51 protein-coding genes, 2 tRNA genes and 3 pseudogenes (1 of these 56 cut by a window edge) are annotated in these 55,741 nt (G+C 71.7%); 12 read left to right on the forward strand and 44 right to left on the reverse strand.

Going from position 1 to position 55,741, the window contains the following annotated elements:
* Positions 1-57: 57 nt before the first annotated feature.
* The 7 genes from lpdA to TR49_RS25455 form a co-directional block, all read right to left on the reverse strand.
* Entirely contained in the window at positions 58-1,461 is a 1,404-nt protein-coding gene (lpdA, locus tag TR49_RS25425; RefSeq protein WP_042385700.1) for a dihydrolipoyl dehydrogenase, read from the reverse strand.
* 58 nt (positions 1,462-1,519) lie between these two features.
* Complete coding sequence (locus tag TR49_RS25430) at positions 1,520-2,230, reverse strand: hypothetical protein (RefSeq protein ID WP_052434628.1); 711 nt, start codon at positions 2,228-2,230, stop codon at positions 1,520-1,522.
* 108 nt (positions 2,231-2,338) lie between these two features.
* The gene (locus TR49_RS25435; protein WP_152627451.1) at positions 2,339-4,030 is read right to left on the reverse strand and encodes an FHA domain-containing protein; all 1,692 of its coding nucleotides are present in this window, start codon (positions 4,028-4,030) and stop codon (positions 2,339-2,341) included.
* A gap of 36 nt (positions 4,031-4,066) precedes the next feature.
* The gene (locus tag TR49_RS25440; protein WP_042385703.1) at positions 4,067-4,246 is read right to left on the reverse strand and encodes a hypothetical protein; all 180 of its coding nucleotides are present in this window, start codon (positions 4,244-4,246) and stop codon (positions 4,067-4,069) included.
* A gap of 325 nt (positions 4,247-4,571) precedes the next feature.
* Complete coding sequence (locus TR49_RS25445) at positions 4,572-5,111, reverse strand: class I SAM-dependent methyltransferase (protein WP_201776225.1); 540 nt, start codon at positions 5,109-5,111, stop codon at positions 4,572-4,574.
* Between the two features lie 180 nt (positions 5,112-5,291).
* Positions 5,292-5,597, reverse strand: coding sequence for a GroES family chaperonin (locus TR49_RS25450; protein WP_042385844.1), 306 nt, complete (start codon positions 5,595-5,597; stop codon positions 5,292-5,294).
* A 108-nt stretch (positions 5,598-5,705) separates the two neighbouring features.
* Complete coding sequence (locus tag TR49_RS25455; protein ID WP_042385706.1) at positions 5,706-6,047, reverse strand: DUF3618 domain-containing protein; 342 nt, start codon at positions 6,045-6,047, stop codon at positions 5,706-5,708.
* Positions 6,048-6,167: 120 nt separating this feature from the next.
* On the opposite strand from TR49_RS25455, the gene bcp reads away from it, so the two are divergent.
* Positions 6,168-6,635: a thioredoxin-dependent thiol peroxidase gene (gene bcp, locus TR49_RS25460; RefSeq protein ID WP_042385707.1), complete on the forward strand. Its 468-nt coding sequence runs from the start codon at positions 6,168-6,170 to the stop codon at positions 6,633-6,635.
* Positions 6,636-6,692: 57 nt separating this feature from the next.
* Here the strand turns inward: bcp and TR49_RS25465 are convergent, their stop codons facing one another.
* Together TR49_RS25465 and TR49_RS25470 are read right to left on the reverse strand one after the other, a co-directional pair.
* Complete coding sequence (locus TR49_RS25465) at positions 6,693-9,050, reverse strand: glycosyl hydrolase family 18 protein (protein ID WP_042385709.1); 2,358 nt, start codon at positions 9,048-9,050, stop codon at positions 6,693-6,695.
* A 114-nt stretch (positions 9,051-9,164) separates the two neighbouring features.
* On the reverse strand, positions 9,165-10,709 hold the full coding sequence (locus tag TR49_RS25470) for a carbohydrate binding domain-containing protein (RefSeq protein ID WP_042385710.1): 1,545 nt from the start codon (positions 10,707-10,709) through the stop codon (positions 9,165-9,167).
* Between the two features lie 258 nt (positions 10,710-10,967).
* On the opposite strand from TR49_RS25470, the gene TR49_RS25475 reads away from it, so the two are divergent.
* Positions 10,968-11,051 (forward strand) — tRNA-Leu (locus tag TR49_RS25475).
* 98 nt (positions 11,052-11,149) lie between these two features.
* On the opposite strand, the gene rdgB is transcribed toward TR49_RS25475, so the two are convergent.
* From rdgB to TR49_RS25490, 3 genes are all read right to left on the reverse strand, one after another.
* A complete protein-coding gene (gene rdgB / locus TR49_RS25480) occupies positions 11,150-11,752 on the reverse strand; it encodes an RdgB/HAM1 family non-canonical purine NTP pyrophosphatase (RefSeq protein ID WP_042385854.1) in 603 nt (200 codons plus the stop codon).
* Between the two features lie 5 nt (positions 11,753-11,757).
* Positions 11,758-12,483 carry a ribonuclease PH gene (gene rph, locus TR49_RS25485; RefSeq protein WP_042385712.1) on the reverse strand — a complete coding sequence of 242 codons (726 nt, stop codon included), beginning with the start codon at positions 12,481-12,483 and terminating at the stop codon, positions 11,758-11,760.
* Between the two features lie 179 nt (positions 12,484-12,662).
* Positions 12,663-12,896 (reverse strand): PTS sugar transporter subunit IIB, encoded by a 234-nt coding sequence (locus tag TR49_RS25490; protein ID WP_042385714.1) that lies wholly within the window; start codon positions 12,894-12,896, stop codon positions 12,663-12,665.
* A 196-nt stretch (positions 12,897-13,092) separates the two neighbouring features.
* Between TR49_RS25490 and TR49_RS25495 the strand changes: the two genes are divergently transcribed.
* Together TR49_RS25495 and TR49_RS25500 are read left to right on the forward strand one after the other, a co-directional pair.
* Positions 13,093-14,340 (forward strand): PTS transporter subunit EIIC, encoded by a 1,248-nt coding sequence (locus tag TR49_RS25495; protein WP_042385717.1) that lies wholly within the window; start codon positions 13,093-13,095, stop codon positions 14,338-14,340.
* Between the two features lie 140 nt (positions 14,341-14,480).
* Positions 14,481-15,734, forward strand: a complete 1,254-nt coding sequence (locus TR49_RS25500) for a PTS transporter subunit EIIC (protein WP_042385718.1) — start codon at positions 14,481-14,483, stop codon at positions 15,732-15,734.
* A gap of 16 nt (positions 15,735-15,750) precedes the next feature.
* On the opposite strand, the gene TR49_RS25505 is transcribed toward TR49_RS25500, so the two are convergent.
* The 8 genes from TR49_RS25505 to clpS all read right to left on the reverse strand — a co-directional run bounded on the left by TR49_RS25505 (position 15,751) and on the right by clpS (position 20,049).
* Complete coding sequence (locus TR49_RS25505; RefSeq protein WP_042385720.1) at positions 15,751-16,497, reverse strand: MBL fold metallo-hydrolase; 747 nt, start codon at positions 16,495-16,497, stop codon at positions 15,751-15,753.
* Between the two features lie 153 nt (positions 16,498-16,650).
* A complete protein-coding gene (locus TR49_RS25510; protein WP_042385722.1) occupies positions 16,651-16,842 on the reverse strand; it encodes a MarR family transcriptional regulator in 192 nt (63 codons plus the stop codon).
* Between the two features lie 205 nt (positions 16,843-17,047).
* Positions 17,048-18,016 carry a PLP-dependent cysteine synthase family protein gene (locus TR49_RS25515; protein WP_042385724.1) on the reverse strand — a complete coding sequence of 323 codons (969 nt, stop codon included), beginning with the start codon at positions 18,014-18,016 and terminating at the stop codon, positions 17,048-17,050.
* 1 nt (position 18,017) lies between these two features.
* Entirely contained in the window at positions 18,018-18,296 is a 279-nt protein-coding gene (locus TR49_RS25520) for a MoaD/ThiS family protein (protein WP_042385726.1), read from the reverse strand.
* 137 nt (positions 18,297-18,433) lie between these two features.
* On the reverse strand, positions 18,434-18,538 hold the full coding sequence (locus TR49_RS46810) for a putative leader peptide (RefSeq protein ID WP_369405340.1): 105 nt from the start codon (positions 18,536-18,538) through the stop codon (positions 18,434-18,436).
* A gap of 128 nt (positions 18,539-18,666) precedes the next feature.
* Positions 18,667-19,089, reverse strand: coding sequence for a M67 family metallopeptidase (locus TR49_RS25525; RefSeq protein ID WP_042385728.1), 423 nt, complete (start codon positions 19,087-19,089; stop codon positions 18,667-18,669).
* Between the two features lie 44 nt (positions 19,090-19,133).
* Entirely contained in the window at positions 19,134-19,700 is a 567-nt protein-coding gene (locus TR49_RS25530) for a DUF2017 domain-containing protein (RefSeq protein ID WP_042385729.1), read from the reverse strand.
* A gap of 10 nt (positions 19,701-19,710) precedes the next feature.
* Positions 19,711-20,049 carry an ATP-dependent Clp protease adapter ClpS gene (gene clpS, locus TR49_RS25535; protein WP_042385858.1) on the reverse strand — a complete coding sequence of 113 codons (339 nt, stop codon included), beginning with the start codon at positions 20,047-20,049 and terminating at the stop codon, positions 19,711-19,713.
* Positions 20,050-20,156: 107 nt separating this feature from the next.
* On the opposite strand from clpS, the gene TR49_RS25540 reads away from it, so the two are divergent.
* The 3 genes from TR49_RS25540 to TR49_RS25550 all read left to right on the forward strand — a co-directional run bounded on the left by TR49_RS25540 (position 20,157) and on the right by TR49_RS25550 (position 22,778).
* Positions 20,157-21,470, forward strand: a complete 1,314-nt coding sequence (locus TR49_RS25540) for a nicotinate phosphoribosyltransferase (RefSeq protein WP_174501604.1) — start codon at positions 20,157-20,159, stop codon at positions 21,468-21,470.
* Positions 21,471-21,595: 125 nt separating this feature from the next.
* Positions 21,596-22,189 (forward strand): nicotinamidase, encoded by a 594-nt coding sequence (locus TR49_RS25545; RefSeq protein WP_042385731.1) that lies wholly within the window; start codon positions 21,596-21,598, stop codon positions 22,187-22,189.
* Between the two features lie 331 nt (positions 22,190-22,520).
* Complete coding sequence (locus TR49_RS25550) at positions 22,521-22,778, forward strand: hypothetical protein (protein WP_042385733.1); 258 nt, start codon at positions 22,521-22,523, stop codon at positions 22,776-22,778.
* 107 nt (positions 22,779-22,885) lie between these two features.
* On the opposite strand, the gene TR49_RS25555 is transcribed toward TR49_RS25550, so the two are convergent.
* Positions 22,886-23,404 carry an RDD family protein gene (locus tag TR49_RS25555; protein WP_042385735.1) on the reverse strand — a complete coding sequence of 173 codons (519 nt, stop codon included), beginning with the start codon at positions 23,402-23,404 and terminating at the stop codon, positions 22,886-22,888.
* 87 nt (positions 23,405-23,491) lie between these two features.
* Positions 23,492-25,909: an RDD family protein gene (locus tag TR49_RS25560; protein WP_042385736.1), complete on the reverse strand. Its 2,418-nt coding sequence runs from the start codon at positions 25,907-25,909 to the stop codon at positions 23,492-23,494.
* Positions 25,910-26,168: 259 nt separating this feature from the next.
* Here TR49_RS25560 and TR49_RS25565 point away from each other — a divergent pair, with 259 nt between their 5' ends.
* Positions 26,169-26,675, forward strand: coding sequence for an SsgA family sporulation/cell division regulator (locus TR49_RS25565; RefSeq protein ID WP_052434629.1), 507 nt, complete (start codon positions 26,169-26,171; stop codon positions 26,673-26,675).
* A gap of 33 nt (positions 26,676-26,708) precedes the next feature.
* Here TR49_RS25565 and TR49_RS25570 read toward each other — a convergent pair whose 3' ends face one another.
* The 4 genes from TR49_RS25570 to TR49_RS25585 all read right to left on the reverse strand — a co-directional run bounded on the left by TR49_RS25570 (position 26,709) and on the right by TR49_RS25585 (position 32,027).
* The gene (locus TR49_RS25570) at positions 26,709-28,022 is read right to left on the reverse strand and encodes a glycosyltransferase 87 family protein (protein ID WP_052434630.1); all 1,314 of its coding nucleotides are present in this window, start codon (positions 28,020-28,022) and stop codon (positions 26,709-26,711) included.
* A 137-nt stretch (positions 28,023-28,159) separates the two neighbouring features.
* Positions 28,160-29,647, reverse strand: coding sequence for a glycoside hydrolase family 18 protein (locus TR49_RS25575; RefSeq protein WP_042385741.1), 1,488 nt, complete (start codon positions 29,645-29,647; stop codon positions 28,160-28,162).
* Between the two features lie 320 nt (positions 29,648-29,967).
* Complete coding sequence (locus TR49_RS25580; protein WP_042385743.1) at positions 29,968-31,326, reverse strand: sensor histidine kinase; 1,359 nt, start codon at positions 31,324-31,326, stop codon at positions 29,968-29,970.
* Complete coding sequence (locus TR49_RS25585) at positions 31,323-32,027, reverse strand: response regulator transcription factor (RefSeq protein WP_084725408.1); 705 nt, start codon at positions 32,025-32,027, stop codon at positions 31,323-31,325. The genes TR49_RS25580 and TR49_RS25585 overlap by 4 nt, the downstream gene beginning before the upstream one ends.
* A gap of 108 nt (positions 32,028-32,135) precedes the next feature.
* Here TR49_RS25585 and TR49_RS25590 point away from each other — a divergent pair, with 108 nt between their 5' ends.
* Positions 32,136-32,660: a hypothetical protein gene (locus TR49_RS25590; RefSeq protein WP_042385747.1), complete on the forward strand. Its 525-nt coding sequence runs from the start codon at positions 32,136-32,138 to the stop codon at positions 32,658-32,660.
* A gap of 29 nt (positions 32,661-32,689) precedes the next feature.
* Here TR49_RS25590 and TR49_RS25595 read toward each other — a convergent pair whose 3' ends face one another.
* From TR49_RS25595 to TR49_RS25615, 6 genes and pseudogenes are all read right to left on the reverse strand, one after another.
* Entirely contained in the window at positions 32,690-34,054 is a 1,365-nt protein-coding gene (locus TR49_RS25595; RefSeq protein WP_042385748.1) for an FAD-binding oxidoreductase, read from the reverse strand.
* Positions 34,055-34,079: 25 nt separating this feature from the next.
* Entirely contained in the window at positions 34,080-35,474 is a 1,395-nt protein-coding gene (locus tag TR49_RS25600) for a M1 family metallopeptidase (protein WP_052434632.1), read from the reverse strand.
* Between the two features lie 74 nt (positions 35,475-35,548).
* Positions 35,549-36,661 carry a 4-hydroxyphenylpyruvate dioxygenase gene (hppD, locus tag TR49_RS25605; RefSeq protein ID WP_042385752.1) on the reverse strand — a complete coding sequence of 371 codons (1,113 nt, stop codon included), beginning with the start codon at positions 36,659-36,661 and terminating at the stop codon, positions 35,549-35,551.
* A 179-nt stretch (positions 36,662-36,840) separates the two neighbouring features.
* On the reverse strand, positions 36,841-37,659 hold the full coding sequence (locus TR49_RS25610; protein ID WP_042385754.1) for a S16 family serine protease: 819 nt from the start codon (positions 37,657-37,659) through the stop codon (positions 36,841-36,843).
* A 78-nt stretch (positions 37,660-37,737) separates the two neighbouring features.
* A pseudogene (locus TR49_RS47065) lies at positions 37,738-37,884 on the reverse strand (IclR family transcriptional regulator); the annotation flags it as partial.
* A 59-nt stretch (positions 37,885-37,943) separates the two neighbouring features.
* Positions 37,944-38,394, reverse strand: a pseudogene (locus TR49_RS25615) (IclR family transcriptional regulator); the annotation flags it as partial.
* A gap of 430 nt (positions 38,395-38,824) precedes the next feature.
* Between TR49_RS25615 and TR49_RS25620 the strand changes: the two are divergent.
* Positions 38,825-39,250: an SsgA family sporulation/cell division regulator gene (locus TR49_RS25620; RefSeq protein ID WP_042385758.1), complete on the forward strand. Its 426-nt coding sequence runs from the start codon at positions 38,825-38,827 to the stop codon at positions 39,248-39,250.
* Between the two features lie 27 nt (positions 39,251-39,277).
* On the opposite strand, the gene TR49_RS25625 is transcribed toward TR49_RS25620, so the two are convergent.
* Positions 39,278-41,074: a DEAD/DEAH box helicase gene (locus TR49_RS25625; RefSeq protein ID WP_042385867.1), complete on the reverse strand. Its 1,797-nt coding sequence runs from the start codon at positions 41,072-41,074 to the stop codon at positions 39,278-39,280.
* Between the two features lie 262 nt (positions 41,075-41,336).
* Positions 41,337-42,722, reverse strand: coding sequence for an MFS transporter (locus TR49_RS25630; RefSeq protein ID WP_042385761.1), 1,386 nt, complete (start codon positions 42,720-42,722; stop codon positions 41,337-41,339).
* A 143-nt stretch (positions 42,723-42,865) separates the two neighbouring features.
* Between TR49_RS25630 and TR49_RS25635 the strand changes: the two genes are divergently transcribed.
* Positions 42,866-42,937: transfer RNA gene (locus TR49_RS25635), tRNA-Cys, on the forward strand.
* On the opposite strand, the gene TR49_RS41750 is transcribed toward TR49_RS25635, so the two are convergent.
* The 7 genes and pseudogenes from TR49_RS41750 to TR49_RS25670 all read right to left on the reverse strand — a co-directional run bounded on the left by TR49_RS41750 (position 42,909) and on the right by TR49_RS25670 (position 51,962).
* On the reverse strand, positions 42,909-43,841 hold the full coding sequence (locus tag TR49_RS41750) for a hypothetical protein (protein ID WP_084725410.1): 933 nt from the start codon (positions 43,839-43,841) through the stop codon (positions 42,909-42,911). The two genes, TR49_RS25635 and TR49_RS41750, sit on opposite strands and share 29 nt — an antisense overlap.
* A gap of 227 nt (positions 43,842-44,068) precedes the next feature.
* Positions 44,069-46,408, reverse strand: coding sequence for a xanthine dehydrogenase family protein molybdopterin-binding subunit (locus TR49_RS25645; RefSeq protein ID WP_439654127.1), 2,340 nt, complete (start codon positions 46,406-46,408; stop codon positions 44,069-44,071).
* 1,324 nt (positions 46,409-47,732) lie between these two features.
* A pseudogene (locus tag TR49_RS45810) lies at positions 47,733-48,201 on the reverse strand ((2Fe-2S)-binding protein); the annotation flags it as partial.
* Between the two features lie 41 nt (positions 48,202-48,242).
* Positions 48,243-49,097 (reverse strand): FAD binding domain-containing protein, encoded by an 855-nt coding sequence (locus TR49_RS25655; RefSeq protein ID WP_084725416.1) that lies wholly within the window; start codon positions 49,095-49,097, stop codon positions 48,243-48,245.
* 223 nt (positions 49,098-49,320) lie between these two features.
* The gene (locus tag TR49_RS25660; RefSeq protein ID WP_042385766.1) at positions 49,321-50,925 is read right to left on the reverse strand and encodes a beta-N-acetylhexosaminidase; all 1,605 of its coding nucleotides are present in this window, start codon (positions 50,923-50,925) and stop codon (positions 49,321-49,323) included.
* A gap of 82 nt (positions 50,926-51,007) precedes the next feature.
* Positions 51,008-51,289, reverse strand: coding sequence for a DUF3039 domain-containing protein (locus TR49_RS25665; protein WP_042385767.1), 282 nt, complete (start codon positions 51,287-51,289; stop codon positions 51,008-51,010).
* A 94-nt stretch (positions 51,290-51,383) separates the two neighbouring features.
* Entirely contained in the window at positions 51,384-51,962 is a 579-nt protein-coding gene (locus tag TR49_RS25670; RefSeq protein ID WP_042385770.1) for a YqgE/AlgH family protein, read from the reverse strand.
* Between the two features lie 225 nt (positions 51,963-52,187).
* On the opposite strand from TR49_RS25670, the gene murA reads away from it, so the two are divergent.
* Positions 52,188-53,519, forward strand: coding sequence for a UDP-N-acetylglucosamine 1-carboxyvinyltransferase (murA, locus tag TR49_RS25675; RefSeq protein ID WP_042385771.1), 1,332 nt, complete (start codon positions 52,188-52,190; stop codon positions 53,517-53,519).
* A 105-nt stretch (positions 53,520-53,624) separates the two neighbouring features.
* On the opposite strand, the gene TR49_RS25680 is transcribed toward murA, so the two are convergent.
* The 3 genes from TR49_RS25680 to TR49_RS25690 all read right to left on the reverse strand — a co-directional run.
* The gene (locus TR49_RS25680; RefSeq protein WP_042385772.1) at positions 53,625-54,386 is read right to left on the reverse strand and encodes a GNAT family N-acetyltransferase; all 762 of its coding nucleotides are present in this window, start codon (positions 54,384-54,386) and stop codon (positions 53,625-53,627) included.
* Between the two features lie 162 nt (positions 54,387-54,548).
* A complete protein-coding gene (locus tag TR49_RS25685) occupies positions 54,549-54,830 on the reverse strand; it encodes an HU family DNA-binding protein (RefSeq protein ID WP_042374359.1) in 282 nt (93 codons plus the stop codon).
* A 398-nt stretch (positions 54,831-55,228) separates the two neighbouring features.
* Positions 55,229-55,741, reverse strand: the 3' end of a protein-coding gene (locus tag TR49_RS25690) for an NAD-dependent malic enzyme (protein ID WP_042385773.1). Its footprint extends 939 nt past the window's final position; only the last 513 of its 1,452 coding nucleotides appear in the window; the start codon falls outside the window, past its right edge; the stop codon is at positions 55,229-55,231.

Below are 55,741 nucleotides of genomic sequence, written 5' to 3' on the forward strand. Positions count from 1 at the left end.
GGCGCGGAGCCATCGGCTCCGCGCCCTCCGTGTCGGACCGTCCGCCCGCCTGACGGGTCAGAAGTTGATCATGTGCCCCGCCAGGCCGTGGATGGCCTCCTTGACGGCCTCGCCCAGGGTCGGGTGGGCGTGGACGTTGCGCGCCACCTCGTTGACCGTCAGGTCCCACTGCTGGGCCAGGGTCAGCTCCGGCAGCAGCTCGGTGACGTCCGGGCCGATCAGGTGGGCGCCGAGGAGCTCGCCGTACTTGGCGTCAGCGATGATCTTGACGAAGCCGCCCGGCTCGCCGATGCCGTGGGCCTTGCCGTTGGCGGTGAACGGGAACTTGGCGACCTTGACGTCGTAGCCCTGCTCGCGCGCCTGCGCCTCGGTCCAGCCGAAGCTGGCGATCTGCGGCTGGCAATAGGTGGCCCGCGGGATCATCACGTACTCCAGCTCCATGGTCTCCGCGTCGCCGATGGTCTCGGCGGCGATGATGCCCATGGACTCGGCCGCGTGAGCCAGCATCAGCTTGGCCGTCACGTCACCGATCGCGAAGATGTGCGGAACGCTGGTGCGGCAGCGGGAGTCGATGTCGATGGCGCCGCGCTCGGTCAGCCGCACGCCGGTGTTCTCCAGGCCGTAGCCGGTGACGCGCGGGGCGAAGCCGATGGCCTGCAGCACCTTGTCGGCCTCCAGCACCTGCTGGGCGCCGTCCTTGCCGGTGACGGTGACGCGGACCTTCTCGCCGCTGTCGTCGATGGAGTCGACGCGGGTCGAGGTCAGCACCTGGATGCCGAGCTTGCGGTAGCGCTTGGCCAGCTCCGCGGAGACCTCGGCGTCCTCGAGCGGGACCATCCGGTCGAGGAACTCGACGATGGTGACCTTGACGCCGTAGTTGTGCAGCACGTAGGCGAACTCGACGCCGATCGCGCCGGCGCCGGCGATGATGATGCTCTCGGGCAGGGAGTCGCTGAGGATCTGCTCCTCGTAGGTGACCACGCGGCTGCTGAGCTGCGTGCCCGGCAGCAGGCGGGTGGTCGCCCCGGCGGCGATGATGCAGTGGTCGAAGGTCAGGGTCTCGGTGCCACCCTCGACGAGGGCGACCTGCAGGGTGTTGGCGTCGACGAAGGTGCCGCGGCCCTGGAGCTGCCGGATCTTGTTCTTCTTCATCAGGAAGTGGACGCCCTTGACGCGACCGTCCGCGACCTGGCGGCTGCGCTCGAACGCCGCCTTGTAGTCGAAGCTCACCTTGCCGTCGACACGGATGCCGAAGGTGTCGGCCTCCTGGGTGAACAGGTGCGCCAGCTCGGCGTTGCGCAGCAGCGCCTTGGAGGGGATGCAGCCCACGTTCAGGCAGACCCCGCCCCAGTACTTCTCCTCCACGATCGCCGTGGTCAGACCCAGCTGCGCGGACCGGATCGCGGCCACGTAACCACCGGGGCCGGCCCCCAGCACCACCACATCAAAGTGCTCACTCATGCCCCGGACTCTACGCCCAACCGGGACCCTCCACCCGGGCTGTGATCGACGAAACAGCTCAGAGCTGGGAGTGCGACCAGTCGACGGACTGCGGGGGCACCACCGGCGTGCCGACATCCAGCTGGATGTCCTCGTGCGGCTGGAGCGTGATGGTCCGCGGGTCGCCGTTGAACACCTTGCCGTTCACGTAGGCGGTGACGTGTCCGCCGGCCGGCCCGACCTGGCCCGTGGACAGCGGCTGCTTCCAGATGTCGAAGAACTGGCCGAGCGTGTACTGCTTCTGCGTCGGGGACTCGACGTGGATGATGCCGTCCTGCGCATGGGTGTGCAGCCAGTAGTAGCACTGGCTCGCAGACACGAAGGTGCTCCCGCTCACGGTCTGCGGCACCGGTTCGACCACGCCGATGCCGTACGGGACGCTGCGCTGCTGCCCGTTCACGTAGACCGCCAGGTGGGAGTGGATGTGGTAGGCCACCTGCTCGCTGGCGTCGCAGGAGATGCCGTCCACGGTCTGCCCGCTCGCGGCGGAGCTCACCGACGCCAGCTGCTGCCCGCTCTGCAGGGCGATGCCCTCCGGGCCCAGCCCGGACGAGCTGGAGGAGCTCGGGAAGTTCACCACGATCACCGCGACGATCCCGCCCACGATGACCACAGCGCCCGCGGCGAGCAGCACCCTCCGCCTGCGCTCGGCACGCCGCGCGGCCGCCCGCTGCGCCTCGACCTTGGCCCGGACGCCGCGACGGTCGGACCCACCTCCGCCCGTGGACATATCTCCAGCGTGGACGCCCCGCCCCCGCCCCGCCACCGCAGCCGCACCCGCCCACCGGGCGTCTGAGCCGCCGCACCGGCTCGCGCCCGGCCTGGTGGAAACACGTTGTCACACGACGACGAAATGGTAGGGCCCGATCGTCAGCTCGGCGCCGAAGTCGAGTTCGTACTCGCCGACGGTCAGCGGCTTGCCGCTCAGCGTGATGTTCTTCCCCAGGACGATCAGCCTGGCTTTGCCGGTCGCACCAAGACCGATTTCCGCTGCTTTGCGGGAGACCTTCGTGTGCTGGAGCTGCAGGTCCGCGTCCGCCGCCCGGCCGATCGTGACCGTGGTGCCGGAGAGGAGCTCGACCCGGACACGTTCCGGAGCGTCGCCGGCGTCATTCTTCACGTACTTGAGCATCACCGGGGGCGGAGGCGAGTAGGGCGGGCTCTGCGTCGGCGACGCGATCTCGGTCGAGTAGGAGTCCGCGTCGGCCAAGGCGTCCCAGAGCTTCACCGTGTGCGAGGCGACTCCCTCTTCCAGGCTGGTGATGTACTGCTCGAAGTCGTCGTCGTCCGCATACTGGACCAACAGCGCCTTGACCTGCGTCTCGCTGTAGCCGAGCTTCTCGACGATGCGCTGTAGGCCGCGGTAGGTCGTACCGGCCCAGTAGCCGCCGAGGTGCTGGTTGAAGACGAGTTTGAATCCCGCGTTGTTCACCACGGTCAGCGTCATCCAGCAGGCGAAGCAGGGCCGCTTGCCACCGGCCACCTGGGCGCCGCCCTTGAATCCGGACAGGACGAGCGTGTATGCCAGGTTCTGTTCGGCGTGCGAACACGTGGTGACGGTCTTGCCACCGCTCTCGTAGGCGTCCACCGCGATGATCCGCCCTCGGTAGGCGTCATCGTGGATGAGAGCGGCCACGTCGGCGGGCGCGCCACCCTTGACGATCTTCGTCTCCTCGACCATGGTGTCGCGCAGCGTCGCCAGGATGGCGGCGACGGCCTCGCTTTGGTCCGGATACTGGCTGACGTCCATGACGATCTGGGAGAGGCGCTTCATCCCGCGGACCTCCGCGTCGGACGCGTCGTCGGCGTCGTCGGCCGCGAGCGCGACCGAGACCTCGCCGATCCGGCGTTTCTTGGCGTCGAAGTAGCCGCTGTCCCCGTCCTTGGTTCGCTCCGCCTCCTTCGCGAGGACCTTGTCGAGCTCGAGGCTGCACAGCTGGGCGACGGCGGCGGCTTCGTTGGCGCTCACCAGGATCCGGCCGTTGACGACCATGGCCTCGATCTCCTGGGTGTTGACCGTGACGGCGTCGATCAGCACCTGGGACAGCTGGCCGAGCAGCTGCATGGCCCGGTCACCCACCTTGATCCGGGAGCCGGACGCGGTGACCTCGTCCAGCCACCTGCCCTTCTGCTTGACGCTGCCCGGCTTCATTCCGAGGTCCTTCGCCTCGGTGTCCATACCGTCCTTGACCGACGCCATGGTCGGCTTCTTCCTGCGCTTGCCCGTGTCCGGGGAGGGCTTCGGGGCCGGCAGGCTCGAACTCGAGGCCACGGTCCCGTAGGCCTGCGCGTAGGGGGCGAAACCCGGGCGACTGTCGGGGTCGTCCAGGTAACTCCTCAGGTCGTCGGCCAGCTTGTCGGCTCGTCGGTTGATGACGTCCATGACCGAGGAGGTCATGACGGGCAGGATCCGCGGCACCCCTGACGACTCGTCGTCCGACAGGTCGTCCCCGGAGGGCCTGGCCGGTCGGGCGGCCGCTGATGACGTCCATTGCGACGCGTCGTCCGAGCCCTTGTCCTTGGGTTGCATCGCCACTCCTCGACTAGGAAATCGCCGTCGGGCACCTCAACCGGCCTGGCCGTCCATGCTCACCAGGACCCGCTGGTCGAACAGCCTCTCCACCTCGGCGTCCGGGACCTCCTCGGCAGGAACGCCCGCCGCCCTCAGATCCGGGATGGCTGCCCCCACCGCCGCCGCCCTGTCCCGGACCAACCGCGCCAGCTCCTGCTCGGCCACATCGACCACCGCACCACCCGGATCCGTGCCGTCCTGTCCGGCTCTACCGTCCGGCGCCCGGACATCCGGAATGGGCGGCGCCGCCGTCGACGAGCCACTCCCCGAGCACCTCGACGTTCTCGCGCTCCAAGGACATGCGAGCCTCCCCTCCCCGTCCGGTCTCCTACGCCACGTTAGAACCCCGTCGGGGGCAGCGCTTTGCCCGATCCGGCAGGCTTTTACGCAGACCTCGCCGCAGCTCGCGGCCACGCCCCGCCCCCGCCGCCGGGGTGTGCAGCGGCCCCGTCGGCGGCGGGCCGGCGGGGCCGAGGAGCAGTCGTAGGAGGTTCCCCGGCTAGGCTCGGCTCAGGATCCAGACACCGTAGTCGTCATTCGCGGGGTGCAGTTGGTAGGTGCCGGACCGCAGGTCGACGCGCAGCCCGACGGCGGTCAGATCCGCTTCGAACTCCGCCACCGTGTACTCCCGGGCATGCGGAGGGCGACCCTTCAGGTGGAACCCGACCAGAATCCGGCCCTTCTCGGCGAGCACGTCACGCATGGCCGCCAACGCCACACGTTCCGTACCCTCGGCCAGGTAGACCATGACGTTGCCAACGCAGACGACCAAGTCGAACGGGCCGTCGTCGGGGCCGAGGCCGAGGATGTCCCGTTCCTCGATCGGTAGGCCGGGGTAGGTCTCCCGGGCCTGTCGAACCAGCACCGCGTCAGGCTCGATCGCGACCACCCTGTGCCCACGCTGAAGAAGCGCAGCAGCCACCCGGCCCATGCCCGCGCCGGCGTCGAGCACACGGGCGCCACGCGGCAGGAGCGTGTCGGCGAGCCGGGCCTCACCCTCGACGTCCTCACCGGCCGCGATGAGTTCGGCGAACCGCATACCGTAGTTCGCACTGTGCCCCGACTCCTGCCAGCGGGTCGGCCGCTTCGTCATGGGCGTGCGCCTTCCGTGCGGGGCACGGCGCGCCCGGGGCGATCATGGTTCATGCCTCGCATCCTACGGCGAGGCCGAACCCGGGCCATCGGTCGGCGAACCCCCACGCGGAGAGCAGGTCTGTCGCTAGAGGTACAGGCCCGTGCTGGTGCCGTCCGCGTCGCTGACCCGCTCGGAGGCGACCGCGTGGATGTCGCGCTCGCGCAGCAGCACGTAGATCGTGCCGCGCACCTCGACCTCCGCGCGGTCCTCCGGGTCGTACAGGACCCGGTCCCCCGGCTCGATGCTGCGCACGTTCTGGCCCACCGCGACCGCTTCCGCCCACGCGCATCGCTTGGAAAGCTCGGCGGTGGCCGGGATCAGGATGCCGCCGGTGGAGCGGCGCTCGCCCTCCGGGCCCTCGGTGCGGACCAGGACGCGGTCGTGCAGCATCCGGATCGGCAGCTTCTCGCCGAAGGATGAGTCGTGCTTCTTGCTCACAGTCCCGTCCGCCACAGTCTCGTCCGCGTTCACGCCTGAAACCGTACAGGCAGCCGATGGCTACTTCTTGCGGCGGATCAGCACGAGGCCGACCACGACCGCGCCGGCCACCGCCGCCACCGGGATGATCCGGTCCTTGCGCGGCTGCCCCTTCTCGTTCACGAACTGCGCCCGGAGCTGTTCGACGCCCCGGTTCACGGCGACGTAGGCCTGACCCACGGTCCGGTCCACCGTCGCCCTGGCCTGGGCCTTCGCCTGGTTCATGAGGGTGGAGGGGTGGACGGCCACGGCCAGCTCGTCGAGCGTGGCCGCGAGCTGCGCGCGCGTGCGGGCGATGTCCGCCTCGATCTGGGCCGCGCTCCGCCTGTCCCGGCTCTCGTCCCTGGTGCTGACCTCGCCCACGAGGACACCCTCTCTCGCTCGCTCGCCGACTGCTACTGCTCTTGGACAGTCTGTCAGGTCGCGCGCGGCCGTGCGCAGCGGCACCCCGCAACAGAGGGCCCCGGGCGGTACCGTCGCCGTATGAGTGCCCGACTTTCACCCGGCGACGCCGCTCCCGCCTTCACCCTGCCCGACGCGGACGGCAAGTCCGTCTCCCTCGCCGACCACCTCGGTCGCAAGGTCATCGTCTACTTCTACCCGGCCGCACTGACGCCGGGCTGCACCAAGCAGGCGTGCGACTTCACCGACAACCTGGACGTGCTCGCGGAGGCCGGCTACGACGTCATCGGCGTCTCCCCCGACAAGCCCGAGAAGCTGGCGAAGTTCCGCGAGAAGGAGCACCTCAAGGTCACCCTGGTGGGCGACCCCGAGAAGGAGGTGCTGCAGGCGTACGGCGCCTTCGGCGAGAAGACGATGTACGGCAAGACCGTCACCGGCGTGATCCGCTCCACCTTCGTCGTCGACGAGCAGGGCAAGGTCGAGCACGCCTTCTACAACGTGCGGGCGACCGGCCACGTCGCCAAGCTCATCAAGGACCTGAAGATCTGATCGCGCACGCGGAAAGGCCCCGGCGGAAGCCGGGGCCTTCCGTTCTTCGGCGCCTGGTTACTGCATCGAGCTGTTCATGGCGTTGATCAGCGTGCCGGAGGCGTCGTCGCCCTCGAAGGAGAAGGCGAAGATGCCGCCGAGGCCGTTCGTGGTGGCGTACTGGCCGCGGGCGGTGATCGCCTGCGGGGTGTCACCGGTGTAGAAGTTGGTGCCGTCGTAGATCCACGAGCTCTGCGTGGTCGGGTCCCAGTGGACCGTCGAACCGCTGGTCAGGCCCTTGGCGGCCAGTTCCTTCCAGTCGGCGATGCCCGCCTCCTGGGTGTAGGTCTGCGCCGGGCTCGCGCCGGTCGCCGACTGGTACAGGCCGTAGTCGCTGCCGGCCGGGACGCCGGTCCAGCCACGGAAATAGAACGGGACGCCGAGCACCAGCTTGGAGGCGGGGAAGCCGCCGGTGATGCCGTAGGCGGAGTCACCCGTGGTGTACGCCTTGATGGTCTCGTCGATGTTGTACTTCGCGGTTCCCGGGGCGATCGGGTTGCTCGGGTCGGCGGAGGTGTCGTGCAGCGGGTCCTGGAGGTTGGTCGGACCGGTCGAGTCCCAGGCGCCGTGCATGTCGTAGGTCATCAGGTCGCCGTAGTCCAGGTACTTGGAGATGGCGGCCGGCTGGATCAGCGAGATCTTGTCCTGGCCGGAGGGCAGGGCGGCGGTCAGCATGTAGTGCTTGCCGACCGTCGCGCCGTAGGCGTCCAGCTCGCTGCGGAACTCGGCCAGCAGCGCGGTGTAGTTCGCGGTGTCGGCGGCCGAGTAGTGGTTGCCGGTGTGGCCGCCGGCCGACGCCGGGTACTCCCAGTCGATGTCGATGCCGTCGAACAGGCCGGCCGCCGAGCCGGTGCCGCCGGAGGCGTCACCCGAGACGTTCGTCGGCAGGTTGCCCTTGATGAACATGTCGAGGCAGGAGGAGACGAACTTCTTGCGCGACGCGTCGGTGGCGGCCACGTCGGAGAAGTACTTCGAGTAGGTCCAGCCGCCGATGGAGAGGTTGATCCGCAGGTTCGGGTACTTCGCCTTCAGCTCGCGGAGCTGGTTGAAGTTGCCCTTGATCGGCTGCGACCAGGTGTCCGAGGTGCCGTCCACCGAGATGTCCGAGGTGTAGGACTTCTGGTAGTCGGCGAAGGCGTCGCCCGCGCCGTCACCGGCGTTCGGGTCCGACTCGTTGGTGGAGTCCGAGGCCTTGACCGTCTCGAAGCAGGTCAGGTTGGTGGGGTCGATGTTCTCGAAGGCGTAGGTGACGACCTTCATGTTCGCCGCCGCGCCCGAGGTGCCCACGTTCTTCGGGTAGTAGGCGTTGCCGTAGATCGACCACTGGTCGAAGTAGGCGGACTTCATCGCGCCCGACGGCGCCGCGCCCGTGGTGACGGTGATCGGGGTGGACTGGGCGGAGGCGTGGCCGTCCTTGTCGTAACCCTGCACGGTGAAGGTGTAACTGGTGTTCGGCAGCAGCGAGCTGACCGTCACCGACGGGCCCATGGCCGTGGCCATCAGGTTGGCGCCGCTGTAGACGTGGTAGCCGGGGGTGTCGCCGGTCTGCGAGTTGTCCGTCGAGGCGCTCCAGGTGAGCGTCACGGCGTTGTTGGTGACCTTGGCGGAGATCCCGCCCGGGGTCGAGACCAGGCCGTCGCCGCCGGGGGCGGTGCCGCCGCCGCTGGTGGACGTGGGGCTCGGGGACGGGCTGGCGGAGGCGCTCGCGGACGGGCTCGCCGAGGTCGCGGACGCGGAGGGCGACGCGCTGGTCGGCGAGGCCGACGGGCTGGCGCTGGTCGCGCTCGCGGACGGCGAGGCGGAGGTCGGGGACGCGGACGGGCTGGTGGTGCCGCCGCCCGGGCCGGTGAGGGAGACGTCGTCGGCGTAGTAGGTGCCCTGGCCGTACCAGCCGTGCGTGTAGACCTGCACCGAGGTGGTGGACGCCCCGGTGGTGAAGCTCGTGGAAAGCTGGCCGTAGCTGCTGTTGGACGGCGTCCAGGTGCTGGCGGTGACGCCGGTGCCGGTGGCGCCGAGGTACACGTAGGCGCCCTGCACGTAGGCGGAGAGCGTGTAGGTGGTGTTCGGCTGCACCGCGACCGTCTGCGTGCACTGCGCGTTGTCGCTGGCGCTCGCCGCGCCCTGGAGGGCGTGGGCGCCGCCGTGCACCGGGGACGCGACCACGGAGTCCAGCGTGGAACAGGACCAGCCGGTCAGGTTGCCGCTCTCGAAGTCGCCGTTGGTCAGCAGGTTGGTGGCGGCCGCGCTGGCGCCGGTCAGGCCGGCGGCGAGCGCGACCGTGCCGGCCACCAGGGCGGTGGCGGTCACCAGCGCGGTGGTGCGCCGTGACCTCCGCTCCGGAATCGCGGGTCGTGGGGGCAGGGCACGCTGGTGCATGGAGTGACTCCGTGGGTCGTGGGGGTGGGTGGTGCGTGGTGCTGTGCTGGCCACCCGCGCCGGGGTGTGGGGCCCTCCGGCGCGGGTGGGGACTCGTGACGGACTGAAGCGGCGTCAGCCGTTGTACTGCGTGAGGATCTTCGTGAAGTCGTAGGGGTTCTGCGTCACGCTGGAGCAGGCCCCGTCGGCCCAGTAGTGCACGACGCTCGGGTCGCAGGCGCGGTCGCGGTTGACGTCCCAGTAGGAGAACGCGGCGGCGTGGTTGGCCTGGAGGTAGCCGAGCAGGTCGGTGAAGGTCGACTGCGTGTAGAGCTCGCTGGGCTGGTCGGTGTGACCGTTCATCAGCTGCACCGACAGGTGTGCCCACGCGGTCGCGGCGCTCCAGCCGTACAGCGTCTGCAGCTGCTGGACGGTGTCGGCGGCGACGGTCTCCGCGGCGGCGGTCTGGGTGCCGCTGGTGAGGCCGAAGTCGAAGTCCATCAGGTTGACCCGGTCGATCCGGGCGCCGTCGTTGACGGCCTGCTGGATCTCGTCCCGCCCGGTGAGCGGGAGGCCGACGGTGGTTGCCGGAATGGTCAGCGTGACGCTCAGGTTAGGGTTCGCGGCCTCCAACTGCTTGATGGCGCCCCAGCGGACGGCCATGTTGGAGTCGAGCGCGGTGTTCTCCCAGTCGAGGTCGATCCGCTTCAGGTTGTACTTGGTGACGACCTGCTGGTAGGCGGCGGCCAGGGCGGAGCTGCTGCCGCAGGACGAGCCGAGCTCGGTCCCGTTGTAGCCGCCGAAGGAGACGGCGACGTCGCCGCCGGCGGCCCGGATCGCGCTGATGTCGGCGGCCACGGCGGTGTCGGACGAGACGGGCGTGCTCGCGTTGCCGCCCCAGGCGGGCGTGCAGCCACCGGAGTCGAGCACGAACGCGAGGTTGAACTGGTTCTCGCCGGAGCCGGAGAGGATGTCGGAGATCGCCTGCGGCGAGTTGTCCAACGGCATGAAGTAGACCGGGTGGTGGAATCCCGTGTCGACGGGCGGCGGGGTGGTCCCGGTGCTGCTCGGGCTGGGGGTCGGGCTGGCGCTCGCACTCGCGCTGGGGCTGACGCTGGGGCTGGTGGAGGCGCTCGCGCTGGGCGAGGGGGTTCCGCCGCCGCTCGGCGCGGGGCCGGTCAGCGACAACTGATCGGCGCCGAAGGTGCCCTGGCCGTACCAGCCGTGGACCCACACCGTCACCGAGCTGGTGTTCGCGCCGGTGGTGAAGGTGGTCGACAGGGTGCTCCAACTACTCGCGCCCGGCGTCCAGGTGCTGGTGTCGGTGGTCCCGGTGCCGGTGTCGCCGAGGTAGACGTAGTTCCCCTCGACCTGGCCGGACAGGGTGTACGTCGAGTTGGGGACGACGGCCACGGTCTGCGAGCACTGCGCGTCGTCCTGCCCCGCGGGCGTCCCGGAAAGGGCGTAACTCCCGGCGGCGACAGGGCTGCTGACCACCTTGTCGTTGGCGCTGCAGCTCCACCCGCTCAGATCGCCGGTCTCGAACCCGCCGTTCGCCACCAACTGCCCGCTCGCTGCCTGCGCGGCCCCGCCGACCAACGCCAGCCCACCGACCCCGAGCAGCCCGGCGGTACACGCCGCAAGCACGGCCTTGACTCGTATGGGACGTCTGTCTTCCATGCCTGCTGCCTCCGCGAGGTATCGACTGCGCCCGCAGATAAATTGGCCTGGACCAACCCCGACCGTCAAGACCCTATTTGGCAACGTGTCACTTAAGCGCACTTAAGGTTCACCGAACAGGCAGTTCAGAGCCATGGTGCCCAAAACTGGCCTAGTCCTATTGGTCTCAACCACAGGGCGGCGGCCACGCCGGTGCGACCATCTGGAGCACGGCCTCGAAGACAGCGGCCACTGCGGATGAGTACCATGTCCCTGCACGCGGCTGTGGCGAAGCAGGCAGACGCGCCAGGTTTAGGTCCTGGTGGTGGAGACACCGTGAGGGTTCGAATCCCTCCAGCCGCACGGACGATTCACCTTCATATCGAAGGCCCGCCCCGAGTCTCTCGGAGCGGGCCTTCGCGCGTTGTGCGTCCTGCGCCGTTGTGTCGCGCGGTCGGGGCTCAGACCAGCAGGTCGCGGAGGATCGGGGTGAGGGCGCGGAAGGCCTCGCCGCGATGGCTGATGGCGTTCTTCTGGTCCGGCGTCAGTTCCGCGCAGGTGACGCTGTAGCCGTCGGGCTGGAGGATCGGGTCGTAGCCGAAGCCGAAGGAGCCGACGGGCTCGAAGCGGAGGGTGCCGCGGAGGCGGCCCTCGACGACGCGCTCCTCGCCGTTCGGGAGGGCGAGGGCCGCCGCGCAGGCGAAGTGGGCGCCGCGGTGGGGGTCCGCGATGTCGGAGAGCTGGGCGAGCAGCAGCTCCAGGTTGGCGCGGTCGTCGCCGTGGCGGCCGGCCCAGCGGGCCGAGAAGATGCCGGGGGCGCCGCCCAGGACGTCGACGCAGAGGCCGGAGTCGTCGGCGACGGCCGGCAGGCCGGTCGCGCGGGCGAGCGCGTGCGCCTTCAGCAGGGCGTTCTCCGCGAAGGTCACGCCGGTCTCCGCGACATCCGGCACCTCGGGGAACGCGTCCGCGCCGACGAGGTCGACCTCGAGCCCGGCCGCGCCGAGGATCGCCCGCAGCTCGCCGACCTTGTGGGCGTTGCGGGTCGCCAGGACCAGCTTGCGCATGTCGCTCACCCCTCCAGGGCCTTGCGCTGGATCGCGTCCAGCTCGGCGCAGCCCAGCTGACCGAGGTCCAGCAGTTGGTTCAGCAGATCGCGGTCGAAGGGCGCGCCCTCGGCGGTGCCCTGGACCTCGACGAAGCTGCCGTCGCCGGTGCAGACGATGTTCATGTCGGTGTCGGCGCGGACGTCCTCCTCGTAGCAGAGGTCCGTCATCGGCACGCCGTCGATGATCCCGACACTGACGGCGGAGACCGCGCCGACGATCGGCTCCGCCTTCGCCCGGGTGATCTTCTTGGCCTGCGCCCAGCGGACCGCGTCGACGAGCGCGACGTAGGCACCGGTGATCGCCGCGGTGCGGGTGCCACCGTCGGCCTGCAGGACGTCGCAGTCGAGGGCGATGGTGTTCTCCGACAGCGCGCGCAGGTCGATGACGCCGCGCAGCGAGCGGCCGATCAGGCGGCTGATCTCGTGGGTGCGGCCGCCGATCTTGCCGCGGACGGACTCGCGGTCACTGCGGGTGTTGGTCGAGCGGGGCAGCATCGCGTACTCCGCGGTCACCCACCCCTCGCCGCTGCCGCGCCGCCAGCGCGGGACGCCCTCGGTGACGCTGGCGGTGCACAGCACCTTGGTGTCTCCGAAGGAGACCAGGACAGAGCCCTCGGCGTGCTTGCTCCATCCGCGTTCGATGGTGATGGGACGGAGCTGTTCGGGGCTGCGGCCGTCGATGCGAGTCATGGCACCGACCCTACCGAAAGCGGCGCTGCGAGATTTGACCGATATACGCCGGCCACCGGAAGACGCCGGTGGCCCGTCCCCGTGAGTGCGCACGGGGACGGGCCACCGGTGTTCGTACCCCTCCGATCGGAGGAGCAGTCCCCGGACGGGCCGAGCGAGGCCGACGGATCGTCAGCGCGTCACATCATGTCCTCGATGTCGGCGGCGATCGGGTCGGCGTCGGTGCCGATGACGACCTGGATGGCGGTGCCCATCTTGACCACCCCGTGCGCCCCCGCGGCCTTCAGCGCGGCCTCGTCGACCAGGGAGGGGTCGTGGACCTCGGTGCGAAGGCGGGTGATGCAGCCTTCGACCTCTTCGATGTTGTCGATGCCGCCGAGTCCCGCGACGATCTTCTCAGCCTTCGTGGCCATCTGGTCTCTCCTGTTCTGGGCGGGGAGCACCAGTTTTAGGGGTGCTGTCCCAATCTGTCGCGTTAACGCACTAATGGCTTAACTTCGCGCGCGAAGATCACCAAGCCGTCCGAGGATGTGCACTGACGGGCACCCTCATACCTAAATGGTCTACACCACTTGTCGGTCCTGGCCAAACGCGGGGAGAAGAGTCGCGATGAGTTCGGCGCAGCCCGTCACGGGACCCACCGCCTGGCAGCGGTTCTACAGCGGTCTGCAGAAGATGGGCCGCAGCCTTCAGCTGCCCGTGGCGGTCCTCCCGGCCGCCGGGATCCTGAACCGCCTCGGCCAGCCGGACGTCTTCGGGGACCAGGGGCTGGACTGGGACAACGTCGCCAAGGTCTTCGACGCGGCCGGCGGCGCGCTGCTCGGCCCCTACATCGGCCTGCCGCTGCTCTTCTGCGTCGGCGTCGCCATCGGGATGGCCAAGAAGGCGGACGGCTCGACCGCGCTCGCGGCCGTAGCCGGCTTCCTGGTCTACCGTGCCGTCCTCGACGCCTTCCCGACCAAGGACGGCCTGGCCAACCATCTCCCCTATCCGGGCCAGAACCCGGGCGTCCTCGGCGGCATCCTGCTCGGCCTGTTCACGGCCTTCCTGTGGCAGCGGTACCACCGCACCAGGCTTCCGGACTGGCTCGGCTTCTTCAACGGCCGCCGCCTGGTCCCGATCATCATGTCCGGCGTGGGCCTGCTCCTGGCCGTCGTCTTCATCGGCCTGTGGCCGCCGATCGGCCGCGGCCTCGACCACTTCAGCACCTGGCTGACCAGCCTCGGCTGGCTGGGGTCCGGCATCTTCGGCGTCGCCAACCGCCTGCTGCTGGTGATCGGCATGCACCAGCTGATCAACACCTACGTGTGGTACCAGTACGGCACCTGGCACTACCAGGGCCAGGTCTACCAGGGCGACATCCCGCGCTTCCTGCACCACGACCCCAGCGCGGGCATCTTCACCACCGGCTTCTTCCCGATCATGATGTTCGCCCTCCCGGCCGCCGCGCTGGCCATGGCCCACTGTGCCAAGCCGAGCCGCCGCAAGGAGGTGACCGGCATGATGGTCTCGCTGGGCCTCACCTCGATGATCACCGGCGTCACCGAGCCGATCGAGTTCTCCTTCGCCTACCTCGCGCCCGTCCTCTACGGCATCCACGCCCTGCTCACCGGCATCTCGATGGCCGTCACCTGGGCCCTCGGCGTGCACGACGGCTTCACCTTCTCCGCCGGCCTGATCGACTACGCGCTCAACTGGAACCTGGCCACCAAGCCCTGGCTGATCCTCCCGGTCGGCTGCGTCTTCGCGATCGTCTACTACGGCCTGTTCCGCTTCGCGATCACCAGGTTCGACATCAAGACCCCTGGTCGCGAGGACGACGCCGACGAACTGGAGGCCGCCAACATCCGAGACTGACCCCCGCAGGACGGGGATTGCGCATAACATCACAACTCCGACACGGAATCCTTCACTCCGGTAAAGCCGTGCTAAGAATGGTCTACACCACGTGGTCTAAACCACCGTGGGTGGGGACCATTACTTCGTTAGGGAACACCATGAGCGCAACCACCGCTGTCCCGGTGGCCCCCGCAAAGAAGCGGGGCTCGGGCGTCTTCGCCGGCCTTCAGAAGGTGGGCCGCAGCCTCCAGCTGCCCGTGGCGGTGCTGCCGGCCGCGGGCCTGCTGATGAGCCTTGGCAACCTGACCAGCACCTACGGTCACGGTGCCTTCTGGACCAAGACCTCGGCCGTGCTGCTCGGCGCCGGCGGCGGCATCCTGGACGCGAAGCTCGGCCTGCCTCTGCTGTTCTGCATCGGTGTCGCGATCGGGTTCGCCAAGAAGTCGGACGGCTCGACCGCGCTCGCGGCGGTCGCGGGCTTCCTGGTCTACCACAGCACCCTGGCCGCCTTCCCGATCGACGGCTCGGTGACCGCGGCCAACCCGGCCGGCAACCCGCAGAACCCCGGCGTGCTCGGCGGCATCCTGATGGGCCTGATCACCGCCGTCGTGTGGCAGCGCTACCACCGCACCCGGCTGGTCGACTGGCTCGGCTTCTTCAACGGCCGCCGTCTGGTCCCGATCCTGATGGCCTTCATCGGCACCGCACTGGGCATCGTGTTCGGCCTGGCCTGGCAGCCGGTCGGCGACGCGCTGGGCAGCTTCAGCAGCTGGCTGATCGGCCTCGGCGCGGTCGGCGCGGGCGTGTTCGGCGTCGCCAACCGTCTGCTGGTGCCGATCGGCATGCACCAGTTCGTCAACACCTTCGTCTGGTTCCAGGCCGGCTCCTACACCCACGGCGGGTCGACCTACCAGGGCGACCTGACCCGGTTCATGCACGGCGACCCGACAGCCGGTCAGTTCATGAGCGGCTTCTTCCCGATCATGATGTTCGGCCTGCCGGCCGCAGCGCTCGCCATCGCGCACTCGGCCCGGCCGGAGCGCCGCAAGGCCGTGATGGGCATGATGATCTCCGTCGGCCTGACCTCGTTCGTCACCGGCGTGACGGAACCCATCGAGTTCGCCTTCATGTTCCTGGCGCCGGTGCTCTACGTCATCCACGCGCTGCTGACCGGCCTGTCGATGGCCGTCACCTGGGCGCTGGGCGTGCACGCCGGCTTCAACTTCTCCGGCGGTCTGATCGACTACGTCGCCAACTACCACATGGGCCAGAAGCCCTGGCTGATCATCCCGATCGGCCTGTGCTTCGCCGTCGTCTACTACGTGGTGTTCCGCTTCGCCATCGCGAAGTTCGACATCAAGACGCCGGGCCGTGAGGACGACGACGAGCTCGAGGAACTCACCAAGGCGTAAGCCGGGTGACCCCGCCTCAGATCTCGTACACCGCGCCCGGTCGAGCCAGCTCGACCGGGCCGTCGTACGTCCCGGCGGCGTCGGCGGCATTGCGCTCCGGGTCCGTCCACGGCGGGATGTGGGTCAGCACCAGGCGGCGCACGCCCGCCGCCGTCGCCAGCTCTCCGGCCTGGCGGCCGTTGAGGTGGACGTCGGCGAACTCCTCCTTGCCGTGCGTGTACGCGGCCTCGCAGAGCAGCAGGTCCGTGCCCCGGGAGAGGTCGACCAGCTGGTGGCAGGGGCCGGTGTCGCCGGTGTAGACGAAGGAGCGGCCGTCGTGCTCGACGCGGAAGCCGTAGGCCTCGACCGGGTGGGCCACCTGGGTGGCGGTGATCGTGAAGGGGCCCAGCTCGAAGGTGCCCTCGACGAGTGTGCGGAAGTCGAAGACGCCCTTCATGCCGGGCTCCTCGTCCATGTCGTACGCGCGGGCCAGCCGCTCGGCGGTGCCGGCGGGGCCGTGGACGGGGAGCAGCTCGGGGCAGCCCTCGAAGCGGTAGTTGCGGGCGACGTAGTAGGCCAGCAGGTCGATGCAGTGGTCCGGGTGCAGATGGCTCAGCACCACCGCGTCCACGTCGTAGAGCCCGGTGTGGTTCTGCAACGCGCCGAGCGCGCCGTTGCCCAGGTCGATCACGACCTTGAAGCCCTCGGCCTCGACCAGGTAGCAGGAGCAGGCCGACTCAGCCGAGGGAAAGCTCCCGGAGCTCCCGACAACCGTCAGTTTCATGCCGCGCCCTCCGCAAGCTCACATCCACGGCTCCGTTGCCGTGAGGTCGTGAGGTCGTGAGCTACGAGGGTACGGCGGGGGGCGGGCCCGAAGGTCCGCCCGCCGGGCCGGTTGTGTTCGGAATCACCAGGAAGGGGGCCGCGGTTTTCGCGCTCATCGACGGTTGTGCGGACGGCGTCGCACCCACGCTCGGATCGTCTCGGGATACCACCGCGGCTGACCGAACGGGGTCACCACGTCCGGTGCCGGAAGAATGCCCTGCCGGCGGTAGGACTTGACCGTCTCTGGCTGCACACCGATGTGCGCGGCGATCTCCCGGTAGGACCACAGCTCCGTGGCGCTCATGCGGGGCCTCCTCCGTCGTGCGCGGAACAGCGGCTGGACTGCGTGGAATCCAGCGTTTTCCGGCCCAACGAGAGGAAGCTCCCGGCATCGGGGGCTGTGGGCGTTCTGTAACGGTTTCATGGCAGGAAACGGACAAAGAATCCCGGACCATCACAGTCTTTGCAGACGGGGACGTCTTTGCCCGTCGTAGGCCGAGCCCCCCGGATCAGGCCCAGAGCTGGCCCTGGAGCGCCTCGACCGCCTGCTCCGTCGTCTCCGCCGTGTAGATGCCGGTGGACAGGTACTTCCAGCCGCCGTCCGCCACGACGAAGACGATGTCCGCCCGCTCGCCCGCCTTCGCGGCCTTGCGGCCGACGCCGATCGCGGCGTGGACGCCGCAGCCGGTGGAGATGCCCGCGAAGATGCCCTCGAGCTGCAGCAGCTCACGCGTGCGGCGCACCGCGTCGGCGCTGCCGACGCTGAAGCGGGTGGTGAGGACCTCTGCGTCGTAGAGCTCCGGGACGAAGCCCTCGTCGAGGTTCCGCAGCCCGTAGATGAGGTCGTCGTACCGCGGCTCGGCGGCCACGATCTGGATGCCGGGCACCTTCTCCCGCAGGAACCGGCCGACGCCCATCAGGGTGCCCGTGGTGCCGAGGCCGGCGACGAAGTGGGTGACGCTCGGCAGGTCAGCCAGGATCTCCGGGCCGGTGCCGGCGTAGTGGGCGCCGGCGTTGTCCGGGTTGCCGTACTGGTAGAGCATGACCCAGTCCGGGTGTTCCGCCGCCAGCTCCTTGGCCACCCGCACCGCGGTGTTGGAGCCACCGGCCGCGGGCGAGGAGATGACCTCCGCGCCCCACATGCGCAGCAGCTCGCGCCGCTCCTCGCTGGTGTTCTCGGGCATGACGCAGACCATGCGGTAGCCCTTGAGCTTCGCGGCCATGGCCAGCGAGATACCGGTGTTGCCGCTGGTGGGCTCCAGGATGGTGCAGCCCGGGGTGAGCCGGCCGGCCGCCTCGGCCTGCTCGATCATGTGCAGGGCCGGGCGGTCCTTGACCGAGCCGGTCGGGTTGCGGTCCTCCAGCTTGGCCCAGAGACGTACGAGACCCGCCTCGTTGCCCGGCACGGTCGCGCTCAGGCGCGGCAGGCCGACGAGAGGGGTGTTGCCGACGGCGTCGAGGGGGGTGTCGTACTTCATGTCAGCGCGCGCCGCCGGCGACGGCGGGCAGGATGGTGACGCTGTCGCCCGCGGCGACCTCGGTGTTGATCCCGGCGAGGAAGCGGACGTCCTCGTCGTTCAGGTAGACGTTCACGAAGCGGCGCAGCTCGCGTCCGTCGACGAGACGCTCGCGCAGGCCCGGGTGGCGCACGTCGAGGTCGGAGAAGAGGGCGTCCAGGGTCGCGCCGCTGCCCTCGACGGCCTTGGCGCCGTCGGTGTAGGTGCGGAGGATGGTCGGGATGCGGACCTCGATGGCCATGGCTGGGCTCCAGGAGTGGTCTCGGTGGGAGAGGCGAAGCAGGGCTGTGCGGCGGCGCGCGGTCTGCGGGGGCCGAGCGCGCTGGCGTCGGCGGTCGTCAGGTCGCGTTCGACCGTGGGACGACGCCGCGGCGGGGCTCAGGCGGCTGGACAGATGGCGCTGGCGAGGCGGCACAGGTCGACGTGCAGCCGCGCGACGAGGCGGATGCCGGGCGCGTGAGGGCTCATGTCGACGGAACGCATGCAGGCATCGTATAGATTCCCGGCCCCCGAACGGGATCCCCGTCCCACAGCACGGACGAAACCGTCCCGTATCCCGGAACACCGGAGGGCCTGGCGGTCTCCGCCGGGCCCTCCGCACCCCCGTCCGTTCAAGCCCCGACGACCTCGACGTCTTCCTCTGTGATCACACCGTCCACAATGCGATACGAGCGGAACTGGAACGGCCCCTCCTCGTTGCCGCACTCGGCGGTGGAGACGAGCACGTAGTGGGCGTTCGGCTCGGACGCGTAGGACACGTCGGTGCGCGAGGGGTAGGCCTCGGTCGCGGTGTGGGAGTGGTAGATCACGACGGGCTCCTCGTCGCGGTCGTCCATCTCGCGGTACAGCTTCAGCAGGTCACCCGAGTCGAACTCGTAGAACGTGGGCGAGCGCGCGGCGTTGAGCATCGGGATGAAGCGCTCGGGGCGGCCGGCGCCGACGGGACCGGCGACCACGCCGCAGGCCTCGTCGGGGTGGTCGGCGCGGGCGTGGGCGACGATCGCGTCGTGCAGTTCGCGGGTGATGGTCAGCATGGGCCCAAGGATAGGCAGGGCGCCGGACCGGCTGGATCAGCCGGTCAGACCATCGTCTCCAGCAGGGACTCCTGGAGTCCCCCCAGCCACAGGTAGGCCATCACCATCGGCTTGCGCGGGTCCTCGTCCGGGAGGGCGTAGAGGGAGTCGTCGTCCTCCGAGACGTCCAGCCGGGTGCCCAGGGTGAGCCGGAGGTCGTTGAGTGCGCCGAGTGCCCTGCGGCAGCCCTCGGCGTCCAGGCGGACCACCGGGCGGCCCTTGCGGTCCTCCTCCGCCGCGTCGATGGCGCGGACCACCGCGAAGGCGTCGTCGCGCTTGCGGGCGCGCAGGTCGTTCTCGGTGTAGCGGCGGAACTCCGACGAGTGCTCCGCCGCCTCGGGGCCCTCGCCGTACGCGTCCGGGAACAGGCGCGCCAGCGCCGGGTCGGCCGGAGGTTTCGTGGGGCCCTCGGCGAACAGCGCGGCGAGCGGATCCTCGGGGGCGTCCTCCCCGGGGCCCGGGCCGATCAGTTCGAGCATCTGCACCATGAGGCTGCGCAGAATGGATGCCTCGACCGGGTCGAGGGTGAGCTGCGCGCCCCCGCCGTGGGCGCGCTTGAACAGACCGGTCATCGATCGCCCGTCACTTGTCGTGCTGCAGCGTGGCCCAGAGCCCGAAGCCGTGCATCGCCTGGACGTCGCGCTCCATCTCCTCGCGGGTGCCGCTGGAGACCGTCGCGCGGCCCTTGTGGTGCACGTCGAGCATCAGTTGACGGGCCTTCTCCTTGGGATAGCCGAAGTACGTCTGGAAGACGTAGACGACGTAGGACATCAAGTTAACAGGGTCGTTGTGCACGATCGTCACCCAGGGGACGTCAGGGTCGGGCACCTGGAAGGGCGCCGACTCCGATTCGGTGCGCTCGATCTCCACCGGCGCGACGCTCACGACTGCAACCCCTCGACGACGACCACTCCTGTCCATGTCCATGCTGCCATCCGGGCGACCCCGAAGCGATCCGGAACCCGTCCGGGTGATCGTGTCCGAAGAGAAATCGTCAAAGTGACGAGATGGGGGATACGATGATGTCCATGGATGCTGCAACGGCGTCGACCGCCCTGCTCACCGACCGCTACGAGCTGACCATGCTGCAGGCTGCCCTGCGCAGCGGTGCGGCGCAGCGGCACTCCGTCTTCGAAGTCTTCACCCGCCGCCTGCCGGACGGCCGCCGCTACGGGGTGACCGCCGGCGTCGGGCGCGTGCTGGACGCGGTCGAGAACTTCCGCTTCTCCCCCGCACAGCTGGGCTGGCTCGCCGACCAGCAGGTCGTCGACGAGGAGACGCTGCGCTGGCTCGCCGACTACCGCTTCCGCGGCGACATCCGCGGCTACGGCGAGGGCGAGTGCTACTTCCCGGGCTCCCCGATCATGGTGGTCGAGGGCAGCTTCGCCGAGGCGGTGATCCTGGAGACGGTCGTCCTGTCGATCCTCAACCACGACTCCGCGATCGCCGCGGCGGCCTCGCGGATGGCCGCGGCCGCCGGGGACCGTCCGGTGATCGAGATGGGCGCCCGGCGCACCCACGAGCGCGCCGCCGTGTCCGCGGCCCGCGCCGCCTACGTCGCGGGCTTCGGCGCCACCTCCGACCTGCAGGCCGGCTTCGAGTACGGCATCCCGACCACCGGGACGGCCGCCCACGCCTTCACCCTGCTGCACGACACCGAGCGGGACGCCTTCACCGCCCAGATCGAGTCCATGGGCCGCGGCACCACCCTCTTGGTGGACACCTACGACCTGACCGAGGCGGTCCGCACCGCGATCGAGGTGGCCGGGCCGGATCTGGGCGCGGTCCGGATCGACTCCGGCGACCTGCTGATGCTGGCCCACCGGGTCCGCCGCCAGCTGGACGAGCTGGGTGCGGTGAAGACCCGGATCGTGGTCACCAGCGACCTGGACGAGTACGCCATCGCCGCCCTGGCGGCCGCACCCGTCGACGCCTACGGGGTCGGCACCTCGCTGGTCACCGGCAGCGGTCAGCCGACCTGTTCGATGGTCTACAAGCTGGTCGCCCGTGCGGGCGCAGGCGATCCGGACGCGCCGCTGGTGCCGGTCGCCAAGCGCTCGGCCGGTGCCAAGGCCAGCCGCGGCGGCGCCAAGTGGGCGGCGCGGCGGCTGGACGCCGACGGCGTGGCCGAGGCCGAGGTCGTCGGCACCGGCCCCGTCCCGCCGGAGCTGCGGGAGAACCTGCTCCACCGCGAGCTGGTCCGGGGCGGCGAGGTCGTCGGCCGCGAGCCGCTGACCGGAGCCCGCGAGCGTCACCTCCGCTCTCGCGGCCAACTCCCGCTGTCCGCAACGCAGTTGTCACGCGGAGAGCCGGTCGTGCCGACGGAGTACGTCAGCGGCTGAGGGCACGGACGGGGCGCGCGAAGGTTGACACGCGAACATTGCGTCGCGGCCACCCCTCGCGCAATCCCCCGCCCCATCCCTACGCTGCTGCCAACACAGGGGAAACGCCGAGGAGAGTCACCGCCATGCGCCGGGCACTGATCATCGTGGACGTGCAGAACGACTTCTGCGAGGGCGGCAGCCTGCCGGTCGGCGGCGGCGCCGAGGTGGCGGCCGCCATCACCGACCTGGTCGCAGAGAGCACCGGCGGCTACGACCACGTGATCGCCACCCGTGACCACCACATCGACCCCGGCGCGCACTTCTCCGCGAACCCCGACTTCCGCGCCAGCTGGCCGGTCCACTGCGTCGCGGGCACCGAGGGCGTCGGCTTCCACCCCAACTTCGCACCCGCCGTGACGTCCGGCGCGGTCGAGGCGGTCTTCGACAAGGGCGCGCACGCGGCCGCCTACAGCGGCTTCGAGGGCTTCAACGAGAACGGCGTCGGGCTCGCCGACTGGCTGCGCGCCCACCAGGTGACCGAGGTCGACGTGGTCGGCATCGCGACCGACCACTGCGTGCGCGCCACCGCGCTGGACGCGGCGCGCGAGGGCTTCACCACTCGAGTGCTGCTCGACCTGACGGCGGGCGTGGCCAAGGCCACGACGGAGACGGCGCTCACCGAACTCCAGGCCGCGGGTGTGGCGTTGACCGGCACGCCGGTCGTCCTGCCCGGCTGAGCCGAGGCGGACCCGCGACGACGGGTCCGCCGCCAAGGCTGACCGAAGGTTGAGCCAGGCTTAAGGACAGGCGGACAGCATCCCAACTCCGGGCCGCGTCAGTGTGCGTGAGCCCGTGCGCCCCCCTGTGCTCCCTCCCCGGTGGTTAGGCTGGGCTAACCGGCACATGCACCGGGTATCTGCCGTACCGGGGCAGCTCTGCGAGCACGAACCGCCCCACCGCACCGCACAGTTCGACACCCGACAACGAGTCCCCGCTCGAACTCTCCCCCGGCGGGCCCCGATCGATCCGTGGCTGGCCCGCAGTCCCGAAGCGAAGGACGGAACAGCCATGCCACGTCTGACGGTATCCCAGCTCGCCCTCGGCACCGCGGCCGTCGTCGGCGCCACGGTCGCCCTGCTGGCCCTCTCCGGCGCGCGGAGCACGCCGGAGATCCTGCTGCTCGCCATGGTCGCCCTCGCGGCCGGCGTCTTCGCCGCGATCCGACGGGTGCGGCCGCGCGGTGCGGCGCGCACGTCCCGCGTGGTGGCCAAGGGGCAGGCTCCCGCGATGGAGACCCTCCCGGAGCCGGAGCGCGTGCCACGTTGACCCTTGCGCCGCGGCGCCCGCACGCCGCACGGCGATGTGATCACGAAGGCGCGGCGCCCCCTGCCCGGGACGCCGCGCCTTCATGATCACATCGCCGCAGCCCGCTCTCAACGGGCCTCGACCACCACCGTCTTGGCGGCCTTGTCGTGCAGCGCCTGCCGGTAGGGCTGGTCCCAGGTGACCCAGACGCCGTCGATCGCCCACCACAGACAGCCGCAGATGATCACCCCGGGCAGCCCCCAGACGGCGGCCCGCGTCCACCCCGGCGAGCCCTCCGGCACGCTGCCGTCGGCGAGCACCGCGACGCGCAGGTTCATCAGCTTCTTGCCGACCGTCTGGCCGCGCGACCGGGTCAGCATCAGCCCCTCGTAGACGAAGGCGACCAGCAGGGCGGCGATCGAGAAGACGAAACTCACCAGTCCGGCGTCGTGCCGGTCGGAGAAGTAGGCGATCAGACTGAGCAGGAACGCGATGACGACCACGATGCCGATGTCGATGGTCCGGGCCGTCAGCCGCCGCCCCAGCGGCGCGAGCGGCGGCGTCCCGCCGACCGCGTCGGCCGGTTCGGTCGCGTGCGGCGGGTGGTCGTACGGCCCGCCGCCGCCCGGGGGTTGAGGAGTCGTCATAGCCAGCAGTGAACCACCCACCCCGGGCATTACGTCGGATTCCGTGGTGTTTCTCGTGTTTCTGGTGTTTATGGAGTTTCTGGCAGTTCATCCCTTCTGGCGGGCGACGAAGGTGCGTCCGAGGCGGTCGTGCCAGCTCTGACGCAGCTTGCGGTCGGTGGCGCAGGGGACGAGTTCGAAGATGCCGAGCAGCAGGAAGACCAGCGTCTGGCACATCGCGGTCCGCAGGAACGTGCGCCCCAGCTTCGGCCGGGCCTTGCTCCGGGCGTCCAGGACGGTCAGCCCGAAGATCGCCTTCCCCAGCGTGCGGCCCCACACCGCGAGCGGGATCGTCTCGTAGACCAAGCCCACCGCCAGCAGCGCCGCCAGCAGGAGCCCCGCGTCGGCCAGCACGGTCCCGTCCACCAGCCACACCGTCTGCGGCACGCCACTCGCCTGCGCGGCGTCGATCTTCGCCTGCAGATGCAGCGTCACCCGCTGCACGAGGACCACCCCGAGCACCGCGACCAGGGCGTAGGTCACGGCCGTGTCCACGAGCCGCGCCCCGATCCGCGGCCCGAGCAGCGCGGGCCGCACCGTCCTCGCCCGCTTCTGCCCCACCCCCGACGCCGCCCGGCCGCTGCGCGTCGCGGCACCGCCGACACGCGTGGCCCCGGACGAGAGTCCATCGCCGCTGGGCCTCTCGTTCGCCGGCGCAGCCTGCGGGGCTGCGCCGCTCCCCCGCTGCGCCCGTGTCGGGGGCGTGCTCCCGCCGTACGGCTCCGGGCCCGCGGGCGCGGCCTGCGGACGCGGAGCAGCGCTGCCGCTGCCAGGCGCCCCGGGCACGACGGTGTCACCACCCAGCGGCCCCACCTGCACGTGCGTCACGCTCGGCGCAGGCGCGGTCCGCGCGGGCCGGGTGGCACTGCGGCCGCGCTGCACCCCGGGTGCCGTGTCACCCTCCAGCGGCGTCACCTGCAAGGGCTGCGCGGCCGAGGTGGCGCTGCCGTACACCCCGGGGGGAGTGCTGTCCGCACCCAGCGGCCTCCCCTGCCCCTCCCGCACGGGCGCGGTCTGCGCGGGCGGGACAGCACCGCGGCCGAGCCGCACCCCGGGCGCGGTGTCGCCGCCCAACGGCCTCACGTCCACAGGTTGCCCGGCTGCGGACGCGGCCTGAGGACGCGAAGCGGCGCTGCGGCCGCCAAGCGCCCCAGGCACGAAGGTGCCATCATCCGGCGACCCGGCGTTCGCGGGCGGCGCGGTCGGCGCGCCAGGCAGGCCGCCGCCACCAAGCGCCCCGTGCACGAAGGTGCCATCATCCAGCGGCCTGTCGTTCGCGGGCGGCGCGGAGGGCGCGCCAGGCAGGCTGCCGCCACCAAGCGCCCCAGGCACGAAGGTGCCATCACCCAGCGCCCCGGCGTTCGCGGTCGGCGCGCCAGGCCGGCTGCCGCCACCAAGCGCCCCATGTGCGAGGGTGTCGTCGCCCAGCGGCCCTGCGTTCGCGGGTGACGCATAGGCCTGCGCGGAAGGCAGCCTGCCGCCGCCAAGCGCCCCGGGCACGAAGGTGTCGTCGCTCAGCGGCCCTGCGTTCGCGGGCGGCGCGGGCGGCGCATAGGCCTGCGCGGCAGGCACGTTGGCTGCCGTGTCAGCGCCCTGTGGGGGCGGGGTGGCCCCCGAGTCGCGTTGCCTGCCAGGGGCGAGGGTGTCGTTGCCGGGCCTCGCCCAGGACATCCGGGGCTCCTGTGCCGGTGCGATCGCCGCGGGGGAGCCGCCTGCGGGCGGCTCGGCCCGGGGTGCGTCGACCGGGTCTCCGGAGGCGGCCGACCGACCCGCACCGGTCTGGAACGCCCACGGGTCGGCGACCTCGCTCTCGCGCGGCTCGTGCGCAGCGAAACCGCCGTCCGGCCTCGCCCACTCCGTCCCCGTGTGCTGCGCCTGTCCCGCGCCCGAGGGCGGATCGGCCGGGGCTCCGGCGTCGTCGGTGTCGGCGTGGCCGGGGTGCGGCTCGGACCAGTCGTCCGACTCGTAGCGGGTGGGCGGCGGGAGCTGGGCGCGGCGGGTCTGGGAGAGGGCGAGCCGCAGGGCGGAGGCGAGTTCGTCGTCCGCGTCGGTCTCCGCCACGGGCCCGGACGCCGGCGGAGCGGGAGCCGGAGGCGTGGGGACGCCCCAGGAGACGTGCTGGGGGACGGAGTCCGTGTCCAACAGGCCCGGCTGGGCCTGTGCACTGGCACCCCAGACCGACGGCTCCGGCGGCGTCGGGACGATGAGCCGTGCCGCGCCCGTCTCGTCGAGGAAGACGGGGCCGGTCTCCTCCACCGTGGCGGGCCGCGGCGGCGGGGGCGGGGCCACGCGGACGCCGCCGCGGGCGGCGCGCGGCGGTGGCGGGAGCGGCGCGCCGTCCTCGGGAGCCGGACGCGCGCTACCGGGAGTCCACGCGTCCCCGTCCCAGTAGCGGACGAAACCGGGGATCGAGGGGTCGGGGTAGTAGCCGGGCGCGGGTCGCTCCGCCGGGGGCTGAACCGTCATAGATCGCTTTCCCGCTTCATCTGCTGATCGGGTGCCTGGTCGGCGGCACGCCGACGGAGGGCGGCCACAGGCCTGCCCAGTCCGAACACAACGCGTCCCCGCCGTGTCACAAAGCGTAGTACCGCAGTCCCGTGACACACGCGAAAAACGTCGCGAAACCGGTGTAAGAACGGGAACCCGGACCTCTCTCTCCCAGTGGAGCCCGCCCGCAGGGGCGTGCGCACGACCGAGAGATCGAGAGATCGAGAGAGGGAATCCCATGGCCGCCGCCGACCGCAACGAGCGTCACGACGACTACACCACCGACCTCCGCGCCGAGCAGCTCGCGCACGACGAGCACGCGCACCTCGACGGGCCCGGCTGCGTGCAGCAGGAGCTCTCCGTCGAGCTGGTGCTCTCCCCCGAGCGGAGCCTGCCGGTGCCGGTCCTGCTGGCCTACTGCCCGCAGGACCCGTTCGCCGTGCACGTCACCTTCCACCTCGGTCAGGACTCGCCGGTGACCTGGGTGTTCGCCCGGGAGCTGCTGGTCGAGGGCGTCTTCCGCGCCTGCGGCACCGGCGACGTGCGGATCTGGCCGACCCGCGCGGACGGGCGGAGCCTGATCTGCCTGGCGCTGAGCTCGCCCGCAGGCGAGGCGCTGCTGGAGGCGCCCGCGGCGCCGATCGCCGCCTGGCTCGAGCAGACGCTGCGGGTGGTGCCGACGGGCACCGAGTCCGCCGTCATGGACCTGGACGCGGAAATCGCCGCCCTGCTGGGCGGCGAGTGAAGGGCCGCGCGTCCGCCGCGCCGCCGAGGGGGCTCAGGGACGCGCCGTGGCGCGGGGCCGGTCGCCGATCGCCGACGCCCCGTGCCCGACCGTCAGGTCCGCGGGGGCCGGAAGCGGCCGCCTCCAGCGACGCACCCGCACCGCGACCAGGCCCAGGAAGGCCAGCCCGAACAGCGGGTAGACGGACGCGGCGGGCTCGAACCAGTACGACATCTGCACGCCGTGCCACGCCTTGTGCGGCACGAACCACATCGCGAAGGAGCAGAAGCACAGCGCGGTGGCGGCCAGCACGACACGCCAGCGGCGGCCTGCCCACCCCGGTCGGCCACGACGGCGCTCGGTGCGCGCCTCCGCGGCGAGCAGCACCAGCAGGGGCACGCACCAGACCCAGTGGTGGGTCCAACTGATCGGGGAGACCAGCACCATGGTGATCGCCACCGTCATCCCCGCCCAGGCGTGCGCCCGCGGCATGCCCGCGCAGCGCCGCTCGATCAGCGTCGCCAGTGCCAGACCGGCCACCGCCACGAGGGCGACCAGGAGCAGCGTCGAGGCGCCCGTGTGGGTGCTGTGCAGCAGGCGGTCGGCCATGCCGCGCAGGGACTGGTTGTCGACGATGTACTCCTTGCCCACCCGGGTGGTGTCGTACAGGTCCTTGGTCCAGAAGTCCCAGCTCGCACCGGGCAGCACCAGGAGGCCGACGAGCACCGTGAGCGCACCGGTCGCCGCGGCCGTGGCGGCGGCGCGGAAGCGACGGGTCAGCAACAGGTAGACCAAGAAGAAGCCGGGGGTCACCTTCAGCCCTGCCGCCAGGCCGATCCCCACGCCCTTGAGCCGGCTGCTCTCGGGCAGGGTCAGGTCCCAGAGCACCAGCGCGAGGATCAGCAGGTTGATCTGCCCGTAGCGCAGTGTCGTCCACACCGGCTCCAGCCAGACGCCGAGGCCGGTCACCAGCAGCACGGCCGCGGGCCGCAGCGGTCGGCTCGGCCAGCCGGCCAGCCTGCACGCGAGGGCGGCGACGACCGCCAGCTCGACCAGGTTGACCAGGGTCACCGTCACGCGCAGCGCGCCGAAGGAGAGGAACGCGGCGGGCGCGAAGAGCATCGCGGAGAACGGCGGGTAGGTCGCAGGCAGCGCGTAGGAGCCGACCCGCAGCTCGTAGAGGTCGCGGCCGTGTGCCACCGCGGCGCCCTCGGCCTGGTAGACCATGGCGTCGACCATCGAGACGTGCGAGAGGTGCCGCAGCGCGGCATAGGCGAACAGCGAGACGAGCGCGACGGCGGCCGCCGAGACAGTGGTACGCCGCGGCGCCGCGCGCACGGCGCCGATCACCCTGTTGACGGTGGTCACGCAAGAACTCCTTATCCCCTACCCTGCGTGACACTAGCCCAAAGCACACGCCCTCCACAGGACGAGGCCGAAGCATCCCGAGTTCCCTCGGTTTGCTCCGGCCTCGGCCGTCACTCCGTACTCGGCCTTTCCGCGTCTCAGCCGGCGTAGGCGCCGAAGGCCCGGCTGAAGTCCAGCGGCTGCTGCGCGATGCTGCTGCAGGTGGCGTCGGCGTAGGACTTGGCCCCGCCGGAGCACGGCTTGTCCCGGGTCGCGGACCACATGGAGAGCCAGCCCAGGTGCTTGCCGCTCGCGAACTGCGCGAGCTGGGTCGCGTCGGCGACGGTGAAGACCTCGGTGTTGGTGTCGTTGACTCCGATCATCGGAGTCACCGCGACGTGCTTCCACGCGGTGGCGTCGTCCCAGCCGAAGATGGACTTGACCTGCGCCTCGGTCGCGGTCGCGGAGTCGATCGCGTACTGGCCCATCTTGCCGCTCGGGCTCGGCGCGGCGCCGTCGCCGAAGTCCATCGCCATCACGTTGACGGCGGAGACCACCACGCCCGCACTCTTGGCGTTCTGCAGCAGGTCCGTGCCGGTCTGCACCAGACCGGAGGGCAGGACTGGCAGGGTGAAGGAGACGTCGAGCGTCTTCCCCTTCGCCTTGGCGGTCTGCTGGAGCTGGGCGATCGCCTGGTCACGGCGGGCGATGCCGGCGGTGTCGGACGTGGCGGCGCCCTCGACGTCGAAGTCGATCTTCGTCAGCCCGTAGGCGTCGATCACCTTCTGGTACGCGGCGGCGAGCGTGCTCACGCTGCCGCAGGACTCGGCGAGCTCGGTGCCGTTCGCCCCGCCGAAGGAGACCCGGACGTCCCCGCCCATCGCGCGCAGCGCGCCGATCTGGCCCGGCACGCCGTCGTTGGTCAGCGGGGAGACGCCGCCCCACTCGGGGTTGCAGCCGCCGCCGTCGGTGATGAAGGCGAGGTTGAAGTTCTTCACGCCGGACGCCTTGGCGGTGGCGATCAGGTCATACGCGGGATAGAGGGAGGTGTCCACGTAGGGCGAGAAGCCAGCGCCGGAGGTCGAGCCCGTGCTGGGCGCGGACGGCGTCGGCGTAGGGGTCGGCGTCGTGGTCTTCGTGGCCGTGGGCGTCGGGGTCGGCGTGGCCGAGTGGGTCGGCGTCGGGGCCGGCGTGGTCGGCTGGCCGGACGGCGTCGGCGCGGAGCCGGTGGAGCAGTTCACGCCGTTGATGGAGCAGTTGGCCGGCGCGCCGGAGCCGTTGACCACGAACCCGACGACCGCGTGCTGGTTCGCCGCGAGGGTGCTGTCCCAGGACGCCGGGGTGACGGTGATGTGCCCGCCGCTGGCGGTGTACGTGGCGTTCCACAGCGAGCTGATCTTGGCACCGGCAGGCAGGTCGAACGTCAGCTTCCAGTTGCTGATCGTGCTGGACGTCGGGTTGCTGACGTCGTACTGGCCGCTGTAGCCGCTCCCCCAGTCACTGGTAGTCGAGTAGACGGCGCCCACACCGGCCGCGTTCGCGCTCACCGCGAGGGCGGTCACCCCGCCGGCGAGCAGGACGGTGGCGACTGCGGAAGCCCCGAGGACCGCGCGACGGCGCGGCGCTCGGCGGGCGTGGTTCGACATGCGGGGGTACCTCCACGATGGGGGACATCTGTCGATGGACCGCGAGCCGGCGCCTTGGCCCCTGGTGGGGACAGCGGCCACAGGAAGCCCACGGGCACGGTTGGTTGACACCCGGTCACCACCGGCTTCGCGGTCCGTCGGAAGGGACGCTAGCCGTTCCGGATTCGCCGATCAGCCCTGCTCAGACGGAGGTAGATCCCACTTAGGGCCCTATTAAGGAACAGGTCCGGTTGCCCACACGTCAGGGGCGCGCAGAGCCATCCGGACGGGGTGGTCGCTTGCGCAGTTCCCCGCGACCCTGAGGGGTTGCCACTGGCTGTCTAGCCCTTGGCCCTGCGCCGTTGCCTGGGGACCGGAGCTCGCCTGTGCAGCAGGCGCACGCGGACTTCCGTGCCGCCCAGGACGGATCGGCCGATGGCGACGTCGCCGCCCGTGCTCTCGGCGACGCGGCGGACGATGTCCAGGCCCAGGCCCGTGGAGCCGTCGCGTTCCGCGCCGACGCCGCGGCGGAGCGCCAGCTCTGGGTCGGCGATGCCCGCGCCGGCGTCGGAGACCATGATGATGACGCCGTCGGGGGTGCCGTGGACATCGACGGCGAAAGCCGTCCCTTCGGGGGTGTGGCGGAAGACGTTGCCGAGCATCGCGTCCAGCGCCGCGGCCAGCTCGGGCGCGGCGACGGGGACGGCGACCGGGCGCTCCGCGCCCGCGAGCTGCCAGGGGCGGGACTCGTCCTCCGCGAGCGCCGACCAGAACTCGGCGCGGTCGCGGATCACCTCCGCCGCGTCGCAGGAGACGGGCGCCGCGTCGGCGGCGGCCGGGGAGGCGCCGCGGCCGCGGAAGGCGCGGATGATCTGGTCGACCTCGCGTTCCAGCTGCGCCACCGCGTGGCGCGTCTGCTCGGCCGCATCGCCCTGACCGAGGGACGCGGCGTTCAGGCGCAGCACGGTCAGCGGGGTGCGCAGGCGGTGGGAGAGGTCCGCGGCCAGCTCGCGTTCCGAGGCGAGGAGCCGCACGACGCGGTCGGCCATGGCGTTGAACGCCTCCGCGGCCTCCCGCAGTTCGCGTGGGCTGTCGGGGACCTCGGGGACGCGGACCTCGAGGTCGCCCTCGCCCAGCGCGCGGGAGGCGCCGGCGAGGCGACGGGCCGCGCCGACCATACGGGTGCCTAGGCGGTCGGCGACCGCGACGGAGATGAGGACCAGCACCACGGCGACGCCGCTGAGGACCAGCCAGGCCGAGGCGACGCCGCGGGACAGCTCGGCGTCGGGGACGAAGACCTCGATGACGGCCACTCGGCCGTCGTTGACGGCGACGGGCTCCAGATACGCGAAGCCGCCGTGGACGCCGGTGGTGCCGCTGCGGCCGTTCGCGGCGGTCGCCGTCAGCGCGGCGGCGCCGACCCGTTCGCTGCCCAGGGTGTCGAAGCCGCCGCCGCTTCGCGGCAGATGGATGGCGATGAGTCCGGCCGCGCCGTCCTGCGTGCTGGCCAGGGCGCGTTGCAGCGCCTGCTGGTCGGTGGTGATGGCGAGCGCGGGGCCGAGCGTCGCGGCCTGCCGCTCCGCCGCGGTGAAGGCCCGTTCGCGGGCGGTCTCGCGGACCATCAGGCCGAGGGGGATCAGGAAGGCCAGCGCCACCATGGTGGTGACGGCGACGCAGACCTTGAACAGTGCGCCTCTCACCTCGCGTCCCCGCCGGGAGTCTCGGCCGGTATGTCGAGCCGGACGCCGACGCCACGCACGGTGTGCAGGTAGCGCGGCTGCGAGGCCGTCTCGCCGAGCTTGCGGCGCAGCCAGGACAGGTGCACGTCGATCGTCTGGTCGGTGCCGTACGGCTGGCGCCAGACCTCGGCGAGCAGCTCGCGGCGGGGCACGACGACGCCGGGACGGGCGGCGAGGTAGGCGAGCAGGTCGAACTCGCGCCGGGTGAGGTCGAGTTCCCTGCCGTCGAGGGTGGCCTCGCGACGTTGGAGGTCGATCCGCAGGCCGCCCGTCTGCAGCAGCTGCCCGGTCGGGCCCCCGGCCCCGGCACGGCGCAGCACGGCGGCCATCCGGGCGGTCAGGTGCTCCACCGAGAAGGGTTTGACCAGGTAGTCGTCGGCGCCGTCGTTGAGCAGGCGGATGATCTCCGACTCCTCGTCACGGGCCGTGGAGATGATCACGGGGGTGTCGGTGAGCCCGCGGATCATCTTCAGTGCCTCGCCGCCGTCGAGGTCGGGCAGGCCGAGGTCGAGGATCACCAGGTCGCAGCCGACCTGGGCGACCTCGCGCAGCGCTTCCAGCGCCGTGCCGACGCTGCGGACGGCGTGGCCGGCGTCGGTGAGATGACGAATCAGGGCAGAGCGAACAAAGGGATCGTCCTCGACCACGAGCACTGTTGCCATGGCCGTGACGGTAGCTCATGAGGGCCGGTGGTCTGTACCTCCTGACCGCTCCGGACTCGGCTCCGGACTCCGCTCCTGGGCTCCGGGCGGGGCGTGCATACTGGCCCGGTGCGAAGAGTACTGGTGCAGACGGCGGCCTGGGCCGCGGCCACGGGGGCGGCCGTCGCCGTGTCCTGGTACGGGGTGCACCGGGTGCTCTCCGACGACGGCTACCAGCAGCCCGGCGCTCTCGCCCTGACCGTCGCCGGCTCCGCCTCCGTCACGCCCGCGCCGCTGCCGACGACGACCGAGGCCCCGACGCAGGCGCCGCTGCCGCCGGCCGCCTCGACGCACCGGGCCTCGCCCGGGCCCAGCCGGGACGCCTCGCCCAGTCCCTCGGCGTCGCCCGCCGGTCCGAGCGCCACCGGCGACGTGCACAGTTACACGCCCACCGGCGGCCGGATCGTGGTCTCCATGGGTGCGACCTCCGCCGACCTGGTCTCGGCCACGCCGAACAGCGGCTGGTCCATGCACGTCTACACCGGCGACGAGTGGCTGCGGGTCGACTTCACCCAGGGCAGCACGGACTCGATCTTCTACGTCACCTGGAACGGCCACCCGCCCATGGTGCAGACCTGGCTGATGAACCAGTGATCAGGGCCGTACCAGTACAGCACCCGTGATCAGAACAGCTTGCCCGGGTTCATGATCCCCAACGGGTCGAAGACCGCCTTGACCTGACGCTGCAACTGGACCCCGACCGGGCCGAGCTCGCGGGCCAGCCAGTCCTTCTTCAGCAGCCCCACGCCGTGCTCGCCGGTGATGGTGCCGCCCAGCTCCAGCCCCAGCGACATGATCGCGTCGAAGGAGGCGCGGGCCCGCGCCGACTCGTCCGCGTCCTCGGCGTCGAAGACGACCACCGGGTGGGTGTTGCCGTCCCCGGCGTGCGCGCAGACGCCGATGGTGAGGTCGTAGTCCTCGGCGATCCGGGCCACCCCGGACAGCATCTCCCCGAGTCGTGAGCGCGGCACGGCCACGTCGTCGATCATCGTGGTGCCGAGCCGGTCCAGCGCGGGCAGCGCCAGCCGACGGGCCTCCAGCAGCAACTCCGACTCGCCGCTGTCGGCGGCCGGGACCACCTCCGTCGCCCCCGCCTCCCGGCACAGCTCGCCGACGGCCTCCAGGTCCGAGGTCGGGTCGAGACTGTCGAAGCCGACCAGCAGCAGCGCGGCGGTCGAGTCCGGCAGGCCCATCTGCGCCATCGCGTTGACGGCCCGGACGGTCGTGGTGTCCATCAGCTCCATCAGCGAGGGCACGTGTCCCGCGGCCATCACCGCGCAGACCGCCGCCCCGGCGGCGTCCGTGGAGGGGAACTCCGCCGCCAGCACCAGCTGCGGCGGCGGCGCGGGCCGCAGCGCCAGCACCGCGCCGACGACGACGCCCAGCGTCCCCTCCGCGCCGACGAAGAGCCGCGTCAGGTCGTACCCGGCGACGCCCTTGGCGGTGCGCCGACCTGTCCGCAGCAGCCGCCCGTCGGCGAGCACGACGTCCAGCCCGAGCACGTACTCGGCCGTCACCCCGTACTTGACACAGCACAGGCCGCCCGCGCCGGTGCCGATGTTGCCGCCGACCGTGCACGACTCCCAGCTGGACGGATCCGGCGGGTAGCTGAGCCCGTGCCGGGCCGCGGCACGGGAGAGCTCGGCGTTGACCACGCCCGGCTCGACGACGGCGATCCGGTTGACCGGATCCAGCTCCAGGATCCGGTCCATCCGCACCAGCGACAGCGCGATCGCTCCCGCGACCGCGTTGGCCGCACCGGACAGCCCCGTCCGCGCGCCCTGCGGCACGACGGGCACCCGCAGCCGCGTGGCCGTCCGCATGACGTGCTGGACCTCGTCCACCGTCCGCGGGAAGACCACCACCTCCGGCGGGGCGGAGTCGCAGAACCCGGCCATGTCCTGCTGGTACGCCGCGGTGACGTCCGGATCGGCCACGACGGCCGCCTCCGGCAGGCCCTCGCGCAACAGGTCGACCAGATCGCTCATCCGCCAGGCCCCCTCAGCTCGTGGCTCACATCTTCGTCGGTTTTCCGGCGGAATACAGCCAGGTGGCGAAGAGCGCGTCGAGGTTCTTTCCGGACACGCCCGCGCTCAGCGCCTCGAACTGGGCAGTGGTGCCGTGCCCGTGCCGGTGGGCGGCGGTCCACTGCTTCAGGATTCCGAAGAAGGCCTGGTCGCCGACGGCCTCGCGCAGCTCCTGCAGCGCCATCGCGCCGCGCGCGTAGCTCGGCACCCCGAAGAGGCGTGACAGCTGCCCCGGGTCGCCCGGCGGGTAGGCCCAGAGCTGGTCCGTCGCGGGCCTGGCGTACAGCTGCGCCAGCCGGGCGTGGAGGCCGGTGCCGCCGTGCGCGGCGTCCCACATCCACTCGGCGTAGGTGGCGAAGCCCTCGTTGAGCCAGATGTCCTTCCACTGGGTGATCGTCACCGAGTCCCCGAACCACTGGTGGGCGGTCTCGTGCACCAGGGTGTCCATGTCCGGCGCCTCGTCGTACAGCGGCCTGGTCTGCGTTTCCAGGGCGTAGCCGATGGCCTTGTCGTGCATGACGATCGCCCCGGCCGCGTCGAACGGGTACGGTCCGAACAGGCTCGACTCCCACGCGATGACGGCCGGCAGCCGGGCCAGCACGCCGTCGGCGTCGTTCTTCTCCGCCGGGTCGACGGCGGTGTACACCGGCAGCCGGCCGCTCCAGTACTGGCGCACGTCGAAGCGCCCGACGCTGGCGGTCGCCAGGTAGGCGGCCATCGGCGCGGTCTCGTGCCAGTGGAAGGTCGAGTGCCCGGCGGCGGTGTGCTGGGTGCGCAGCACGCCGTTCGACACCGCCGTGTACCCCTGAGGGACCGTCACGGTGACGTCGTAGGTGGACTTGTCGCTCGGGTGGCCGTTGCAGGGGAACCACGTCATCGCGCCCTGCGGCTCGCCGGCCACGAAGGCGCCCTGGTCCCCCGGCAGTGCGGTCCACCCGTCGGAGGTGCCGTCCGTGTCGATGACCGGGTGCGGCGTCCCGCCGTAATCCACGGCGACGGTGAAGTCCGCGCCGTCGGCCACGGTGTCCGCGAGGGAGATCTGCAGTTTCTGCCCGTCCCGGGAGAAGGGCACGGCCTCACCGTCGACGGTGACGTGCCGGACGTCGAGCCCGGCGAGATCGAGATCGAACCCGGACAGGTCCTGCGTCGCCGTAGCGGACAGGACGGCGGTGGCCTCCAGGTGCTGGGTTGCGGGCTGGTACGCGAGCGTCAGCGCGTAGTGGCGGACGTGCAGCCCTCCGTCCCCGGAGAGCGGCAGCAGCGGATCCCCGGCCCCGGCGGCGCCCTTCGTTCCCACAGGCGTCGCCGGGGCCGCGGCCCCGAGCAGTCCACTGACCGCGAGCACGGTCGCGGCGGTCGTAAGAAACAGACGGTTCGTCACCTGACCAACCGTAGGTTCGACGCACCGTCACCGCCGTGGCGGAGTAGTCCAAAAGGTGAGGTGGATCACACCGACTACAGGTTGCCGCGGCGCTCCTGCTCGCGCTCGATCGCCTCGAACAGCGCCTTGAAGTTGCCCTTGCCGAAGCCCATGGAGCCGTGGCGCTCGATCATCTCGAAGAAGACCGTCGGACGGTCCTGCACCGGCTTGGTGAAGATCTGCAGCAGGTAGCCGTCCTCGTCGCGGTCCGCGAGGATCTTCAGCTCACGCAGCTCGTCCAGCGGGACGCGGGTCTCGCCGACCCACTCGCCCAGCGTGTCGTAGTAGCTGTCGGGGGTGTCGAGGAACTCGACTCCGGCCGCGCGCATCGCGCGGACCGTCGCCACGATGTCGTTGGTCGCCAGCGCGATGTGCTGGACGCCGGGGCCGCCGTAGAACTCCAGGTACTCGTCGATCTGCGACTTCTTCTTCGCGATCGCCGGCTCGTTCAGCGGGAACTTGACCTTGCGGGTGCCGTCCGCGACGACCTTGGACATCAGCGCGGAGTACTCGGTGGCGATGTCGTCGCCCACGAACTCCTTCATGTTCGTGAAGCCCATGACGCGGTTGTAGAACGCGACCCACTCGTCCATCTTGCCGAGCTCGACGTTGCCCACGCAGTGGTCCACGGCCTGGAAGAACCGCGCGCCGGGCTCGACGATCGGGTTCTTCGCCACGAAGCCGGGCAGGTAGGGGCCGTCGTAGCCGCTGCGGTCGACCAGGGTGTGGCGGGTCTCGCCGTAGGTGGCGATCGCCGCCAGCACGACGGTGCCGTGCTCGTCCTTGATCTCGTGCGGCTCCTCCAGGCCCTGGGCGCCGTGGGCGACCGCGTACTCGTAGGCGTGGCGGACGTCCGGGACCTCGATGGCCAGGTCGATCACGCCGTCGCCGTGCGCGGCGACGTGCCGGTCGAGGAACTCGCCGCGCTCGGTCGAGGCCTTGATCACGGAGGTGAAGACGAAGCGGGCGCCGCCCGACGTCAGGACATAGCTGGCCGTCTCGCGCTCGCCCGTCTCGGGGCCGGAGTACGCGACCAGGCGCATGCCGAAGGCCGTGGAGTAATAGTGGGCGGCCTGCTTCGCGTTTCCGACGGCGAAGACGATGGCGTCCATGCCCTTGACCGGGAAGACGTCGGTCTGACTGCTCATGCTGGAACACCTCCGAGGGGTGAGGCCCCGACGAGGCCCGATGCGCGTACCGTCCCGCCGATCCCCGACCTGCGCAACCATGACCCCTGGCACTGCGCAAGCTGTACACCTCACCCCCTACGGGCGGTCCTCAGCTGTGCAGACTGCCTAGCTGGGGCCATGCTGGTTCAGCAGGCGGATCAGCACGAGGGAACGGCCGCGCCGCCGCCCTGCAGCGCCTCCAGCGCCTTCACCGCCTGGTCCAGGGTGTTCACCGGCACGAGGCGGAGCCCCTTCGGGGTGTTCACCTCGGCGTCGGTGCACTCGCTGCGCGGGACGAGGAAGACGGTCGCGCCGTCCCTGGCGGCCGCCTTGGTCTTCAGCGCCACGCCGCCGACCGCGCCGACGTCGCCGCTGTCGTCGATCTCACCGGTACCGGCCACGACCGCGCCGCCGGTGAGGTCGCCGGCCGCGCCGGGCTTGCCGGAGCCGTTGCCGTGCAGCTCGTCGATGATCCCGAGGGTGAACATCAGGCCCGCGCTGGGGCCGCCGACGTCGGCGAGCTTCAGGTCGACCTTCACCTGGGAGGAGGAGAGCCCGAGGTAGTCGAGCGCGGCCGTCGTCGCGGCCTCCTGCGACTGCTGCATGGCCTGCTGGTTGACCTGGTTCGCCTGGCTGACGGACTGCCCCGAGGGGTAGACGGAGTTGCGCGGGACGACGGCCTTGTTCGGGTTCCCCCAGGCGCTGACGACCTCCGACAGCGGCGGGCTGTAGTTCGGCAGCGTCGCGGCGATGGTGGTCATCCGCAGCTGGCCCTCGGTGTGCCGGGTGGGGTGACCGGTGATCGTGATCACCTCGGCGCCCTGGTAGCTGCCGAGCGTGTTCACCGAGATCCCGGGCTCCAGCACGGTGAACGGCAGCGGGGCCCCCACCGCCACCGCGATCGGGGCGGCCACCAGCACCGCGCACAGAATCAGCCGGTTACGGCGCGGGGCGAGCCAGGAGCGATAGGAGGACACGCCCGAATTCTAGGCAGAGGCGGATCACATCCGGACAACGGACCGCTCCGGCCGGCGGACGGCACCCCGCCTCGGACCCTAGCGGAGGGCTTCGGAGACCTCCGTTGCGGCCTCCAGGACCCTGGGGCCGACGCGCTCGGGCACCACGCCGGCCAGCATCAGCACCCCGACGCTGCCCTCGATGCCGATCAGGCCGCGCAGCGGGGCCGCGACGCTGTTGGCGCCGGAGCGCTCCTCCGTGGCGGCCACCCACTCCTGCTGCTGCTCCGGCCGCGGCTGCCCGTACGGGGTGGCGCGGGCGGCCAGGATCGCCTGCCCCGCGGCGTTCTCCGCCAGCGAGTGCCGCACGCCCGTGCGGTAGGCGACGTGGAAGTCGGTCCAGCTCGGCTCGACGACCGCGACGACCAGCGCCTCGCTGCCGTCCACCAGCGTCAGGTGGGCGGTGGCGCCGAGGTCCTCCGCGAGGCTGCGGAGGGCCGGCAGGGCCGCCTCCCGCAGCAGCGGATGCACCCGGTGGGAGAGCCGCAGCACGCCGAGCCCGACCCGGGCCCGTCCGCCGACGTCGCGCCGCACCAGTCCGTGCTGCTCCAGGGTGGCCAGCAGCCGGTAGACGACGGTCCGGTTGACCTCCAGGCGCGAGGCCAGTTCGGTGACGGTCAGCCCGCGCTCCGCGTCGGCGAGCAGCTTCAGCACGCGCACGCCGCGATCGAGCGTCTGCGAGGTCTCAGCGGTCACGCACGTCTCCCTTCCGAAAGCCATCCGTGCGGGTTCCGTGAGGCGTCATTGCGGCGCGGTCCAGCTCGGGCGAGTGCGAGGAACCTAATGAGAGTGCACCGCTCTGCGGAAGTACTCGTCCAGATTTCGGTCACCATTCGTTATGCAGCGCGACGCCAGAAATGGACGAATCACCCTCTTCAGGGCGCCTGCCGACCGCCTCCAGCGACTCTCCCACAGCCCAAGGGGCGGGCAACTGTCCGAAATGGAACAGACCTTCGGTCGAGTACCAGGAACCAAAGCCGTCTGTCCAGACTCCTTCAGTTGGGTTTCTGCACCCCTTCAGCCCGGTTTGAACCCGACCAGGAGGGGATGAAGCTACGTGAACGATCAGTAATGATCGAATCACGCCCAGTGATGACGAGGCCTAGGAAAGGTTCGGACAAGCACGATGAACGACACTCTGCGCGGCCAGATCATCATGGAGCTGGCGACCACGGCGGGGCTCAGCTACCAGATCCCGGTCTGCCTCACGTTCCGTCAGGCTGCCTCGTGGGGAATCGAGTTGACGTTCTTCCTGCCCGGTGACGCACCGGTGCGCTGGACCGTCTCCCGGGAGTTGCTGCTCGACGGGCTGAGCACGGTCGCCGGCGAGGGCGACATCCAGGTCCGGCCGCTGGAATGGCACGACGCCGACCTGGTCGCCATCAGACTTCGCTCGCCCGAGGGCGAGGCACAGCTGATCGCACCGCTGGCGGCACTCCACGCCTACCTGCTGCGGACCGACATGATGACGCCGTTCGGCGAGGAGTTCAGCGAAGAATGGCTCGAAAGCGGCATCGCCCGCCTGCTGACCGACACCGGGACGCTCCGGTGAGCGGCGCCGTCCCGGGGTCGTGATCCGTCAGTCGATCCTGGTCGCCCACTCGCGGATCTTGCCGATCCGCGCCTGGAGTTGATGCGCCGTCGCCTGCGCGGTCAACGGGCCGCCGCAGACGCGGCGCAGCTCGTTGTGGATCGTGCCGTGCGGCTGACCGGTGCGGTGGTGCCAGGCGCCGACCAGGCCGTTCAGCTCCTTGCGCAGCTCCTGCAACTGCTGGTGGGTGACGACCGGCCGCTTCTCGGCCTCCAGCTCCAGCAGGTCCGCCTCCTCGGCGGGCTTGGTCTTGCTGCGCTGGATCTGGCGCGTCTGGCGGCGGTGCAGCAGCAGCCGCACCTGGTCCGGCTCCAGCAGACCGGGGATGCCGAGGTAGTCGGACTCCTCCTCGGACCCGGCATGCGCCTGCATGCCGAACTCCTTGCCCTCGTAGAGGACCCGGTCGAAGATCGCGTCGGACTCCAGCGCCTCCCAGGGCGCGTCGTCGAGACCGCCGTCGCCCTCGTCCTTGGCCCGCTCCGCCTCCGCGAGCAGCGCGTCCTCCTCCGCGAAGAGGCTGTCCTCCTGGCCCTTCTTCTGCTTGTCCAGGATGTGGTCGCGCTGCAGCTCCATCTCGTTGGCGAAGGAGAGCAGCGTGGGCACCGTCGGCAGGAAGACCGAGGCGGTCTCGCCACGGCGCCGGACACGCACGAAGCGCCCGACGGCCTGCGCGAAGAACAGCGGGGTGGAGATCGAGGTCGCGTACACCCCGACGGCGAGGCGCGGCACGTCGACGCCCTCGGACACCATCCGCACGGCGACCATCCAACGGTCGTCCGAGGCGGAGAAGTCGGTGATGCGCTGGGAGGCCTCCGCCTCGTCGGACAGGACGAGGGTGGCGCCGTGCCCGGTGATCTCGCGCAGCATCTTCGCGTACGCGCGGGCCGACTCCTGGTCCGAGGCGATGACGAGCGCGCCCGCGTCCGGAATGGACTTCCGCACCTCGGTCAGCCGCTGGTCCGCCGCGCGCAGCACGTTCGGCATCCACTCGCCGTGCGGCGACAGCGCGGTGCGCCAGGCCTGCGCGGTGGCGTCCTTGGTCATCGGCTCGCCCAGCCGCGCGGCGACCTCGTCACCGGCCTTGGTGCGCCAGCGCATGTTGCCGCTGTAGGAGAGGAAGATCACCGGCCGGACGACGTGGTCCTGCAGCGCGTTGCCGTACCCGTAGGTGTAGTCGGCGACGCTGCGGCGGATGCCGTCGCCGCCCGCGGCGTAGCTGATGAACGGGATCGGGTTGGTGTCGGAGCGGAACGGCGTCCCCGTGAGGGCGAGCCGCCGGGTGGCCGGCTCGAACGCCTCCAGGCAGGCCTCGCCCCAGGACTTGGAGTCGCCCGCGTGGTGGATCTCGTCGAGGATGATCAGCGACTTGCGGTTCTCGACCCGGTTGCGGTGCAGCATCGGGTTGACGCCGACGCCCGCGTAGGTGACGACCACGCCCTGGTAGTCACGGGAGAGCGGCCCGCTGCTGTAGGCCGGGTCCAGCCTGATCCCTATCCGTGCGGCGGCCTCGGCCCACTGCTTCTTGAGGTGCTCGGTGGGCGCGACGACGGTGAGCTGCTGCACGACGTGGTTGTGCAGCAGGTAGGACGCCAGGGTCAGCGCGAAGGTCGTCTTGCCGGCGCCCGGCGTCGCGACCGCGAGGAAGTCGCGCGGCTGCGTCTCGACGTACTTCTCCATCGCGGCCTGCTGCCAGGCGCGCAACTTACCGGCCGTGCCCCACGGGGCACGGCCGGGGAATGCGGGCGACAGGTGATGCGGTGCGTGGGAGGAGCTGGCGGTACTCACGGTCTCCGGCGGGGTCGACGTCACGGACGGCGCCGGTCGAGCCCCACAGGGCCCGAGTCCGACAACCCGGCAAGCTTACCGGCGCGACCGCCGGCCTCTCGGCTCCCACACGCGGTGGCACCCCCAGGCCGTCGCTCCCGCGCGAGGTTGCCGGGGCCCCAGGGGCGGGAGGAACTGCGCGGACAACCACCGGCGGGCGGATGGCCCCGCGCGCTCGATGACCCACCAATTCGGGTGGCTTGTCGCGCGGTTCCCCGCGCCCCTAGTGGGGGCGGGCACGGCGGCAGATCAGCGTGCCGCAGAGCATCACGATCGCCATCGCGGCGAAGACCGCCGTGAAACCCCTGGTGGTGCCGGTGCCGAGGGAGGTGAAGAGCAGTCCCCCCAGGGCCGTGCACACGATGTTGCCGAGCGCGTCGCTCACCTGCAGGGACGCGGAGTTGGCGCCGGCCTCCCCCGGCTCGGAGAGATTGAAGAGCAGGACGCTGATGCTGGCGATCGCCAGCCCCATGCCGCAGCCGCCCAGGGTCCAGGCCGTGGCGACGAGGAAGGCGGGGGCGGAGGGCTGGGCCGCAACGCCGACCAGGGCGATGGCGACGGTTCCGGCCGCCAGGCCGGCCTGGACGAGGCGGAGGCGGTACGCCTCGGCGAAGGGGCGGCCCTGGAGCCAGCTCCCCACGGCCCAGAAGACGCCACCGCCCGAGAGCGAGAGCCCGGCCAGCGTCGGGGAGAAGCCGTGCTGGGTGACCAGCATCAGCGGGATGAACGCCTCGGCGGAGATGAACCCGCCGGCCGCGACGCCGCGCAGCAGGATCACCGTCGGCAGGCCGCGCCCCGCGCGGAACGTGCCGCGCGGGAGGAGGCGGAGCGCCGCCGGCACCAGCAGCGCGGCGCCCGCCGCCGCGGGCACGAGGGACCACAGGTCGAGTCGCTGCGAGGCGTACTGCAGCAGGCCCGCGCCGACGGCGAGGCCGAGCGCCAGCCACAGGCGGCGCCGGTCCAGCGGCCGGCCCGCCGCCTCGCCCGCGCCGATGCCGCGCAGCTGCGGCAGCATCAGCACCAGCGGCGCGACGATCAGCGCGGGGATCGAGAGGAAGACCCAGCGCCAGCCGAGGTGCTGGGTGACCGCGCCGGAGACCAGTGGTCCGACGACCGAGGGCAGCACCCAGGACGCGGCGAAGGCCGCGAACACCTTGGGCCGCAGCCGCTCGGGATAGCGCAGGCCGACGACGACGTAGAGCGCGACGATGACCAGTCCGCCGCCGAGGCCCTGGGTGACCCGGCCTGCGACGAAGGTCCACATCGTGGTGGCGGTCCCGGCCAGCACCAGGCCCACGCCGAAGACCGCGATGCCCGCGCCCAGCGGGACCAGCGGACCGCGTTTGTCGCACCACTCCCCCGAGACGACCATGGCCAGCAGGCTGGAGGTGAAGAACCCGGTGAAGGCGAAGGCGTAGAGCCCGACCCCGTGCAGGGCCCGTGCGGCGACGGGCATGGCCGTGTTGACCGCGGTGGCCTCGAAGGCGATCAGCAGGACGCACGCCACGATGCCGATCGTGAGCATGCGGTAGGGCCGGCGGAGGATGCCGGCCGTCTCATCGGCTTCACTGAGTCCGGTCGTCCTGGCGAGGGTGGTCACCGGCCCCATGGTAAGGGGTCGTCCTTGAGTTTGCCCCTGTCAATGATGGAGCCGGATGTCGCTTCCGTTGCGCCCCGTGAACACTGCCCGGTTGCCGTTGACGGTCCCCGGGCGCCGCCGCGTAACGTCATCCGTGTTGGAGGAAACACCCCGCCCGTGTGCCCGAGTGGTTGAGGGAACCGCCTGCAAAGCGGTTTACACCGGTTCGATTCCGGTCATGGGCTCTGCCGCACCACGCTCCACCCCGCAGCACGGCTCCGCCGTGCATCGCCGTGCCGCGTGCGCCTCGAACGCGTCGGGGAACGCCGCGAGCGCGCTCAGCAGCAGCCGCGCGGCCGCGTGCGTCGCGGTGTCGTCGCCGCGCTCCGCCGACTGGGTGGACCAGCGCACCACGGAGTCGAACGCGCCGGGTGCGGCGAGGTCGTCCAGAGCCGCGACGATCCGGTCCACCTCACCACCGCGGCAGCGCGGCGCCGCGAGGCGCAGCATCCGGGCCGTCTCCGCAACCCCGCAGCGACCGCGCGGCAGCGCGGCGATCACGCGTGCGCCCTCGTCGCGCGGTTCCCAGCGCGCCTCCAGCGCGCGGGGAGAGGGCAGCCAGACGCCCGTCACCCCGCCGAGCAGAACCGCCTGCGCCGCGCGGGCGTGGTCGGGGCCGAGGAGGGTGCGCACCGGCGTGCCGACGGCCGTCTCCACCACCTGCGGCAGGCCCGTCCCGGTGTGGACGGTGCACAGCACGCTGCCCGGTGCTGCCGGGGTTCCGATCGCCCGGAACCAGGCCGGGCCGTGACGGGCGATCAGCGCGATCTGGGCGAGCGTCTCGGCGGCCACCGCCAGCGGCGGCGCGAACGGCGTCTGCCGCAGCACCGCGTCGACGTGCCGCAGGCCCTCCTCGACGAGTCGGGGGGCGCGGCGCAGGACCGTCTCGTTGTTGTGACAGGTCGGGTCGCCGTCCCCGCTGATCACCAGCACCCGGCCGGCGGGAGTCCGGAGCCGCTCGGAGAGCTCCCCCAGCCCGGCGTCGGTGAGCAGGGCGTGCAGGTCCACGTCGACGGGCGAGGGGCCCGGGGCGGCGTCCTGCGCGAGGATCCGGGGGAGCGTGAGCCGGTGCACGGCGGTCGTGGTCACGGGGATCGCTACTTCTTCCGCGCGACCACGACGGTGCCGGACGTGGGCTTCAGCCGCCGCAGAGGGGCTTCGCCCGGACGCCTGCTGGCTGCGGTGAGGATCATGTCGCGCTCCCGTCGTCGTGTGTGATCTCCGACTACGGGTTCCACGGTGCTCCCGCGTCATGAGAGCACCATGAGCGAACCGTCCCTTTTGCACTAAAGCTGCGACGGCACGGCCCCACCGCCTCAGACGGCCGCGTCCTCCGGCGGGATCGGGAGACGGGTGATCGGCATGCCCGTCGCCGCGCGGACCGCCGCCGCGATCGCGGCCGGGGCCACGACGGCGGGCGCCGCGCCGACGGCCTTCGCACCGAACGGGGCCACGACGTCGCGGTCCTCGATCAGGGCCGCCACGCGGATGTCGGGGGCGTCCAGGGCCGTCGGCAGACGGTAGCCGACCAGGGAGGGCGCAAGGATGTGGCCCTCGGCGACCGTCAGGTCCTCCATCAGGGCCAGGCCGAGGCCCTGGGTGACGCCCGCCTCGATCCGCGCCTCGATCTGGCGGGGGTTGAGCGCGCGGCCCACGTCCTGGGCGGCGGTGACCTCGACGACCCGGACCGTGCCGAGGTCGATGTCGACGTCCACGACGGCGCGCATCGCACAGAAGCCGAGGCCGACGAAGGCGTCGCCCTGGCCCGTCTCGGGGTTCAGCGGCTCGGTGGGGTGAGGACGGCACTGGGCCGTGGCCCACAAGTCCTTGCCCTCCAGCGCCTCCAGCACCGGCATGCCCAGCACCCCGTCGTAGGAGGTGATCCGGCCGTCCTTGATGCTGAGCAGCTCCGGGGACATGGCGAACCGCGCCGCCAGCGGCTGGAGCAGCTGCTGGCGCACCATCAGCGCCGCGCGCTCGATCGCGCCGCCGGCGACCCAGGTCTGGCGGCCGCGCGCGGACGGGCCCGAGGCCGGCTGGTCGGTGTCGACGGGGGCGATGTAGACGTCGTCGACACCCAGGACCTCCTGGACGATCTGCTTGGCCAGGGTGGCGAAGCCGGTGCCCGGGTCCACGGCCGCGCAGATGACGGACGCCTGCGAGCCGGTGACCCGCACCGACGCCGTCGCGACCTCGTCCGAGCCCTCGACGCCCAGCATCGGGACCATGCCGACCGCGTAGCCGATGCCGCGCCGCACCGCGGCCGGTTCGCCCGCGCCGCCGGGGCCCTCGGGGAGCAGCCACTCCGCGTCCGGCCGGTCGACGGGCAGCGGCGGCAGCGGCTCGTCCGCGACGGCATCGAGCAGCTCCCGCACGGGGGCGGGGCAGGTGACGGCCTGTCCGGTCGGCAGCAGGTCGCCGGTGGCCATGACGTTGCGGCGGCGCAGCTCCAGCGGGCTGAGGTCCAGGGCCGCCGCGAGGCGGTCGAGCTGGGACTCGTAGGCGAAGCAGGCCTGCAGCGCGCCCTCGCCGCGCATCCGGCCCGACGGCGGGTTGTTGGTGCGCACCGCCCAGGCGTCGACGAAGACGTGCGGGACGACGTAGGGGCCGGCCGCCAGCGCCGCCGCGTTGGCCAGCACCTCGCTGGAGACGTCCGCGTAGGCGCCGCCGTCCAGCAGGATCTGCGCCTCGACCTTGACCAGGCGGCCCTCGGCGTCGGCGTGGTGGCGGTAGCGCAGCAGCGCGGGGTGGCGGTGCGGGTGGGAGAGGAAGGACTCCTCGCGGGTCAGCACCATCTTGACCGGGTGGCCGGTCCGCGCCGCGAGCAGTGCGAGGGTGGCCTGGAAGCCGAGGTCGTCGCGGTCGGCGGTGGCACCGGGCACACCGCTGACGACGAGCCGGACCCGGTCCGGTTCGATGCCGAGGCAGGAGGCGATCCGGTCCCGGTCGCCGTGCGGGTCCGTCGTCGCGACGTGCAGCTCCACGCCGCCGTCCGGGCGCGGCACGGCCAGCCCGGCCTCCGCTCCGATGGGCGCCGGATCCTGACGGCCCACCTGGTACATGCCCTCGACGACGACCTCGCCGACGACCTCCGGGTCGCCGAAGCGGATCGGCAGCTGGCGGAAGATGTTGCCGTCCGGGTGCAACGGCGGCGCCTGGAACGCCTGGTCGGGATCGGTGAGCGCGGGCAGCGGCTCCCACTCGACCGTGATCGAGGCCGCAGCCAGCCGGGCGGTGTCGGGGTGGTCGGCGGCGACGGCCGCGAAAGGTTCGCCGTGGTGGCGCACCACGCCGGCGGCGAGGATCGGCCGGTCGGCGATGCAGGGCCCGGTCGGCGCGCCGTTCGGCGTCCCGTCGGGGCCCGGCGGCAGGTCGTCGGCGGTCAGCACCGCGTAGACGCCGGGGATGGCCAAGGCTGCGCGGGTGTCGATCGAGACCATGCGCGCGTGCGCGTACGGCGAGCGGGCCAGGGCGCCCCACAGCAGGCCCTCGGCCCACAGGTCGGCGGCGTAGGGGTAGACGCCCATCGCCTTCGCGGGCGCGTCCTCGCGCAGCGCGGACACGCCGATCCCGGAACGCTGCGCCCGGATGGCCGCCGCGGTCTCGGTGCCCGGCGTGTCGACGGGCGCGGGGGCGGTCGGCGTCGCGCCGAGCAGCCCGCCGAGGGCCGCGCCGGTGGCGCTGCCGGGGGCGCCCTCGCGCACGGTGGCGAGGTTGGTCAGCGTCGTCTCGCCCGAACCGGGGTTGCCGCCCAAGTGGCCGCCGGTCGCGTCGGTCGAGTCGGAGGGGGTGGTCACGAGCCGCTCTCCTGGCCGTGCTGGTGGGGCAGGACGTACACACCGGTCGCCGGGTCGAGCCCGCCGGGCACCCCGGTCGCACCCTCGTAGGGCAGGTCCGACGGCGAGGCCGTCCCGTCGGCGTCCGCTGCGGCAGCGGACAGCGTGCCCACGTGGAACGAGCCGGTGACGTCCGTCGGGAGCCCGGCCGCGCTGGTGGCCGCGCCGCCGAAGGACACCGGGGCCTTCGGCGGCGTCGAGCCCGCGCCCGGGCCGGCGGCTACGGGGTCCTGGTCGCCGCTCGTCCCGCCACCCGCGAGACGCCGCGCGGCGACCTGGGCCCGCATGCCGGCCCCGAGGCCGGCGCCCAGCCCCGAGCCGAGGCGCAGCTCGCCGGTCTGCCCGGCCTGACCGCCCTGCTCGGGGACGGTCGGTGCCACCTGGTCGGCCGTGTACTCGCCGGCCGCGAACTGTGCGGTGTCGAACTGGCCGGTCGCGAACTGTGCGGTGTCGAACTGCCCCGTCGCGAACTGGCCCGTGTCGAACTGGCCGGTCGCGTACTCGCCGGTGTGGAACTCCCCGGTCTGGAACTCGCCCGTCACGTGGTCGTCCGTCGCATAGCCCGCGGACGGGTGGTACTCCCCCTGTGCGGCGTCCACGACCGGGAGTTCCTGGGAGTCGCCCGGCTCCGTCACCAGCAGCGTGCCGACCGCCTGCCCGACGGCCCGGCCCGAGGCCGAGCCGTCGGACTGGCTCGGGAAGCGCCCGCCGAACGGACCGCCCGGGTAGGGGCCGTCCCCGTAGGGCTGCTCGTACGACTGGCCGTAGGTGCCGGTGGCGTAACCCTGCTGCGGGTAGCTCTCCTGCTGCGGGTAGCCCGGCTCCTGGGTGCCGTAACCCGGCGTCCCGTAGTTCTCGTAGTTCTCGTAACCGCCGTGCTGCGGCGGCACGTCGACGTAGACGGGCAGCTCCGCCTCCACGTCGTAGCCCTCGTCGCCGGCCTGTTCCCCGCCCTCGAACGCCTCGTCGTACTCGTAGTCGTAGCCCTCGACGTGCTCGACCGGCCCACCCTGGGCCGGGACGGCGGGCCCGGCCATCGGGACCAGCTCCTCGACCGGCGAGGTGACCTCCAGCAGGCCGTCCACCGGACCGTCGCCGAAGTACGGCGTCGTGACGACGTCCTCCGGCGACTCGTCCTCGTCCGCTCGCGCGGCGGCGACGGCCTGGACCGCGGCGAGGGCGCCCCGGTAGCCGGTGCAGCGGCAGAGGTTGCCGCAGAGCGCCTGACGGGCCTCCAGATCGCTCGGGTGGTGGTTGCGTTCCAGCAGGTCGTGCACGGCCATCGCCAGACCGGGCGCACAGTAGCCGCACTGGACCGCGCCGCTCTCGGCCAGCGCCTGCTGCACGTCGGAGGGCACGCCCTCCTCAGCCAGGCCCTCGACCGTGCGGATCTCGACGCCCGCCGCGAGCGCGGCCGGCACCAGACAGGCGGCGGACAGCTGGCCGTCCACCTGGACCGAGCAGGCGCCGCACTCGCCCTGCTCGCAGCCGCCCTTCGCGCCCGCGAGCCCCAGCCGCTCGCGCAGCACGTACAGCAGGCTCTCGCCGATCCACGCGTCCGCGACCGGCCGGTCCACGCCGTTGACCCGCAGCGTGTACGAGGTGCGCGGCGAGTCGTCCGCGCCGAACCCCAGCGGGGAAGTCAGAAAGTCCGTCACGAAAGCGCCCTCCCGAGTGCGCGGCGGGCCAGTACGGACACGGTACGCCGAAGCCGTGCCGTCGTGGGAGCGGCATCCGTTCTAGCAGCCGCGGCCTCGGCTCCGGCGTCGGGTACGCACGCGGAGGCGACGTACTCGCCGAACGCCTGCGCCACGCCCGGGTCGACGGTACGCTCCCCGTCCCAGTCGATGCAGCCGGCCACCCATTGTTCGGCCTCCAACGGCCGCAGCGGGACGGGCGCGACCGCGCCGACCGCACAGCGCACGGCCCTGCGGGCGGGGTCCAGCACCAGGGCGACGGACGCGACGGCACGGGAGGGGCCGGTGCGGCCGCCGGACTTGAGGAAGACCTGGGGCGCGTGCAGCAGCGGAACTCGGACATATGCGAGCAACTCGCCCGAACGCAATGGGTCCAAGCCGGTCAGCAGGTGACTGACCGCCACCTCTCGTCCACCCTCCGGACCCACCAGCGTCACCGTGGCTTCGAGCGCGGCGAGCACCGGCAGGGTGTCCCCGGCCGGGTGGGCGCTGACGATGTTGCCGCCGAGCGTCCCGACGTTGCGCACCTGCGGCGGCCCGACGGTCGCCGCGGCCTCGGCGAGGGCGGGGATCAGCGCGGCGAAGTCCGGTCGCGCCATGCGGGCGTGGGTGAGCCCCGCGCCCAGCAGGGCCGCCCCGTCCTGGTACTGCCAGCCGCGGAGCTCGGCGACCCGCCCCAGCCCAAGCAGCGCCATCGGGCGCAGCAGCCCGGCGTTGACCGCACCCATCAGGTCGGTCCCGCCCGCGACCGGCACCGCGCCCGGCGACTCCGCCATGGCGCTGACGGCCTCGTCCAGCGAGGCCGGGAGCATGATCGTCTGGTTCACTCGTGTCCCACCGTGCTCGGGCCGCTCACGCCGCCACCCTCCTGGCCGTACGGTACGTGGAAACGCACCTGCTGCGCACCCTCCTGGTGTGGCGTGGAAGCACAACGATTGCACACGGTGTGTGAAAGCCAGGGCGGGGGCCTTTTTCCGAGCGCAGGAACCCGGCAGCCTCCAGGGGCGCCGGGAACTGCCCCTTTTGCGAAGAAGGTCAGGGTCGTCCGTCGACGGGGCGGCCGAGGACGCCGGGGCGGGTCTGCCAGGGGCGGGGGCCGCCGGGGTGGCGGTATTCGACACCCATCGCGTCGAGGCGCGCGTAGTGGGTGGTCATGCGGGCGGCGAAACCCTCCCAGTCGCGGGCCTCCGGCTCGCGGGGCAGGTCCGACCAGGCCACCTCGGCGAACGCGGCCAGGCGCGGGAACGCGTGGTAGTCCACGGAGCGGGCGTCGTCCATGAACTCCGTCCAGACGTTGGCCTGAGTGCCGATCACGTGCGCTGCCGCCGCCGCGTCCTGGCGCAGCGTCGGCGGGAGGGGCTCGTACCGGTAGACGTCCTCCAGGGTCCGCACGTAGCCGACGGGGATCGGCTCGTCCGCATCCGCCGACTCCCGGTGGTCCAGGTACACGTGCTGCTCGGGACACATCACCACGTCATGTCCCGCCCGCGCGGCGGCGATTCCGCCCTCGTACCCGCGCCACGACGAGACCGCGGCCCCCACGGCCAACCCGCCCTCCAGAATCTCGTCCCACCCGATCAGCCTGCGGCCCCGCTCCGCGAGCCAGCGGTCGAAGTGACGGATGAACCAGCTCTGCAGCTGGTCCTCGTCGGCGAGGCCCAGCTCCTTGATGCGCGCCTGCGCGGCCCCGCTCGCGCGCCACTGCTGCTTGGGGCACTCGTCGCCGCCGAGGTGGACGAAGGCGGAGGGAAAGAGCTCCAGCACCTCCTCCAGCACGTGCTCGTAGAACCGCAGCGTGCCGTCCTCGACGTTCAGCACGTTGGGGTTGACGCCCCAGTCGGTGAAGGTCCGCAGCGCCGTCGTGTCGACGACGTCGTGGTTGCCGAGTTCGGGGTAGGCGGCGATCGCCGCCTGCGAGTGGCCGGGGATGTCGATCTCGGGGACGACGGTGATGTGCCGGGCGGCGGCGTAGGCGACGATCTCGCGCAGGTCGTCCTGGGTGTAGTAGCCGCCGTGGGGGCGGTCGTCGCGGCGCCCGCCGTCGCGGAAGCCGACCATGGAGCGCTCGCGCCAGGAGCCGACCTCGGTGAGCCGGGGATAGCGGCGGATCTCGACGCGCCAGCCCTGGTCGTCGGTCAGATGCAGGTGCAGCACATTGAGCTTGTGCGCGGCCATGAGGTCGAGGTAGCGCAGCACGTCCGCCTTGGGCAGGAAGTGCCGGGCGACGTCGAGCAGCAGACCGCGCCAGCCGAAGCGGGGGGCGTCGTCGACGACGACGTGAGGGAGCGACCAGCCGTCCGGCGTGACCGCGCCGCGGCGGTAGGCCCGCGGGCCGAGCAGCTGGCGCAGGGTCTGCGCGCCCCAGAACAGCCCGGCGGCGCTGCCGCCGCTCAGGCGGACGCCGTCGGCGTCGACGACGAGCCGGTAGCCCTCCGCGGCGAGGCTCCCGTCCAGGGCCAGGGTGATGCCGGCCGGGCCGGGCAGCAGCGGCAGGCCCGTGGCCGCACCGAGCTCCGCGCGCAGCCAGGCCGCGACGGACTCGGTGCCCGCGCCGCCGTCCAGAGCGGTGGCGGTGGTGAGGTCGTAGGCGGCGGATCCGTCGGGCTGGGCGAGGGACAGCGGTGCGGGGATGAGGTCCATGACCTCATCCTGCCCGCCGTCCCACCTGAGGACTAGACCACTGAGCCCGTCACCGCCCGGACGGAGGGACTGGACGGAGGGACTACTTGTCCTTGCCGCCCTTGTCCTTGCCCTTGCCGTCCATGCCCTCCCAGATCTCCTTGCAGAGGGGGCAGACCGGGTACTTCTTCGGGTCGCGGCTGGGCACCCAGACCTTGCCGCAGAGCGCGACCACGGGCGTGCCGCTCAGCGCGCTCTCCATGATCTTGTTCTTGTCGGCGTAGTGCGCGAACCGCTCGTGATCGCCGTCGCCGTGGGAGGTCTGCGGGACCTCCTCGATCAGGGTGCCGGTACCGGTCGCGCGCTCGGGCTCAAGGGTGCTCATGCCGGCCAAGTCTAGTTCGGGCCGTTGCGGAACGGTCCAGCCCTCCGACGTGATTCCGGTCGCCGGCGAAATCACGGCAGCGACCGCGCCGAGGTCAGTTCAGGCTGGGGTCGTCCGCGTACGTCGCCACCAGTGCCAGCTCGCCCCGCTGCCGGCGCAGCACCGCGCGCCACAGGCGCTCCGGGGCCGGCGCCGAGACGTCGCCGGGCTCGGAGTCCACCAGGAACCAGGCGCCCTGGCGCAGCTCGTCCTCCAGCTGGCCCGGGGCCCAGCCCGCGTAACCGGCGAAGACCCGCAGCCCGCCCAGCTCTCCGACCAGCAGCTCCGGGGGCGCCTCCAGGTCCACCAGGCCGATCGCCCCGTGCACCCGGCGCCAGCCCAGCACCTCGTCCTCGCCCTGCTCCCCGGGGACGACGGCCAGCGCGAGTGCGGAGTCCAGGCCGACCGGTCCGCCCTGGAAGATCACCGACGGCTCCCCCGCGAGATCGGCCCAGGACTCCAGCACCGCACCCACCTCGACCGGCGTCGGCCGGTTCAGCACGACCCCGAGCGAACCCTCCGTGTCGTGGTCGAGCAGCAGGACCACGGCACGGTCGAAGTTGGGATCGGTCATGGCCGGAGTAGCCACGAGCAGACGTCCGGTGAGCGAGACGGGCACCGTCATGCCAGACATGATCCCGCACCGGGCCCGCGTAGGGCACTCGAACGCGCGCGTACGCGCGGCCTCCCGTGACCTTGCGCACAGCCCGCCACCCCGCATCCGCCGTCCGGCCAGGGGCGAAGGGTTTCGGGGGCGGAAAGGAACCGTGGGCAGGACCATTACCATCTCTCAGGGTGCGTGCACCCATGCGCACTCTTCGACCATCCGACTCCCCAGACCCCCCAGGATCGCGAGAACATGACCGACGACGTCCTGATCGTCCACGGCGGAACGCCGCTGGAGGGTGAGATCCGTGTCCGCGGCGCGAAGAACCTCGTGCCCAAGGCCATGGTGGCGGCCCTGCTGGGTCACGAACCGAGCCGGCTGCGCAACGTTCCGGACATCCGCGACGTCAAGGTCGTGCGCGGCCTGCTCCAGCTCCACGGCGTCACCGTCCGCGTCGGCGAGGAGGAGGGCGAGCTGGTGCTCGACCCGACCTACGTCGAGCGCGCGAACGTCGCCGACATCGACGCGCACGCCGGCAGCTCGCGCATCCCGATCCTGTTCTGCGGCCCGCTGCTGCACCGGCTCGGCCACGCCTTCATCCCGGGCCTGGGCGGCTGCGACATCGGCGGCCGGCCGGTCGACTTCCACTTCGACGTGCTGCGTCAGTTCGGCGCGGTCATCGAGAAGCACCCGCAGGGCACCGAGCTGAGCGCTCCCCAGCGGCTGCGCGGCTGCAAGATCGAGCTGCCGTACCCGTCGGTGGGCGCGACCGAGCAGGTCCTGCTGACCGCCGTGCTGGCGGAGGGCGTCACCGAGCTGCGCAACGCGGCCATCGAGCCGGAGATCGTGGACCTGATCTGCGTGCTGCAGAAGATGGGCGCGATCATCTCCATGGGCACCGACCGCACCATCCTCATCACCGGTGTGGACCGCCTCGGCGGCTACAACCACCGCGCCCTGCCGGACCGCCTGGAGGCGGCCTCCTGGGCGTGCGCGGCGCTGGCGACGCACGGCGACATCTACGTGCACGGCGCGCGGCAGCTGGAGATGATGACCTTCCTCAACACCTTCCGGAAGGTCGGCGGCGCGTTCGCGGTCGACGACGAGGGCATCCGCTTCTGGCACCCCGGCGGCGAGCTCAAGGCCATCGCCCTGGAGACGGACGTCCACCCCGGCTTCCAGACCGACTGGCAGCAGCCGCTGGTCGTCGCGCTGACGCAGGCCTCCGGCCTGTCCATCGTCCACGAGACGGTCTACGAGTCCCGCCTCGGCTTCACCTCGGCGCTGAACCAGATGGGCGCGCACATCCAGCTCTACCGCGAGTGCCTGGGCGGGACGCCGTGCCGCTTCGGCCGGCGCAACTTCCTGCACTCCGCGGTCGTCTCCGGCCCCTCCAAGCTGCAGGGCGCGGAGCTGGTCATCCCGGACCTGCGCGGCGGCTTCTCCTACCTGATCGCCGCGCTGGCGGCGCAGGGCACCTCGCGCGTCCACGGCATCGACCTGATCAACCGCGGTTACGAGAACTTCATGGACAAGCTCCGGGCGCTGGGCGCCCAGATCGAGCTCCCGGCGACGGCGGCCTGACGCGGGCCGTCCGGACGGACGGCCCGACAGGTTCTCGACGACCGCCCCTTCGACGCGCCGCTGCGCACGTACTGCCCGTACGTGCGCAGCGGCGCTTCGGCGTCGTCACGCCCGGCGCGTGAAGACGTGGATGTGCCCGACCGGCACGAAGCCGCTGCGTCCGTACCACTGCTGCGGCCAGTCGTCCGGCTCCGCGATGAGGAAGAAGGTCGTCGCGTCGGCCGCGCGGTGCAGTGCGGTGGCGAGGACGGTCCCGGCGTGGCCCGCCCGCAGGTGGTCGTCGGCGGTGACGAGGTCCTCCAGCTGGGCGACGCCGGCGGCGCGGTCCTGGTAGAGGTCGGCCCAGGAGGCCACCGCGCCGTCGTCGGCACGGGCGGCGAGGAAGAGGACCTCGGGCGCGCCGCCCAGGCGCGCGGCGCGGCGGGCGGCGAGGTGGGCGATGGTCTCCTCGTCCGCGTGCGGCATCCAGCCGCGCAGCTGGCGCTCCAGGGGCTCGCGCAGGTCGTCCAGGGCCACGGACTCGGCAGGCACGGCCGGTGCGGGGCGCGGGCCGCGGTGGACCATCACCAGCTCGGGGGCGTGGTCGTATCCGACGGCGGTCAACGCAGGCGCGCAGGCCCTCGCCTCGGCGTCCGTCAGCACGGTGATCCTGCGGTGGTCGAGGCCGTCGAGCAGCGCGTCCGCGCGGGCCGCCAGCAGGGCGGGCTCGGTCGCGGAGTCGACGAACAGCTGGTTGTTGTCGTGCGAGCGCGCGTACGCGCCGTTGCGGACCGCGAATCCGCCGGGGAAGTCCTCCGTCCATGCGGCCTGACGGCGGGCGAACGAGGACAGGAAACGCACGATCGACGCGAACTCGTCGGATGACATCCGAGACCCCTCCCGGGCTGGACCGGCCCTGAGGCTCCTCGGGCCGGGGACCAGTCAACCAGCGCCTTGAACGAGGCGAGCCGGCCGCCCCGCAGCTGCGGGGTGACCGGCTCGGCGACACGGCGCCGGGCCCCCTTGGTGGTGGGGGCTCCGGCGTCCGGATCACTTGCCCTTGGCGGCATCCTTCAGCTTCGAGCCCGCGGAGACCTTGACGCTGTAGCCGGCCGGGATCTGGATCGGGTCGCCGGTCTGCGGGTTGCGGGCGGTACGAGCGGCACGGTGGGTGCGCTCGAAGGTCAGGAAGCCGGGGATGGTGACCTTCTCGTCGCCCTTGGCGACGACGTCGCCGACGATGTCGGCGAAGGCCGCCAGGACGGCGTCGGCGTCCTTGCGGGTCACCTCGGCGCGCTCGGAGAGAGCGGCCACCAGCTCACTGCGGTTCATGTGTACTCCATTGTGGTCTGTCGCGTTGCGATCCTCGGCTGCCCCGGAGGACCGCCGCCTCGGCTGCCGAGCCGAGCCATCGAGCAGCCTGCGCTGGCTGCGATGGCGTCCCGACAGGCGATGGGGGTGTGCCTGAGCACGAATCCTGCCCCCACTCCCGCCGGGAAAGCGAATCCGGCACCCGCGAGAGTCACACGAACAGCGCCACGCTCCCGCGTGCGCTCATGGGACTCCCGCCGGTCACTCTAGGCGGACGTTTCCGGAAGTGTCGTAAACGACGCGCCGGGGCACACCGTATCGGTTGCGGTCCGGTGGCCCCAAACGCAGGTCAGCCTGTCGTCGGACGCTGCTCCACCCGGGTAGAGGTGAACGCTCGGCGGGCCGGTCGGGCGCCGGACTCAGCCCGAGATGATCGGAAAGGTCCCGGTCTCGCTCGCGCCGCTGCTCGGGGCCTGGCCGGTGCCCGCCGCGATCGCCGCGTCGCGGACCGCCGCGGCGACGGTCTTGGCCACGTCGGCGTGGAAGACGGACGGGATGATGTAGTTCGCGTTGCGCTCCTCCGCGCCCACCGTCGCCGCCAGCGCACGGGCCGCGGCCAGCATCATCTCGGTGTTGACGGTGCGGCTCTGCGCGTCCAGCAGGCCGCGGAAGACGCCGGGGAAGACCAGCACGTTGTTGATCTGGTTCGGGAAGTCGCTGCGGCCGGTCGCGACGACGGCGGCGGTCTGCCGGGCGACGGCCGGGTCGACCTCCGGGTCCGGGTTGGCCAGCGCGAAGACGATGGCGTCGTCGGCCATGGCGGCGATGTCCTCGCCGTCGAGCACGTTCGGCGCGGAGACGCCGATGAAGACGTCGGCCCCGCGCACGGCCTCCTTGAGCGAGCCGGTCCGGTTGCTGCGGTTGGTGTTCTC

The sequence above is a fragment of the Streptacidiphilus melanogenes genome (assembly GCF_000787835.1).
In the GTDB taxonomy this organism is placed as follows: domain Bacteria; phylum Actinomycetota; class Actinomycetes; order Streptomycetales; family Streptomycetaceae; genus Streptacidiphilus; species Streptacidiphilus melanogenes.

Excerpts from the sequence above, each read along its gene's own strand:
- lpdA (WP_042385700.1), bottom strand. The coding sequence starts at position 1,461 with ATGAGTGAGCACTTTGATGTGGTGGTGCTGGGGGCCGGCCCCGGTGGT.
- TR49_RS25430 (WP_052434628.1), bottom strand. The coding sequence starts at position 2,230 with ATGTCCACGGGCGGAGGTGGGTCCGACCGTCGCGGCGTCCGGGCCAAG.
- TR49_RS25435 (WP_152627451.1), bottom strand. The coding sequence starts at position 4,030 with ATGCAACCCAAGGACAAGGGCTCGGACGACGCGTCGCAATGGACGTCA.
- TR49_RS25445 (WP_201776225.1), bottom strand. The coding sequence starts at position 5,111 with ATGCGGTTCGCCGAACTCATCGCGGCCGGTGAGGACGTCGAGGGTGAG.
- TR49_RS25450 (WP_042385844.1), bottom strand. The coding sequence starts at position 5,597 with ATGCTGCACGACCGCGTCCTGGTCCGCACCGAGGGCCCGGAGGGCGAG.
- bcp (WP_042385707.1), top strand. The coding sequence starts at position 6,168 with ATGAGTGCCCGACTTTCACCCGGCGACGCCGCTCCCGCCTTCACCCTG.
- TR49_RS25465 (WP_042385709.1), bottom strand. The coding sequence starts at position 9,050 with ATGCACCAGCGTGCCCTGCCCCCACGACCCGCGATTCCGGAGCGGAGG.
- TR49_RS25470 (WP_042385710.1), bottom strand. The coding sequence starts at position 10,709 with ATGGAAGACAGACGTCCCATACGAGTCAAGGCCGTGCTTGCGGCGTGT.
- rdgB (WP_042385854.1), bottom strand. The coding sequence starts at position 11,752 with ATGCGCAAGCTGGTCCTGGCGACCCGCAACGCCCACAAGGTCGGCGAG.
- rph (WP_042385712.1), bottom strand. The coding sequence starts at position 12,483 with ATGACTCGCATCGACGGCCGCAGCCCCGAACAGCTCCGTCCCATCACC.
- TR49_RS25490 (WP_042385714.1), bottom strand. The coding sequence starts at position 12,896 with ATGGCCACGAAGGCTGAGAAGATCGTCGCGGGACTCGGCGGCATCGAC.
- TR49_RS25495 (WP_042385717.1), top strand. The coding sequence starts at position 13,093 with ATGAGTTCGGCGCAGCCCGTCACGGGACCCACCGCCTGGCAGCGGTTC.
- TR49_RS25500 (WP_042385718.1), top strand. The coding sequence starts at position 14,481 with ATGAGCGCAACCACCGCTGTCCCGGTGGCCCCCGCAAAGAAGCGGGGC.
- TR49_RS25505 (WP_042385720.1), bottom strand. The coding sequence starts at position 16,497 with ATGAAACTGACGGTTGTCGGGAGCTCCGGGAGCTTTCCCTCGGCTGAG.
- TR49_RS25510 (WP_042385722.1), bottom strand. The coding sequence starts at position 16,842 with ATGAGCGCCACGGAGCTGTGGTCCTACCGGGAGATCGCCGCGCACATC.
- TR49_RS25515 (WP_042385724.1), bottom strand. The coding sequence starts at position 18,016 with ATGAAGTACGACACCCCCCTCGACGCCGTCGGCAACACCCCTCTCGTC.
- TR49_RS25520 (WP_042385726.1), bottom strand. The coding sequence starts at position 18,296 with ATGGCCATCGAGGTCCGCATCCCGACCATCCTCCGCACCTACACCGAC.
- TR49_RS46810 (WP_369405340.1), bottom strand. The coding sequence starts at position 18,538 with ATGCGTTCCGTCGACATGAGCCCTCACGCGCCCGGCATCCGCCTCGTC.
- TR49_RS25525 (WP_042385728.1), bottom strand. The coding sequence starts at position 19,089 with ATGCTGACCATCACCCGCGAACTGCACGACGCGATCGTCGCCCACGCC.
- TR49_RS25530 (WP_042385729.1), bottom strand. The coding sequence starts at position 19,700 with ATGACCGGTCTGTTCAAGCGCGCCCACGGCGGGGGCGCGCAGCTCACC.
- clpS (WP_042385858.1), bottom strand. The coding sequence starts at position 20,049 with ATGGACAGGAGTGGTCGTCGTCGAGGGGTTGCAGTCGTGAGCGTCGCG.
- TR49_RS25540 (WP_174501604.1), top strand. The coding sequence starts at position 20,157 with ATGGATGCTGCAACGGCGTCGACCGCCCTGCTCACCGACCGCTACGAG.
- TR49_RS25545 (WP_042385731.1), top strand. The coding sequence starts at position 21,596 with ATGCGCCGGGCACTGATCATCGTGGACGTGCAGAACGACTTCTGCGAG.
- TR49_RS25550 (WP_042385733.1), top strand. The coding sequence starts at position 22,521 with ATGCCACGTCTGACGGTATCCCAGCTCGCCCTCGGCACCGCGGCCGTC.
- TR49_RS25555 (WP_042385735.1), bottom strand. The coding sequence starts at position 23,404 with ATGACGACTCCTCAACCCCCGGGCGGCGGCGGGCCGTACGACCACCCG.
- TR49_RS25560 (WP_042385736.1), bottom strand. The coding sequence starts at position 25,909 with ATGACGGTTCAGCCCCCGGCGGAGCGACCCGCGCCCGGCTACTACCCC.
- TR49_RS25565 (WP_052434629.1), top strand. The coding sequence starts at position 26,169 with ATGGCCGCCGCCGACCGCAACGAGCGTCACGACGACTACACCACCGAC.
- TR49_RS25575 (WP_042385741.1), bottom strand. The coding sequence starts at position 29,647 with ATGTCGAACCACGCCCGCCGAGCGCCGCGCCGTCGCGCGGTCCTCGGG.
- TR49_RS25585 (WP_084725408.1), bottom strand. The coding sequence starts at position 32,027 with ATGGCAACAGTGCTCGTGGTCGAGGACGATCCCTTTGTTCGCTCTGCC.
- TR49_RS25595 (WP_042385748.1), bottom strand. The coding sequence starts at position 34,054 with ATGAGCGATCTGGTCGACCTGTTGCGCGAGGGCCTGCCGGAGGCGGCC.
- hppD (WP_042385752.1), bottom strand. The coding sequence starts at position 36,661 with ATGAGCAGTCAGACCGACGTCTTCCCGGTCAAGGGCATGGACGCCATC.
- TR49_RS25620 (WP_042385758.1), top strand. The coding sequence starts at position 38,825 with ATGAACGACACTCTGCGCGGCCAGATCATCATGGAGCTGGCGACCACG.
- TR49_RS25630 (WP_042385761.1), bottom strand. The coding sequence starts at position 42,722 with ATGGGGCCGGTGACCACCCTCGCCAGGACGACCGGACTCAGTGAAGCC.
- TR49_RS25655 (WP_084725416.1), bottom strand. The coding sequence starts at position 49,097 with ATGCTCCCGGCCTCGCTGGACGAGGCCGTCAGCGCCATGGCGGAGTCG.
- TR49_RS25660 (WP_042385766.1), bottom strand. The coding sequence starts at position 50,925 with ATGGACCTCATCCCCGCACCGCTGTCCCTCGCCCAGCCCGACGGATCC.
- TR49_RS25665 (WP_042385767.1), bottom strand. The coding sequence starts at position 51,289 with ATGAGCACCCTTGAGCCCGAGCGCGCGACCGGTACCGGCACCCTGATC.
- TR49_RS25670 (WP_042385770.1), bottom strand. The coding sequence starts at position 51,962 with ATGTCTGGCATGACGGTGCCCGTCTCGCTCACCGGACGTCTGCTCGTG.
- murA (WP_042385771.1), top strand. The coding sequence starts at position 52,188 with ATGACCGACGACGTCCTGATCGTCCACGGCGGAACGCCGCTGGAGGGT.
- TR49_RS25680 (WP_042385772.1), bottom strand. The coding sequence starts at position 54,386 with ATGTCATCCGACGAGTTCGCGTCGATCGTGCGTTTCCTGTCCTCGTTC.
- TR49_RS25685 (WP_042374359.1), bottom strand. The coding sequence starts at position 54,830 with ATGAACCGCAGTGAGCTGGTGGCCGCTCTCTCCGAGCGCGCCGAGGTG.